General features: G+C 36.4%; 51 protein-coding genes and 2 pseudogenes (2 of these 53 only partly in view). 44 read left to right on the forward strand and 9 right to left on the reverse strand.

The window, feature by feature from the left end:
- Both Q9317_RS02260 and Q9317_RS02265 read left to right on the forward strand, forming a co-directional pair.
- On the forward strand, positions 1-569 hold the final stretch of the coding sequence (locus Q9317_RS02260) for a DAK2 domain-containing protein (RefSeq protein ID WP_121791487.1). It extends 1,096 nt beyond the left edge of the window; only the last 569 of its 1,665 coding nucleotides appear in the window; its start codon lies beyond the left edge, outside the window; it ends in the stop codon at positions 567-569.
- A gap of 337 nt (positions 570-906) precedes the next feature.
- Positions 907-1,797 (forward strand): SPFH domain-containing protein, encoded by an 891-nt coding sequence (locus tag Q9317_RS02265; protein ID WP_003100840.1) that lies wholly within the window; start codon positions 907-909, stop codon positions 1,795-1,797.
- A gap of 68 nt (positions 1,798-1,865) precedes the next feature.
- Here the strand turns inward: Q9317_RS02265 and Q9317_RS02270 are convergent, their stop codons facing one another.
- The 3 genes from Q9317_RS02270 to Q9317_RS02280 all read right to left on the reverse strand — a co-directional run bounded on the left by Q9317_RS02270 (position 1,866) and on the right by Q9317_RS02280 (position 4,481).
- Positions 1,866-1,982 (reverse strand): putative metal homeostasis protein, encoded by a 117-nt coding sequence (locus Q9317_RS02270; RefSeq protein WP_016355825.1) that lies wholly within the window; start codon positions 1,980-1,982, stop codon positions 1,866-1,868.
- Between the two features lie 197 nt (positions 1,983-2,179).
- On the reverse strand, positions 2,180-2,920 hold the full coding sequence (locus Q9317_RS02275) for an amino acid ABC transporter ATP-binding protein (RefSeq protein ID WP_003100842.1): 741 nt from the start codon (positions 2,918-2,920) through the stop codon (positions 2,180-2,182).
- Complete coding sequence (locus Q9317_RS02280; RefSeq protein WP_003100845.1) at positions 2,913-4,481, reverse strand: ABC transporter substrate-binding protein/permease; 1,569 nt, start codon at positions 4,479-4,481, stop codon at positions 2,913-2,915. Before Q9317_RS02280 ends, Q9317_RS02275 begins: the two co-directional genes overlap by 8 nt.
- Positions 4,482-4,963: 482 nt before the next feature.
- Here Q9317_RS02280 and Q9317_RS02285 point away from each other — a divergent pair, with 482 nt between their 5' ends.
- From Q9317_RS02285 to sufB, 8 genes are all read left to right on the forward strand, one after another.
- Positions 4,964-5,803 (forward strand): undecaprenyl-diphosphate phosphatase, encoded by an 840-nt coding sequence (locus tag Q9317_RS02285; protein WP_003100846.1) that lies wholly within the window; start codon positions 4,964-4,966, stop codon positions 5,801-5,803.
- Between the two features lie 119 nt (positions 5,804-5,922).
- Positions 5,923-6,684 (forward strand): adaptor protein MecA, encoded by a 762-nt coding sequence (gene mecA / locus Q9317_RS02290; RefSeq protein ID WP_003100848.1) that lies wholly within the window; start codon positions 5,923-5,925, stop codon positions 6,682-6,684.
- A 2-nt stretch (positions 6,685-6,686) separates the two neighbouring features.
- Entirely contained in the window at positions 6,687-7,847 is a 1,161-nt protein-coding gene (locus Q9317_RS02295) for a glycosyltransferase family 4 protein (protein WP_016355826.1), read from the forward strand.
- 123 nt (positions 7,848-7,970) lie between these two features.
- Positions 7,971-8,741: a Fe-S cluster assembly ATPase SufC gene (sufC, locus tag Q9317_RS02300; protein ID WP_003100850.1), complete on the forward strand. Its 771-nt coding sequence runs from the start codon at positions 7,971-7,973 to the stop codon at positions 8,739-8,741.
- Positions 8,742-8,811: 70 nt separating this feature from the next.
- Positions 8,812-10,074 (forward strand): Fe-S cluster assembly protein SufD, encoded by a 1,263-nt coding sequence (gene sufD / locus Q9317_RS02305; RefSeq protein ID WP_003100851.1) that lies wholly within the window; start codon positions 8,812-8,814, stop codon positions 10,072-10,074.
- A gap of 18 nt (positions 10,075-10,092) precedes the next feature.
- On the forward strand, positions 10,093-11,319 hold the full coding sequence (locus tag Q9317_RS02310; RefSeq protein WP_003100852.1) for a cysteine desulfurase: 1,227 nt from the start codon (positions 10,093-10,095) through the stop codon (positions 11,317-11,319).
- Complete coding sequence (sufU, locus tag Q9317_RS02315) at positions 11,306-11,743, forward strand: Fe-S cluster assembly sulfur transfer protein SufU (protein ID WP_003100854.1); 438 nt, start codon at positions 11,306-11,308, stop codon at positions 11,741-11,743. Before Q9317_RS02310 ends, sufU begins: the two co-directional genes overlap by 14 nt.
- A 30-nt stretch (positions 11,744-11,773) precedes the next feature.
- Complete coding sequence (gene sufB, locus Q9317_RS02320; protein ID WP_003100855.1) at positions 11,774-13,192, forward strand: Fe-S cluster assembly protein SufB; 1,419 nt, start codon at positions 11,774-11,776, stop codon at positions 13,190-13,192.
- Positions 13,193-13,333: 141 nt separating this feature from the next.
- On the opposite strand, the gene Q9317_RS02325 is transcribed toward sufB, so the two are convergent.
- A complete protein-coding gene (locus tag Q9317_RS02325; RefSeq protein WP_003100857.1) occupies positions 13,334-14,521 on the reverse strand; it encodes a D-alanyl-D-alanine carboxypeptidase family protein in 1,188 nt (395 codons plus the stop codon).
- 115 nt (positions 14,522-14,636) lie between these two features.
- Here Q9317_RS02325 and Q9317_RS02330 point away from each other — a divergent pair.
- The 24 genes and pseudogenes from Q9317_RS02330 to Q9317_RS02445 all read left to right on the forward strand — a co-directional run bounded on the left by Q9317_RS02330 (position 14,637) and on the right by Q9317_RS02445 (position 39,556).
- A protein-coding gene (locus tag Q9317_RS02330; RefSeq protein WP_089180045.1) for an IS3-like element IS981 family transposase occupies positions 14,637-15,748 on the forward strand; the annotation gives its coding sequence in 2 pieces (ribosomal slippage) (positions 14,637-14,853 and positions 14,853-15,748; 1,113 coding nt in all).
- Between the two features lie 444 nt (positions 15,749-16,192).
- Entirely contained in the window at positions 16,193-16,624 is a 432-nt protein-coding gene (locus Q9317_RS02335) for a hypothetical protein (protein ID WP_061866607.1), read from the forward strand.
- Positions 16,625-16,786: 162 nt separating this feature from the next.
- Positions 16,787-17,152, forward strand: coding sequence for a lipoprotein BUG3 (locus tag Q9317_RS02340; RefSeq protein ID WP_370297330.1), 366 nt, complete (start codon positions 16,787-16,789; stop codon positions 17,150-17,152).
- A 102-nt stretch (positions 17,153-17,254) separates the two neighbouring features.
- On the forward strand, positions 17,255-17,677 hold the full coding sequence (locus Q9317_RS02345; protein ID WP_017794849.1) for a hypothetical protein: 423 nt from the start codon (positions 17,255-17,257) through the stop codon (positions 17,675-17,677).
- A 136-nt stretch (positions 17,678-17,813) separates the two neighbouring features.
- Positions 17,814-18,245, forward strand: a complete 432-nt coding sequence (locus Q9317_RS02350) for a lipoprotein BUG3 (RefSeq protein ID WP_016356162.1) — start codon at positions 17,814-17,816, stop codon at positions 18,243-18,245.
- A 102-nt stretch (positions 18,246-18,347) separates the two neighbouring features.
- Positions 18,348-18,799: pseudogene (locus Q9317_RS02355) on the forward strand (hypothetical protein).
- Between the two features lie 318 nt (positions 18,800-19,117).
- Positions 19,118-19,549, forward strand: coding sequence for a hypothetical protein (locus Q9317_RS02360; RefSeq protein WP_031239572.1), 432 nt, complete (start codon positions 19,118-19,120; stop codon positions 19,547-19,549).
- Positions 19,542-21,158: an alpha/beta hydrolase gene (locus Q9317_RS02365; protein ID WP_016356159.1), complete on the forward strand. Its 1,617-nt coding sequence runs from the start codon at positions 19,542-19,544 to the stop codon at positions 21,156-21,158. The genes Q9317_RS02360 and Q9317_RS02365 overlap by 8 nt, the downstream gene beginning before the upstream one ends.
- Positions 21,159-21,177: 19 nt before the next feature.
- Positions 21,178-21,450: a hypothetical protein gene (locus Q9317_RS02370; protein WP_017794709.1), complete on the forward strand. Its 273-nt coding sequence runs from the start codon at positions 21,178-21,180 to the stop codon at positions 21,448-21,450.
- A gap of 9 nt (positions 21,451-21,459) precedes the next feature.
- Positions 21,460-21,822 (forward strand): hypothetical protein, encoded by a 363-nt coding sequence (locus Q9317_RS02375; RefSeq protein WP_016356157.1) that lies wholly within the window; start codon positions 21,460-21,462, stop codon positions 21,820-21,822.
- Positions 21,823-22,367: 545 nt separating this feature from the next.
- Entirely contained in the window at positions 22,368-24,350 is a 1,983-nt protein-coding gene (locus Q9317_RS02380) for a discoidin domain-containing protein (RefSeq protein ID WP_305981570.1), read from the forward strand.
- A 419-nt stretch (positions 24,351-24,769) separates the two neighbouring features.
- Positions 24,770-25,060, forward strand: a complete 291-nt coding sequence (locus Q9317_RS02385) for a WXG100 family type VII secretion target (RefSeq protein ID WP_016356155.1) — start codon at positions 24,770-24,772, stop codon at positions 25,058-25,060.
- 80 nt (positions 25,061-25,140) lie between these two features.
- Positions 25,141-28,146, forward strand: a complete 3,006-nt coding sequence (gene esaA, locus Q9317_RS02390; protein ID WP_305981571.1) for a type VII secretion protein EsaA — start codon at positions 25,141-25,143, stop codon at positions 28,144-28,146.
- An 11-nt stretch (positions 28,147-28,157) separates the two neighbouring features.
- Positions 28,158-28,634 (forward strand): type VII secretion protein EssA, encoded by a 477-nt coding sequence (gene essA / locus Q9317_RS02395; RefSeq protein ID WP_016356153.1) that lies wholly within the window; start codon positions 28,158-28,160, stop codon positions 28,632-28,634.
- Positions 28,615-28,860, forward strand: coding sequence for an EsaB/YukD family protein (locus Q9317_RS02400; RefSeq protein ID WP_017794706.1), 246 nt, complete (start codon positions 28,615-28,617; stop codon positions 28,858-28,860). The genes essA and Q9317_RS02400 overlap by 20 nt, the downstream gene beginning before the upstream one ends.
- A complete protein-coding gene (gene essB, locus Q9317_RS02405) occupies positions 28,860-30,125 on the forward strand; it encodes a type VII secretion protein EssB (protein ID WP_305981572.1) in 1,266 nt (421 codons plus the stop codon). Before Q9317_RS02400 ends, essB begins: the two co-directional genes overlap by 1 nt.
- A gap of 463 nt (positions 30,126-30,588) precedes the next feature.
- Positions 30,589-34,542, forward strand: a complete 3,954-nt coding sequence (essC, locus tag Q9317_RS02410) for a type VII secretion protein EssC (RefSeq protein WP_089180125.1) — start codon at positions 30,589-30,591, stop codon at positions 34,540-34,542.
- 12 nt (positions 34,543-34,554) lie between these two features.
- Entirely contained in the window at positions 34,555-34,905 is a 351-nt protein-coding gene (locus Q9317_RS02415; RefSeq protein ID WP_003102148.1) for a TIGR04197 family type VII secretion effector, read from the forward strand.
- 13 nt (positions 34,906-34,918) lie between these two features.
- Positions 34,919-35,296, forward strand: a complete 378-nt coding sequence (locus Q9317_RS02420; protein WP_003102146.1) for a hypothetical protein — start codon at positions 34,919-34,921, stop codon at positions 35,294-35,296.
- Positions 35,283-36,926 carry a hypothetical protein gene (locus Q9317_RS02425; RefSeq protein ID WP_003102144.1) on the forward strand — a complete coding sequence of 548 codons (1,644 nt, stop codon included), beginning with the start codon at positions 35,283-35,285 and terminating at the stop codon, positions 36,924-36,926. Before Q9317_RS02420 ends, Q9317_RS02425 begins: the two co-directional genes overlap by 14 nt.
- 2 nt (positions 36,927-36,928) lie before the next feature.
- Positions 36,929-37,630, forward strand: coding sequence for a hypothetical protein (locus tag Q9317_RS02430; RefSeq protein ID WP_003102142.1), 702 nt, complete (start codon positions 36,929-36,931; stop codon positions 37,628-37,630).
- Position 37,631: 1 nt separating this feature from the next.
- Complete coding sequence (locus Q9317_RS02435) at positions 37,632-38,069, forward strand: hypothetical protein (RefSeq protein WP_003102140.1); 438 nt, start codon at positions 37,632-37,634, stop codon at positions 38,067-38,069.
- 1 nt (position 38,070) lies between these two features.
- Positions 38,071-38,532: a DUF5085 family protein gene (locus Q9317_RS02440; protein WP_003102138.1), complete on the forward strand. Its 462-nt coding sequence runs from the start codon at positions 38,071-38,073 to the stop codon at positions 38,530-38,532.
- Positions 38,533-38,824: 292 nt separating this feature from the next.
- A complete protein-coding gene (locus Q9317_RS02445) occupies positions 38,825-39,556 on the forward strand; it encodes a hypothetical protein (protein WP_003102136.1) in 732 nt (243 codons plus the stop codon).
- A 164-nt stretch (positions 39,557-39,720) separates the two neighbouring features.
- Here the strand turns inward: Q9317_RS02445 and Q9317_RS02450 are convergent, their stop codons facing one another.
- The gene (locus Q9317_RS02450) at positions 39,721-40,896 is read right to left on the reverse strand and encodes an IS256 family transposase (RefSeq protein ID WP_003099060.1); all 1,176 of its coding nucleotides are present in this window, start codon (positions 40,894-40,896) and stop codon (positions 39,721-39,723) included.
- Between the two features lie 1,243 nt (positions 40,897-42,139).
- Between Q9317_RS02450 and Q9317_RS02455 the strand changes: the two genes are divergently transcribed.
- Positions 42,140-43,639 carry a CHAP domain-containing protein gene (locus Q9317_RS02455; RefSeq protein WP_003102132.1) on the forward strand — a complete coding sequence of 500 codons (1,500 nt, stop codon included), beginning with the start codon at positions 42,140-42,142 and terminating at the stop codon, positions 43,637-43,639.
- Between the two features lie 77 nt (positions 43,640-43,716).
- Here the strand turns inward: Q9317_RS02455 and Q9317_RS02460 are convergent, their stop codons facing one another.
- Positions 43,717-44,076: a helix-turn-helix domain-containing protein gene (locus Q9317_RS02460; protein ID WP_003102130.1), complete on the reverse strand. Its 360-nt coding sequence runs from the start codon at positions 44,074-44,076 to the stop codon at positions 43,717-43,719.
- Positions 44,077-44,236: 160 nt separating this feature from the next.
- Between Q9317_RS02460 and Q9317_RS02465 the strand changes: the two genes are divergently transcribed.
- On the forward strand, positions 44,237-44,434 hold the full coding sequence (locus Q9317_RS02465; protein ID WP_003102127.1) for a helix-turn-helix domain-containing protein: 198 nt from the start codon (positions 44,237-44,239) through the stop codon (positions 44,432-44,434).
- Between the two features lie 68 nt (positions 44,435-44,502).
- On the opposite strand, the gene Q9317_RS02470 is transcribed toward Q9317_RS02465, so the two are convergent.
- Positions 44,503-46,779 (reverse strand): Xaa-Pro dipeptidyl-peptidase, encoded by a 2,277-nt coding sequence (locus Q9317_RS02470; protein ID WP_003102125.1) that lies wholly within the window; start codon positions 46,777-46,779, stop codon positions 44,503-44,505.
- Positions 46,780-46,901: 122 nt separating this feature from the next.
- Here Q9317_RS02470 and gla point away from each other — a divergent pair, with 122 nt between their 5' ends.
- Positions 46,902-47,747: an aquaglyceroporin Gla gene (gene gla, locus Q9317_RS02475; protein ID WP_003102121.1), complete on the forward strand. Its 846-nt coding sequence runs from the start codon at positions 46,902-46,904 to the stop codon at positions 47,745-47,747.
- 13 nt (positions 47,748-47,760) lie between these two features.
- On the opposite strand, the gene Q9317_RS02480 is transcribed toward gla, so the two are convergent.
- Positions 47,761-48,675, reverse strand: a complete 915-nt coding sequence (locus Q9317_RS02480) for a sulfite exporter TauE/SafE family protein (RefSeq protein WP_016356149.1) — start codon at positions 48,673-48,675, stop codon at positions 47,761-47,763.
- Between the two features lie 110 nt (positions 48,676-48,785).
- Here Q9317_RS02480 and Q9317_RS02485 point away from each other — a divergent pair, with 110 nt between their 5' ends.
- Positions 48,786-49,538: a CppA family protein gene (locus Q9317_RS02485; protein WP_003102116.1), complete on the forward strand. Its 753-nt coding sequence runs from the start codon at positions 48,786-48,788 to the stop codon at positions 49,536-49,538.
- Complete coding sequence (locus Q9317_RS02490) at positions 49,535-50,461, forward strand: serine hydrolase domain-containing protein (protein ID WP_031239383.1); 927 nt, start codon at positions 49,535-49,537, stop codon at positions 50,459-50,461. The genes Q9317_RS02485 and Q9317_RS02490 overlap by 4 nt, the downstream gene beginning before the upstream one ends.
- Here the strand turns inward: Q9317_RS02490 and Q9317_RS02495 are convergent.
- Positions 50,459-52,131 (reverse strand): annotated as a pseudogene (locus tag Q9317_RS02495) (IS1182 family transposase); the annotation flags it as partial. The gene Q9317_RS02490 and the pseudogene Q9317_RS02495 overlap by 3 nt on opposite strands.
- A gap of 163 nt (positions 52,132-52,294) precedes the next feature.
- Here Q9317_RS02495 and secY2 point away from each other — a divergent pair.
- The 5 genes in view from secY2 to secA2 are tightly spaced (at most 19 nt apart) and all read left to right on the forward strand, a layout consistent with a single transcriptional unit that may run on beyond the window.
- Complete coding sequence (secY2, locus tag Q9317_RS02500; RefSeq protein ID WP_003100880.1) at positions 52,295-53,560, forward strand: accessory Sec system protein translocase subunit SecY2; 1,266 nt, start codon at positions 52,295-52,297, stop codon at positions 53,558-53,560.
- Between the two features lie 10 nt (positions 53,561-53,570).
- Complete coding sequence (asp1, locus tag Q9317_RS02505) at positions 53,571-55,142, forward strand: accessory Sec system protein Asp1 (RefSeq protein ID WP_003100882.1); 1,572 nt, start codon at positions 53,571-53,573, stop codon at positions 55,140-55,142.
- 6 nt (positions 55,143-55,148) lie between these two features.
- On the forward strand, positions 55,149-56,726 hold the full coding sequence (asp2, locus tag Q9317_RS02510; protein ID WP_003100884.1) for an accessory Sec system protein Asp2: 1,578 nt from the start codon (positions 55,149-55,151) through the stop codon (positions 56,724-56,726).
- Positions 56,726-57,262: an accessory Sec system protein Asp3 gene (asp3, locus tag Q9317_RS02515; protein ID WP_003100886.1), complete on the forward strand. Its 537-nt coding sequence runs from the start codon at positions 56,726-56,728 to the stop codon at positions 57,260-57,262. The genes asp2 and asp3 overlap by 1 nt, the downstream gene beginning before the upstream one ends.
- Before the next feature lie 19 nt (positions 57,263-57,281).
- Positions 57,282-57,671, forward strand: the beginning of a protein-coding gene (gene secA2, locus Q9317_RS02520; protein WP_003100888.1) for an accessory Sec system translocase SecA2. It continues 1,989 nt past the right edge of the window; 390 of the gene's 2,379 nt are visible here — the first part of the coding sequence; it begins with the start codon at positions 57,282-57,284; its stop codon lies off the right edge, out of view.

Here is a 57,671-nt window from a genome sequence, read left to right on the forward strand (position 1 = left end):
GTCAAACAATGAACCCTTCTACAGAAGATATTGTTAAGGCAATCGAAGCTGTCAATGCTAAAAATGTTATCATTTTACCAAACAACAAAAATATCTTTATGGCTGCTCAATCTGCCGCAGCTGTTGTTGATATTCCAGCTGCTGTTGTTGAAACACGTACAGTTCCTCAAGGTTTCACAAGTTTATTAGCATTTGATGCAAGTAATACTTTGGAAGATAATGTTTCAGCAATGACTGAGAGCTTGTCAGAGGTTACAAGTGGTAGCTTAACACTAGCTGTTAGAGACACAACTATTGATGGTCTTGAAATTCACGAGAATGATTTCCTAGGAATGGTTGATGGTAAAATTTTAGTATCTGATGCTAATGTTGAAGCAGCAATGAAAGCAACTTTTGATCACATGATTGATGAAGAGAGTGAAATTGTGACTATTTTTGTTGGTGAAGATGGTGATGATACACTTGCACAAGAACTTGTTGCGTATTTAGAAGAAAAATATGAAGATATAGAAGTTGAAGTTCATCAAGGAAATCAACCGGTATATCCTTATCTAATGAGTGTTGAATAAAGAAAAAATGACCGTTTGGTCATCAGATTGAAGAACACGTCCATTTTGGACATAATCTTCAGTCTTTTTTCTTTTTCTTGGAAAAGAAAAAAACTCTTAGAGATACTGTTATAATAGCATTTCTAAGAGTAAGTATGCCAGTCAATTTCTAAAGTTTCAATTTTTCTTTTGCTGGCAGGGGTGTCTACATTTTAAAATAATTATTTGGATATTTTTAAAGCCTTAGTAAGCGTGATTTTTATTTGACAAATCTTAGAAATGAATTATAATTGTATCATAACAATAAGTCAATCTGCAGCAAATGACATGTGAGCTAGCACTGACATAGGAGGTTTTTATGTTTTATACACTATTTTTCACTTGCTTTTTAGTTATTGTCATCCTTTCTATTATTGGAAGTACCTTGTATGTCGTTAAACAACAAACCGTAGCCATCGTTGAGCGTTTTGGTCGCTATCAAAAAACGGCTTCAAGCGGTATCCATATCCGTATGCCTTTTGGCATTGATAAAATTGCAGCTCGTGTTCAATTGCGATTATTGCAAACAGAGATTATTGTTGAAACTAAAACCAAAGATAATGTGTTTGTGACCTTAAATATTGCCACACAATACCGGGTTAATGAGCAAAATGTAACAGATGCATACTACAAATTGATGAAACCAGAGTCACAAATTAAGTCCTACATTGAAGATGCTCTTCGTTCATCAGTTCCTAAATTGACACTTGATGAATTATTTGAGAAAAAAGATGAAATCGCCTTAGAAGTTCAACATCAGGTAGCTGAAGAAATGTCTACCTATGGTTATATTATTGTGAAAACCTTGATTACTAAAGTAGAACCAGATGCAGAAGTTAAACAATCAATGAATGAAATCAATGCTGCGCAACGTAAACGTGTTGCGGCTCAAGAGCTTGCAGAAGCAGATAAAATTAAAATTGTTACTGCAGCATCCGCTGAAGCAGAAAAAGATCGTCTCCACGGGGTTGGTATCGCTCAACAACGTAAAGCAATTGTTGATGGTTTAGCTGAATCAATTCAGGAATTGAAAGAAGCTAATATTAGTTTGAATGAAGAACAAATCATGTCAATTCTTTTAACAAACCAATATTTAGATACTCTAAATACTTTTGCATCACGTGGCAATCAAACATTGTTCTTACCATCTACACCAAATGGTGTCGATGATATTAGAACACAAATTTTATCAGCATTAAAAGTTAAATAAGAAAAAACAACTAAGACGGAGGGATGTGTCTTAGTTGTTTTTTTTGTCTGACTTAATAGACTAAGGCATTATTTTTTCCCTTGTCTCTTATGCTCATGAATAATTTTCAAGGCACGTTTTTTGGTTTTTATATTTGGACTTTTCAGTCTACGATAAGCTGACGCGAGGTCAGTTTTTTCAGCCATATCAACCTCCTTGTGATAATTTATTAACGTTAATATAGCAAGTATAACACAAAACACTTAACTGGTAAAGTAATTTGCGCAAATAGATTGAAAAATTCTCTCAAAAATGCCTTGATCTATTATCAGACCAAGGCATTTTTGCTAATCTAAGAAGTTACCGTTTTTAGGAGGCATCTTGATAGAGAATTTTTATAAATTTATTTCAAAAAACGTTGCAAGAATTCTTTTGTTCGATCTTGACTTGGATTCTCAAAAATTTGTTGAGGGCTACCTTCTTCAGCAATTAACCCTTTATCCATAAAGATAACACGGTCTGAAACGTCACGAGCAAAGTCCATTTCGTGCGTAACGATAATCATTGTAAGACCTGATTTTGCAAGGTCTTGCATGGTTTTAAGAACCTCACCGACCATTTCAGGGTCAAGTGCTGATGTAGGTTCGTCAAAAAGCATAGCTTCCGGATTAACGGATAAGGCACGTGCGATAGCAACACGTTGTTTTTGACCGCCTGATAGTTGTTTGGGTTTGGCTAGCCAATATTGTTCGGTCATGCCAACACGGTTCAGGTTTTCTTTGGCGATTTCTTCTGCTTCAGATCGGCTACGTTTTAATACGGTGGTTTGGGCAACAATAGCATTTTCTAAAACGTTAAGGTTTTCAAAAAGGTTAAAGGATTGGAAAACCATTCCTAACTTTTCACGGTAATGAGATAAATTGTAGTTGCCATCTAAAACGTTCTTACCATGGAATAAAATATCACCAGCAGTTGGTTCTTCTAAAAGATTAATTGATCGAAGAAGAGTTGATTTTCCAGAACCAGATGAACCAATAATTGAGATAACTTCACCTTTATTTACGGAAAGTGAAATATCTTTTAAAACTTCATTTTGGCCATAAGATTTTTTTAAATGATGGATTTCAATAATAGGGTTAGACATTGCCGACCTCCTTCACTTGCATTTGGTTGGCACCAGTTGTGTATGTGTCTGAATCAAAACGGCGTTCAATATAACGAAGAATTCTTGTAACAGTAAAGGTTAAAATGAAGTAGATAACTGCGATAACAGAGAATGTTTGGAAGTATTGATAGTTTTGAGTTGCAATGGTGTTACCAGAGAAGTAAAGTTCTACTACAGAGATAACATTTAAAACGGATGTGTCTTTAATATTAATAACAAACTCGTTACCAGTAGCAGGGAGAATGTTTCGAACGACTTGCGGAAGTACAATCTTTCGCATGGTTTGCCCATGTGTAAAACCTAGAGCTGTAGCTGCTTCAAACTGACCTTTATCAACAGCGAAGATTCCACCACGAACAATTTCACTCATGTAAGCTCCGGTATTGATAGAAACAATTAAGATAGCTGCTAAAGTACGATCAATAGAAACACCAAAAGCTTGCGCAGTTCCGTAATAAATAACCATTGATTGAACAATCATAGGAGTGCCACGGAAAACTTCAATATAAACATTTAGGAACCATCCAAAGAGTTTTTGGAAAAAGGCAGCCAGTTTATGTTTTGCTTTAGGAGCAGTCCTGTAAATACCAATTAATAGTCCGATAAAAAGTCCTGAAATGGTACCGACCATTGAAATAAGAAGTGTTAAACCTGTACCTCTAAGGAATTGGCGCCAATTTTTTTGGAGAATTGACCACATTTGCGCGAAGAATGACGGTTTTGTAGCATCATCTTTTTTTTCTTTAGGTTGTTGAGCAACCATTTTATCCATTAAGTTGAGGCGGTCTTTGTCGCTTAATTTTGATAAGACAATGTTTACAGCATTGATTCGAGGATCATCTTTTCTCATCCCGACCGCAATGGCAGCATCAGACTCTGACACGGTGAATCCTTTTTCTAAGGTCACCATTTTAAAGGATGAGTTAGCATTTTGAGCTGTCATGGCTTCAGGTCTTTCAGAGATGTAACCGTCAATCACACCAGATGACAGTGCTTGGCGCATTTGGGAGAAGTCTCCCATTGGTGTTTGTGCTTTAACCCCTTTTATTTGAGAGATTAAAATGACGTGCCACACGCCTTGTTGGGCTGTGATTTTTGCTTCTGAAAAATCAGAAAGTGTTTTGGCTTTAGCATATTTGCTATCTGATGCAACAACTAAGACAGGTTCACTGGTATAGTAACTGTCAGAGAAACTAATTTCTTTTTTGCGTTCTTGCGTTGGACTCATCCCGGCAGCAATCAGATCGATTTTACCAGAAGTAAGTGCTGGAATTAAGCCTGTCCAAGAGGTTTTAACAACAAGTAAGTCTTTGCCCATTGAAGCAGCAACTCTCTTTGCGATTTGAACATCATAACCATTAGCGAATTGTTTTGTTCCTTCAATTGGAACGGCTCCATTTGAATTATCGTCTTGTGTCCAGTTAAAGGGGGCGTAGGCTGCTTCCATCCCAACACGAAGGTATTGGTCTGCTGCGACACTACTAATTCCTCCAAAGAGCAATAAGAGTGCTGCAAAGCAGCTCATAAATAGCTTTTTCATAAATGACTCCTGTTTCAAATATTATATCTCTTTATTTTACAGTAAATAGATGTTGATTTCAATGTTTATTACTTTGTAAGTTGGAAAAATATTCATTTTTTTGAGTAAAAATAAATGACAAGTTCGTTCTTCTGGCATCGTTTTATGGTGAATAAGTGATAAAATGGTGGAAAGGTGCTTAACATAAAACATACTAGTATTATTGTCACTTACTGAAAGTTAAGTCTAATGATATAGTGCTGACTAGATGATTAACTTTTATCCATCTCATTTCATTTTCAATGAAAAAAGCTTTAGATAACAATTTTTTAACTGTTGAATCGCTTCTGGCATGGTAATTGGTAGATTTTGGAAGTATTTTTTTTGCGAGAGAAGTAAAAGAAGGGGAAGGTTCGAAATTTTTCTTTGAAAACCAATGAGAATGGCAGAATTTTTCTTAACTTTCTGCTACAATAAGTCTATTAAGTTATCAAGGAGCTAACATGTTATTTATTGAATTACTAAAAGCTATTTTCTTTGGGATTGTTGAAGGTATTACAGAGTGGCTGCCGATTTCCAGTACAGGCCATTTAATTTTGGTTCAAGAATTTGTTAAAATGAATCAAGATAAGGCCTTTATGGACATGTTTAATATTGTGATTCAATTAGGAGCTATTATTGCTGTAATGGTTATTTATTTTGAGAGACTCAATCCATTTCAGCCTGGGAAAACAGCTCGTGAAGTGCAATTGACTTGGCAATTATGGTTGAAAGTTGTTATTGCTTGTGTGCCATCTGCTATTTTTGGCTTATTGCTTGATGACTGGATGGAAGCTCATTTTTATAACTTTGTTGTCGTTGCTTTAATGCTTATTCTTTACGGCTTTGCCTTTATCTGGATTGAAAAACGCAATGAACATCAAGAAGCTCAAGTAAAGGATTTGGCAAAAATGACTTATAAAACTGCCTTTTTAATCGGCTGTTTTCAAGTTTTGAGTATTGTTCCAGGAACTAGTCGTTCAGGGGCTACTATTTTAGGGGCTATTTTCTTAGGAACCAGTCGTATAGTCGCTGCTGACTTCACCTTTTTCTTAGCTATTCCGACAATGTTTGGCTACAGTGGCTTGAAAGCACTTAAGTTTTTCCTTGATGGGAATCACTTAGCATTCTCGCAATTGCTTATTTTAATTGTTGCTAGTTTAACAGCTTTTGTCGTCAGTCTTTATGCTATTCGATTCCTGACAGATTATGTTAAGAAACATGATTTTACTCTTTTTGGAAAATATCGGATTGTGCTTGGCTCTATTTTAATCCTTTATTTCCTTGTGTCACTATTTGTTTAAGAAGATATTCCAGCTTAAAACGAGCTGGGATTTTCTTTTAGTCCTCATTTTGCCTTGAAAATTGCGAAAAATCGGTATTTCTAGTATAATAGAATAACTACGCGTGCGAGGTATATACTATGGAGATGAAACAGATTAGCGAAACGACGCTAAAAATAACAATCAGCATGGATGATTTAGAAGAAAGAGGAATGGAGCTTAAAGATTTTTTAATTCCTCAAGAAAAAACAGAAGAGTTTTTCTATGCGGTTATGGATGAGTTAGATTTACCAGATAATTTTAAAGATAGTGGTATGTTAAGTTTTCGAGTGACACCACGTAAAGACAGACTAGATGTGTTTGTTACTAAATCTGATATTAATAAAGACCTTAACTTTGAAGACTTATCTGATTTGGGTGATATTTCCCAAATGAGTCCAGAAGATTTCTTCAAAAGCATTGAAAAAGCAATGATGGAAAAGGGCGATGTTAATGCACATGAAAAACTTGAAAAAATCGAAGAAATGATGGAGGAAGCTATCAATACCAGTCAAGAAAATGCTGAGCCTACTCAGACACAGGTTGAAAGCGAACCGCAAGTTTTAGATTATGTGCATTATGTTTTAGACTTTGACAACATAACAGAGGCAGTGACTTTTGCCAAAACTCTTGATTTTTCGATTGAAGCTTCGGAATTGTATAAAGATGGTGGCCGCTACCATATGACTATTTTATTGGATGTTCAAAATCAACCGTCTTATTATGCCAACATTATGTATGCTCGTCTTATTGAACATGCTAGTGCAGGTACACGTACAAGAGCTTATTTGCAGGAGCATGCGAGTCAATTAATTGATGATAATGCTATCGAACAACTACAAAGAATTGAATTGGTAGATTAATGATGTTTCCTTTTACATTTGATTATGTTTTGGTATTAATTGGAGCTTTACTGATATCCATTATATTAACACCTTTTGTACGCTTACTTTCTTTCAAAGTTGGCGCGGTTGACAATCCTAATGCAAGACGAGTCAATAAGGTTCCTATGCCAAGTGGTGGTGGCTTAGCCATTTTTATTTCATTTGTGGTAGCGACCTTGTTCTTTATGACAGTAGCTTCTTCGGATTTATTTCTAGGTGGGACCTCTTATTTCACCTATATATTACCGGTTGTTATTGGAGCGGCAATTGTAACCTTAACAGGATTTCTTGATGATGTTTTTGAAATCAGCCCTAAACTAAAAATGTTGGGAATTTTTTTAGGAGCCACAATTATTTGGGGGTTTACAGATTTTCGGTTTGATAGTTTTAAGATTCCATTTGGAGGCCCTTTTCTTGTTTTTGGGCCAATTCTTACCTTTATTTTAACCATTTTATGGATTATTTCCATAACCAATGCCATTAATTTAATTGATGGTTTAGATGGTCTTGTTAGTGGTGTTTCAATTATTAGTCTGTTGACCATGGCAATTGTTTCGTATTTTTTCTTGCCACAAAGAGATTTTTATTTGACCGTCACTATCTTAATTTTGATTGCCTCAATCACAGGTTTCTTTCCTTATAATTATCATCCGGCAATGATTTATTTAGGCGATACTGGAGCACTCTTTATAGGATTTATGATTGGTGTCTTATCTCTCCAAGGCTTGAAAAATGCCACTGCTGTTGTTGTTGTGACACCTGTTATCATTTTAGGCGTTCCGATTATGGATACATTAGTTGCTATTATCCGTCGCAGTTTATCTGGTCAAAAATTCTATGAACCAGACAAGATGCATTTGCACCATCGTTTGCTTTCTATGGGGTTCACCCATCGCGGAGCAGTCTTGGTGATCTACGGGATTGCCATGTTGTTTTCTCTTATTTCATTATTACTCAATGTCTCAAGCAGAATTGGTGGCTTACTATTAATGTTTGGACTCTTGTTTGGCTTGGAAGTTTTCATTGAAGGTTTGGAAATCTGGGGTGAAAAACGAACACCACTTTTTAACTTTTTGAAGTTTCTCGGTAATAATGATTTTCGTCATAAACAACTCAAAAAATGGGAAAATCGGAAAAAATAATTGAAACAAGAAAAAGGCTGTATAAGTCTTTTTTTGCTATAATTAAGTTATTGAAAATTTTTATAAAATTCAAGTTAACGATTCTTTAAACGCTAGGTTAGAGATAGAAAAATGAGGTAGGAGATGTCTGTACTAGAAATAAAAGATTTGCATGTTTCAATTGAAGATAAAGAGATTTTAAAAGGGGTCAACCTTACTTTGAAATCTGGGGAGATTGCAGCTATTATGGGACCAAATGGAACAGGGAAATCAACCCTTTCAGCAGCTATTATGGGGAATCCTAATTATGAAGTAACCCAGGGGGAAATCCTTTTTGATGGCATTGATATTTTAGAACTAGAAGTAGATGAACGTGCTAGAATGGGGCTATTTCTTGCCATGCAATACCCTTCTGAAATTCCTGGAATTACCAATGCAGAATTTATCCGCGCAGCAATGAATGCAGGAAAAGAGGATGAGGATAAAATTTCCGTTCGTGATTTTATTACCAAGCTTGATCAAAAAATGGAATTGCTTGGAATGAAAGAAGAAATGGCAGAGCGTTACCTTAATGAAGGTTTCTCAGGTGGAGAAAAAAAACGTAATGAAATTTTACAATTACTAATGCTTGAACCTAAGTTTGCTCTTTTGGATGAAATTGATTCTGGTCTTGATATTGATGCCTTGAAAGTTGTTTCTAAAGGAGTCAATGAAATGCGTGGTGACAACTTTGGGGCAATGATTATTACTCACTATCAACGTCTCCTCAATTACATCACACCTGATAAGGTTCATGTTATGATGGATGGTCGTGTTGTTCTTTCTGGTGGAGCAGAATTAGCAGCCCGTCTTGAAAAAGAAGGTTATGTTCAAATCGCTGAAGAATTGGGCATTGATTACAAAGAAGAAGTCTAATGGTGTTTGTTTTGTCCTAGTCTGACTAGGCTCATTTAGAAAGTAGAGAAATGAAGGAAGGAACATCAGAATGACTAAAGAAAGTATTATAGCTTTTTCACAGGAAAAAGCAGAGCCTATGTGGCTACAAAAACGTCGACAAGAAGCTTTTGATAAAATAGAAGAGTTAGAATTACCAGTTATTGAACGTGTAAAATATCACCGTTGGAATCTTGGTGATGGAACGATTTCCAGTGATCAGTTAGATGGGAATATCCCTGATTTTATAGAACTTGGTGATAATCCTACACTTGTTCAAGTTGGAACAGAGACTGTGCTAGAACAATTACCCTATGACTTAATTGAAAAAGGGGTTATCTTTACAGATTTTCATTCAGCATTGGAAGAGATTCCCGATGTTATTGAAGCGTATTTTGGGTCTGCATTAGCATTTGACCAAGATAAATTAACGGCCTATCACACTGCTTATTTTAATAGCGCAGCTGTTTTATATGTGCCAGATTTTGTTGAAATAGCAGAACCTATTGAAGCTATATTTTTGCAAAACAGTCAAAGTGCTCTGCCGTTTAATAAACACATCCTCATTATTGCGGGTAAAGAAAGTAAATTTTCTTATTTAGAAAGAATAGAATCTTTTGGTGATGATGCCAAGAAGATTTCAGCTAATATTTGTGTTGAAGTGATTGCTGAGGCAGGAAGTCACATTAAATTTTCAGCTATTGACCAATTAGGAGAACATGTGACGGCTTTTATTAGTCGCCGTGGTCGTTTGGAAAACAATGCTCATATCAACTGGTCTCTAAGTGTCATGAACCAAGGCAATGTTATTGCAGATTTTGATAGTGATTTAATAGGAGAAGGCAGCCATGCAGATTTAAAAGTGGTTGCGGCTTCAAGTGGTCGTCAAATTCAAGGGATTGATACTCGAGTAACTAATTACGGTAAAAATTCTATTGGTCATATCTTGCAACATGGTGTTATTCTTGAAAGAGGAACATTGACCTTTAATGGCATTGGTCATATTATTAAAGGGGCTAAAGGTGCTGATGCGCAACAAGAAAGTCGCGTTCTTATGCTTTCAGATAAGGCTAGAAGTGACGCAAACCCAATTCTTTTGATTGATGAAAACGAAGTAACAGCAGGTCATGCGGCTTCTATTGGGCAGGTTGATCCTGAGGATATGTATTACTTGATGAGTCGAGGCTTAGATCAAGCAACAGCTGAACGTTTGGTTATTAGAGGTTTTCTTGGTGCTGTCATCACAGAAATTCCCATTAAAAAGGTACGTGATCAAATCATTGACGTGCTAGATCAAAAGTTAGTATCACGTTAAAAGAAAAAGGAGACATAAGTGTTTAACCCAGCAGAAATTAAAAAAGAATTTGCGATTTTAGACCAAAGGGTTAATGATGAAGAACTTATCTATCTTGATAATGCTGCAACAACACAAAAACCTAAAAGGGTACTTGATAAGTTGCAAGCTTATTATAAACAGGATAATGCTAATGTGCACCGAGGTGTTCACACCTTAGCTGAACGGGCAACCAAAGAATACGAAGCCAGTAGAGAAAAAGTGAGGCATTTTATTAATGCGGCCTCAACCAAAGAAATTTTATTTACCCGAGGGACGACAAGTGGTTTAAACTGGGTAGCTCATTTTGCTAGTCAGTTACTTCAAGAGGGTGATCAAGTCTTGATTTCTATTATGGAACATCACTCTAATCTTATCCCATGGCAAGAAGTTTGTCGCCAAACAGGTGCGGAACTTGTTTATGTTTACCTTAAAGATGGTCAACTGGATATGGATGACTTTAGAGAAAAGTTATCTGTAAAGACAAAATTTGTTAGCTTGACACATGTTTCAAATCTGCTAGGTTGCCTTAATCCAATCAAGGAAATTGGACAATTGGTACATGATGTAGGTGCTTATTTAGTTGTTGATGGTGCACAATCTATCCCTCATATGGCCATTGATGTGCAAGAATTAGACTGTGATTTCTTTGCTTTTTCTGGTCATAAAATGTTAGGACCGACAGGTATTGGTGTGCTCTATGGTAAAGAAACTCTCTTGAATCAAATGACTCCTATTGAATTTGGTGGAGAAATGATTGATTTTGTGTATGAGCAAGAGGCAACTTGGAAGGAGCTTCCTTGGAAGTTCGAAGCAGGAACTCCTAATATTGCGGGAGCTATTGCTTTAGGAGAGGCTATTTCATATCTTGAAGAGCTTGGAATGGCTGCTATTGATGCTTATGAAAAAGAATTGGTAGACTATGTGATGCCTAAGCTACAAGCTATTTCTGGGCTTACGCTTTATGGGCCTCAAAAGTCTTGTGAGCATCAAGGAGTTCTTGCTTTTAATCTAGAGGGATTACACCCACATGATGTAGCAACGGCACTTGATTATGAGGGGATTGCTGTAAGAGCTGGCCATCATTGTGCTCAACCACTTTTAGCTCATTTAGGGGTGTCTTCGACTGTTAGAGCAAGTCTCTACTTTTATAACACCAAAGAAGATTGTGATCACTTGATAGAGGCAATCATAAAAACAAAGGAGTTCTTTAATGGCACTATCTAAACTCAATAGTTTATATATGGCACTGGTTGCAGAACACTCAAAAAGTCCGCATCATAAGGGTGTCATTGAAGGGGCAGAGGCTGTTTTATTGAATAACCCAACATGTGGTGATCTGATTTCCTTAACCTTGTCCTTTGATGGTGATGTCATTAAAGACATTGCTTTTTTAGGGGATGGATGCTCTATATCAACAGCGTCAGCAAGCATGATGACAGATGCTGTTATTGGAAAAACAAAGGCAGAAGCTTTGAAGCTTGCTGCACTCTTTTCAGAGATGGTTCAAGGAAAAGAAGATAAGAATCAAAAATTGTTGGGTGAAGCAGAACTTCTTTCAGGAGTGTCAAAATTTCCACAGCGGATTAAGTGTTCAACTCTAGCTTGGCATGCTTTAGAAAAAGCTATTGAAAGAAGCAACCCTAACTAAGTTGATAAAAAAGAAAGTAAAGGAAGAGAAATGTCTGAAATCAATGAAAAAGTAGAACCCACGCCTATTGATTTAGGAGATTATAAATTTGGCTTTCATGATGATGTTGAACCAATTTATTCAACAGGGAAAGGTTTGAGTGAGGCTGTTGTTCGTGAGTTATCAGCAGCTAAAGAAGAGCCAGAATGGATGCTTGAGTTTCGTCTTAAATCTTTAGAGACCTTCAATAAAATGCCAATGCAGACTTGGGGTGCTGACCTTTCAGATATCAATTTTGATGATATTATTTATTATCAAAAGGCGTCTGATAAGCCTGCACGATCTTGGGATGATGTTCCTGAGAAAATTAAAGAAACTTTTGAAAAAATTGGCATTCCAGAAGCTGAACGTGCTTATTTAGCAGGAGCTTCAGCTCAGTATGAATCTGAAGTGGTTTACCATAACATGAAGGATGAATTTGAGAAGTTGGGGATTGTTTTTACGGACACAGACTCAGCTTTGAAAGAATACCCTGATTTGTTCAAGCAATATTTTGCAAAATTGGTTCCACCAACAGATAATAAATTAGCAGCCTTGAATTCAGCAGTTTGGTCAGGAGGAACCTTCATTTACGTTCCAAAAGGAGTAAAAGTAGACATTCCACTGCAAACTTACTTTAGAATTAACAATGAAAATACAGGTCAATTTGAACGGACCTTGATTATTGTTGATGAAGGGGCAAGTGTTCACTATGTTGAGGGCTGTACAGCACCGACCTATTCAAGTAATAGCCTGCATGCTGCTATTGTTGAAATTTTTGCATTGGATGGTGCTTATATGCGTTATACAACCATCCAAAATTGGTCTGATAACGTCTATAATCTGGTTACAAAACGTGCCAAGGCTCAAAAAGATGCAACCGTTGAATGGATTGATGGTAATTTGGGGGCCAAAACAACCATGAAATACCCTTCTGTTTATCTTGATGGACCAGGTGCGCGTGGGACGATGCTCTCTATTGCATTTGCTAATGCTGGTCAGCACCAAGATACCGGTGCAAAAATGATTCATAATGCTCCGCATACCTCATCATCAATTGTTTCAAAATCAATTGCTAAGGGTGGGGGTAAGGTTGACTACAGAGGGCAGGTTACTTTCAATAAAGAGTCAAAGAAATCTGTGTCTCACATTGAATGTGATACTATTTTGATGGATGATATTTCAAAATCAGATACCATTCCATTTAATGAAATTCATAATTCTCAAGTTGCGCTCGAGCATGAGGCAAAAGTTTCTAAAATTTCAGAAGAGCAACTTTACTATCTTATGAGCCGTGGTTTGTCTGAAGGTGAAGCAACTGAAATGATTGTTATGGGATTTGTAGAACCTTTTACCAAAGAGTTGCCAATGGAGTACGCTGTTGAACTTAACAGATTAATTTCCTATGAAATGGAAGGTTCAGTTGGTTAAATAACTAAGGGGCTGGGCAAAAAGTCGAAATCTCATTGATTTTTTCAAATTTCCGAAATAAGAAACCGCATGAAATCAACGTTTGTAAACGAAAGATTTCATGCGGTTTTGTTTATATTAGGCTTTTTGCCCAGCCCCTTTTTAATGTAACATAGCGATAACAACAAGTAAAACAACAAGAATAATGAATAATCCTAAGCAAATGAAGACAAGTTTATGATGGTAATCAATGAAATGCTCGATTTTTGCAATAAGGCTTTTTGGCTCTTTATAGTCTTTGTGTTTGTTGGAAGGGCGTGAGATATCACCAGTGATACGTTTGGCTTTTCTAGGGAAGAGATTGGCTTCTCTTTTTTCTTTTTTCTCAGAAATATCTTTAAAGGTTTTGCTGGTCAAAGCATTAATAAAGGGATGGCGATAGTATTCTCCATCTTGATCTGACCAATCACCAACTCCCATAACAATAGTGATTAATCGTGTTTTTCCACGTTTTGCTGTAACCATGGCATTGAAAGCCCCAGTTGGGCTAGAACCTGTTTTTAAGCCGTCAACACCTTCTAAACCATATTTATCACCTGGTAAAGAATAGTTGTAAGAATGGAATTCTTCTTGGTAAGGTGTTCCAACCATAGTTTTGACAAGTGATTGATTTGTGAATTTTAAAATATCAGGATACTTGTTCAAAAATTGATAAATCAAAATGGCTAAATCATGCGATGAGGTTTGATTTGGTGCAGCTGGATTATAACCTTGCGGTGTATAGTAGCCATGGAATGCTTGTGCCGCAGCACCACTTGCATTACTGAAGTATGTATTTGTCATACCAAGGTCTTTGGCTGTTTGATTAATACGATCAATAAAGGCACCAGCATCATTATTAGATAAATAATTAGCAATCATAACAGTTGCTGCGTTTGATGATGGGACGACTGTCATTGTAATCAGGTCTTTGATTGGATAGTCTACTCCAGCAACAATTTTATTATTTGAAATTTCATAAATACCACTAATTGCTTGATCTGTTTCAGTAGCTTTTACAGTTGTATCTAAAGTGATTTTTCCCTTAGCGAGTTCCTCAAATAGGAGATATAAGGTAAACATTTTAGACATTGAGGCAGGGTCGCGAACGGCATCAATATTGTCTTGCCATAGAATATCGCCTGTATTTGCATCAACAACAATCGAAGATTTAGGTCTATTGATGTCTTGGACAGTATAACCTGCTTCTCGGGTAATAGTCATGATATCCTTTGCCTCTTCAGCAGAAGCTACAGTCATGAATGACAAAGATAAGAACAATAAAAACGATGCAAATATTTTTTTATACAATTGATCACTCCTAGAGAATAGATAAAATTATTATATCACTTGACTAATACAAAGTGATGATGTTATCCTTAAATCTTAGAGTCACTATTGTATAATTTAGACAAAGGACAAAAACATGAAAAAACGCTACTCAAAAGAATTTAAAGAAACCCTTATCGCCTTCTATCATTCTGGTCAATCCGTCACCCAGCTGTCTAAAGAATACGACGTGGCCCCTGCAACAATTTATAAATGGATAGACCTCTACTCTAAATCTAATGAAAGCTCCGTCTCTAAAGCTGATTTTCTAGAATTAAAAAGACAACTGGCTAAAGTTAAGGAAGAACGAGACATCTTAAAAAAAGTATTGACCATATTCGCCGAGAAAAAGAAGTGAGTGCTGCGGATATGGCTCAAACCATACAAACTTTAGCACTCAATGTCAGACTAAGCTGTCAACTCCTTGATGTTCCTGAATCAAGTTATTATGAACGGATTAACCGACATCCATCTAAAACTCAATTAAGGAGACAATACCTGTCACTCAAAATTTCTCAACTCTTCAATGCTAACCGAGGAATCTATGGTGCTCCTAAAATTCATCATCTTCTATTTAAACAAGGGGAAAAAGTCGGGTTAAAACTGGTACAGAAGCTAATGAAGCAACTTCAACTCAAGTCTGTAGTCATTAAGAAATTTAAGCCTGGATACTCACTAAGTGATCACATCAATCGAAAAAATCTCATACAGACTGAACCTACAAAGAAAAATAAGGTTTGGTCAACCGACATTACTTATATTCCTACTCAACAAGGATGGGCTTATCTCTCAACCATTATGGATCGTTATACTAAAAAAGTCATTGCTTGGGATTTGGGCAAGCGAATGACTGTAGAATTAGTGCAAAGAACTTTAAATAAGGCCATTAAATCACAAGACTATCCAGAAGCTGTTATTCTTCATTCTGACCAAGGAAGCCAGTATACGAGTCTAGAGTATGAAGAGTTGCTTAAGTATTATGGGATGACTCACTCTTTCAGTCGAAGGGGATACCCTTATCATAATGCCAGTCTTGAATCTTGGCATGGACATTTAAAAAGAGAGTGGGTGTATCAATTTAAATATAAGAACTTTGAAGAAGCCTATCAGAGTATTTTCTGGTACATCGAAGCCTTTTATAATTCAAAACGAATCCATCAAAGTTTAGGGTATCTTACACCTAATCAATTTGAAAAGGTAAGTGCTTAAAATAAATAGATTAAAATTCTACGTTTGTTACTCTAAAAACTTGACTTAACCTCAATATCTATCAAGAATTGAATATGGAATATAAATATGATAATTTCTAAATAAATAAAATAGCTTTCCTCTTTTGAAGGAAGCTATTTTTGTACAACAGAGATACTGCTATTGTCTAATTTTTGTCTTATTGATATAAATTTAAGTATTTTTAGTTTGATTTAGAAAATTAAGAAAGGTTTTAATTCAACATTTCTGACGATTACAAGACTTAAAAAATCGTGGAACAAGTCTTGCATGTTCATCATAAGATTAATTTCTCCTTAGTAATTGTGATTACTGTACTATTATAGCATAGGAATGGTAAAAATTTGGTATAGTAAAGTTAGTGAAAAAAGACTTATTAATTTTAGATAAATTTTTCTGTTTTAAAGTATAGAAAGGAAATTACTAATGTATAAAAGATTAAAATGGATGCTAGCAATAGTATCTTTAGGAATAATTTTAGTTGGCTGCCAAATGAACAGTGAACAGAAGAGTCAGAAAAATGAAACCAAAACTAGCAAACACGTCTCAAATCAAAAAATGACAAAAAAAGAACAACTAGCCTACTTAAAAGAGCATGAACAAGAAATCATTGATTTTGTAAGATCTCAGAATAAAAAAATTGAATCAGTTCAGATAGATTGGGAAGAAACTCAGTGGAATGAAGCAAGCAATGGAACGCCTCAAGGTGGAGGTGAAATAGTTGACGTTTATGGAACTTTCAATAATATTAAGAATTCTGGATGGAATGTGACATTTGAAATAACGAACGGAATTCCCGACTTGAATTCTATGATGTTAACAAACGGTTTGGGAATAGGAGGAAAAGTTTTTGAGTAGCTGGAATTTAGAAATGCTAAATGATATTGCAAAAACCTTTTAATCTGATAGTTTGAATGAGTTTGTCTACTAATTATACTATAGAAAGGAATTACCATGTATAAAAGATTAAAATGTGTGCTAGCAATAGTATCTTTAGGAATAATTTTAGTTGGCTGCCAAATGAACAATGAAGAGAAGAGTCCAAAAAATGAAACCAAAACTAGCAAACACGTCTCACATCAAAAAATGACCAAGAAGCAACAACTAGCCTACCTAAAAGAGCATGAACAAGAAATCATTGATTATGTAAAATCTCAGAATAACAAGATAGAATCTGTACAAATTGATTGGAGTGATATTCGATGGAGTAAAGGAGGAAATGGTACTCCACAAGGAGGAGGAGAAGGAATACTACTTTTTGGGGAGATTAATAATAATTCTGAATCAAGTTGGAGAGTTGATATTGATTCAGAAAAAGGACGGTTAGATTTAAAGAATATGTATTTAGGGCAACCTATACGTATTGGAGGAAAAATTTTTGAGTAGCTGGAATCTAGAAATACTAAATGATATTGCAAAATCTTTCTATTCCAATGGTTTGAATGGGTTTGTCTATTGATCATACTATGACTGTAGAAGGGAATTACCATGTATAAAAGATTAAAATGGTCGGTGGCAGTTGTATTTTTAGGAATAATTTTAGTTGGCTGCCAAATGAACAGTGAACAGAAGAGTCCAAAAAATGAAACCAAGACTAGTAAACGCGTCTCACATCAAAAAATGACCAAGAAGCAACAACTAGCCTATCTCAAAGAGCATGAAAAAGAGTTAACTGAATATGTCAAAACCCAAAATCCAGATATTACTGATATTAAATATGATTGGAATAGTATACGTACAGTGGAAGCTAGTAATGGAACTCCTCAAGGAGGAGGGAAACTATTATTAATTTTTGGCTATGCAAATAGTAGTGAACTAACTAATTTTAGTCTAAATTTTACATTGGATGATAATCAAATGCCTAATATTGACTCAGTTGGTTCAGATAATCTATCAACTATTGAAGATTAGTTAGAATAATAAGAAAGTTATATAATGGGAAGTTGGAATCTAGAAATGCTCAACGATATTAAGACAATCTTTATATCCTAATGGTTTGAATGAGTTTGTCTATTGATTATACTATAACTGTAGAAGGGAATGACTGATGCATAAAAGATTAAAATGGATGATACCAATAGTATCTTTAGGAATAATTTTAGTTGGCTGCCAAATGAACAATGAAGAGAAGAGTTCAAAAAATGAAACCAAAACTAGCAAACACGTCTCACATCAAAAAATGACCAAGAAGCAACAACTAGCCTACCTCAAAGAGCATGAACAAGAAATCATAGACTTTATCAAATCACAAAATAAAAAAATTGAATCTGTTCAGATAGATTGGGATGATGTACGTTGGAGTAAAGGAGGAAATGGAACGCCTCAAGGGGGTGGACAAGGTATTTTGCTTTTTGGGAAAATTAACAACGACTCTGACTCTGGATGGAGGATTGATATTGAAATAGAAAGTGGAATACCTAATCTTGAAGAAATGTATTTAGGACAACATATAGAAATTGATGGTGAAATTATTGAGTAGTTAGATTTTAGAAATACTAAATGATATTGCAAAATCTTTCTATCCTAATGGTTTGAATGGATTTGTCTACTGATTATACTATGACTTTAGAAAGGAATTACCATGTATAAGAGATTAAAATGTGTGCTACCGATAGTATTTTTAGTAATAATTTTAGTTGGCTGCCAAATGAACAGTGAACAGAAGAGTGCAAAAAAAGAAAACAAGACTAGCAAACGCGTCTCAAATCAAAAAATGACCAAGAAGCAACAACTAGCCTATCTAAAAGAGCATGAACAAGAGATTGTTGATTTTGTAAAATCACATAATGAACGAATTGAGTCTGTTCAATTTGATTGGTCAAGTATAAAAGTTGAACAAAGTGGAAATGGAACTCCGCAAGGGGGGATTATAATTTATCACTGAGAGGAAAATTTAATAATCTAGAAAATTCAAAATTAATAGTTGATTTTTATTTACCCCATCAAAACGATATTCCAAATATTAAATTGATGGGAATGTTAAATAAACCTATGATTGATAAAGGAAGTTTTTGGGATATTTATAGCGATTAGTAATTAAGGAGAAGTGTTTTGACTAGTTGAGGGTTAGAAAATTTTAATAATCTTTATGCGAATCTTTCAGAATCAACTTATCTGGGACGAGCAAATGCATTTCCAGAAAGAATCAAAGATAAACCAGTTAAGTTTGATTTTTCGAAGGATGCTAGAAAAGTAAAGCAGGTTATCGAAGGAGGTCAAAACCTTCCTAACGATGGTGCCGATAAGAAAAAATTGATATACTTAAGTTAGTGAAAAAAACAGATATATTAAATTTTAGCTAGTACTTGTTTGGTAAATGACAATACTGTGGACTATAGAAAGGGAATTACCATGTATAAGAGATTAAAATGTGTGCTACCAATAGTATTTTTAGGAATTATTTTAGGAGGATGCCAAATGAACAGTGAACAAAAGAGTCAGAAAAATGAAACCAAAACTAGCAAACACGTCTCACATCAAAAAATGACAAAAAAAGAGCAACTAGTCTACCTCAAAGAGCATGAACAAGAAATCATAGACTTTATCAAATCACAAAATAAAAAAATTGAATCAGTTCAGATCGATTGGGAAGAAACTCAGTGGAATGAAGCAAGCAATGGAACGCCTCAAGGTGGAGGTGAAATAGTTGACGTTTATGGAACTTTCAATAATATTAAGAATTCTGGATGGAATGTGACATTTGAAATAACGAACGGAATTCCTGACTTGAATTCTATGATGTTAACAAACGGTTTGGGAATAGGAGGGAAAGTATTTGAGTAATTGGAATACAGAGACTTTTGATAACATTTATACCAATTTAGCACAAGGAACATATACTGGTAGACCAGTTCGCTTTGTGACTTCTTCTTTAAGGAAAGATCAACAGGAAAGATTGTTTTCTGGAAAATCTGTTCAATTTAATTTCTCCAAAGATGTTAAGAAAGGCAAAGAGGTTATCGAAGGTGGTTCAAATCTTCCCAACGATGGTATTGTCTACCTGCAACCTGACAAGTCCTTAAAAACGATTGAGGAAAATGAGCACTTTGTTACACATTCCTATCAAAAAGGTTTATTGACAGACGAAAAGGCTGGTTTTAATGCCTACTACCTGTCAGATACTGAGAAAATAGATAGTACAACAAAACATACTTATCTGGCCATTCGTGGCAGTGACGGGATGGGGATTGATACACTTAACGATTGGATTGCCAACGATGCAATGTTTGCTATCGCTAATCAGTATATTCCTCAGGCTAAATTGGCTAATAAGGCTATGAAGGAAAAAATAGCCGAGTTAAGGAAAAAAGCTCCTGGGGCTGTTATGGATATTACAGGTCATTCTCTTGGGACGATTGTGTCAGCTCAAGCAGTCGTGAATCTTAGTTACGAAGAATTGAAAACAGTTGGTCAAGTTGTTCTCTTTGATGGTCCGGATGTGTCATCCAGTTTTGAAAAAATGCAAGGTATTTCTGCTAATAAAATCAAAGAAGCTGGAGAACATGTGACCTATTATGTTAATCCCTTTGATATGGTTAGCATGCTTAATCGTGAAAAGCCTTGGGAGGAACAATTTGGTAAAGTAAATGTTATTGTACCGAGTGAGTATACAGGTACTTTTGATAATCATTCTGCACATGATTTTGGGGCTTTTCAAATTGATAGTTATGGCAATCCATTAACTGCTTCTGAAAGCTACCATCCAGAATTATTAAAATCTGGGCAAGACTTAGCTAGGCTAGAAAAAAACTTTCTCAAGAATCTTTTAGGAGAGAATTATGATTCAGGTAATCTTAACCAAATAATTCTCGGCGCTATGACAAGTGACTTGTCTCGACTAGTTGCCACACTGAAAGCATTTGGAATTGTTACAACTATAGCTGAAGCTAAAAGGCTTTACGACAATTTCCAATCAGATTATCAGGCCATTATTACGAAAGCTAAAAAGGATGGACTAGAGTGGAACCGAAATAATATTGCTAGCTATCATAGCAAAATAAAATCGGCAACGGGGAGCCAACGCATTCTACTTAGAACTGAATTACTATACATGGCTACTCAGTTAGCAGAAGCAGATGTTTCAGATAAAGTTCAGGCGGCAAAAAAACATATCAGTGAGACTAAGGATGCTATTGAACAAATAGCAACATCAGCAATGACTGCAGCAGAATCAATTGCTCTATTCCTTGATCAGTCAGAAGTTGATACTTTAGTTTCAGAGTTGAAAATGGCAACTATATGGAATGATGGGGTAGAAACTTCAAATATAGAAGCACTAGATCAATATCAAACAAAAATGAGTACTTTTACAGGGAACCTGATAGCTGTTGCACAGAATCTAACAGCTCAAGATGATCAACTTGCTAGTGACATCGTCAATAATTTATCTTAATTGGAAAGTGTATAAAGAGATGACAAAAGGATTGAAACTACCATTGATTGAGATGTTGAAAGCACAGGAAAGAGCCGCAATAAAGGCGATAGTCACTACGGCATTAACCAATATCAACAATAAGGGAGATAGTTTGAGGGGAACTTTAGAAGCGGATGAGCAAGACTTAAAGTCCTACACTTCAACCTATAACAAAAATATTACAGATGGCTTAGAAGGACAAACGGCTCAAGCGGCTTCTGACTTTTTATCACAACTCCCCAAACCTGAGTTAGAAAATCCCGTTAACTAGGAGAATAGAGTGCTAGATACAAGAAAACTGCAAGAACTAGATAATCATTATGATCAAGAAATAAGAAAAATTCATCATTCTAGAGAAGAACTCGAAGATGCTTTTCGATTGTTTATGGCAAGAACAGATAAACTTAGAGAGACTGTTTATCAAGTGGCATTGAGCCAAGGTTGCGAACTGCCTCAGGAAGCTCAGATGTATTTGTATCAAATGGAACACAATCAAGATGCATTTTTGGTAGAATTTAATGCTCATATGGATGAACTGGAAGAAAAGCAAATCCAAATTCGAAAGGATTATGATAATCAAGTCGATAATTTGTACATGGAAGCCCAAAGACAAGCTTCCAAAGAAGAGAGAACTGAAATCTAAAAATAGGATTGTGGTATAGAAACTGAATGGTCTAAACTAATCTAGATAATGATTATAATTTGTTTTACATTAAATAATTATTGTATTATTTGGTATTGGGTTGTAAGGTGTGACAGAGGCTTGAAAATTCATCGAAAATTTTTTTCTACACGACTTCCAATTGTAAAAGAGGTGCTTATGCGTAAAAAAGATAATACGAGTGCTGGAAAAGAATTTGTAATCATCAGCATCATAGCTATAATAATTTTAAGTGCGTTAGTCTATTTAATACAATATATAAGTCATTTAGATTTTCAAATGACCAATGAAACTACATTTCAAATATTCCTGCTCATATTAGTTGTTAGGTATTATTTACCATTTTTTTTGTTTACTATTGTATTATCATTAATAATACTTTTTTTAATTCATATCACTAAAAAAAGATAATAAGGGGTACCTAGGGAATAATAACTTTAATAGTTTAAAAATGTAAGCGCTTTACAAATAAAAGCGAGAGGTTTAAAATAAATTTAAGGTATTATTATCTAAAGGAGACGTAAAAAATGAAATGGTTAAACAGTTTTTTAGTTGCTACCTTGCTCTTACAGTCTGTATCTCTGGGTGTTGTTGGGGTTCAGGCAGATGAGAAGACTGCTTTTAGTGAGATTGAAGTGCATGTCACCCAAAAAGGTGTTTATAATGATCAAAAAATGGATTCCTTAACCTTTCGACCTCTTACGGAAGCTTTATCTGGTCAGACTGTTCGCATTTATCCAGACAATACGCGTCAGGAATTTCTGGGTCTGGGTGGGGCAATGACGGAATCTTCTGCTTATAATATTGCAGGCTTAACTGAAGAGCAGCAAAATGCTATTTATCAGGCCTACTTTTCTGAGGAGGGAGCCCATTATTCCTTGCTGAGGTCCTCAATTGGTTCGGCTGATTTTTCTATTAAATCTTACAGTTATGATGATACAGAGTCGCCAGATCCTAATTTAGAACACTTTAGCATTGCTGATGATCATGATTTTGTTATTCCGGGCATCAAGCGTGCACAGTCTTATCGTTCTGATTTGAAATTGTTTGCAGCACCTTGGGCACCTCCTGCTTGGATGAAAAAAAGCGGCGTCAGACGTGGTCAAACTGGAACAGCTGCTGTTAATTTAATTGATAATTCGCTAAAACCAGAATACTATGACAGTTACGCTCATTATTTTGTCAAGTATTTACAAGCTTATGCTAAAGAAGGGATTCCAGTTTACTCTATTTCACTTCAAAATGAAGCTCAAAATAATCCGAAATGGGAAGCAACGACCTGGAACTCTGCACAAGCTGCCGATTTTATTGGCAATTATTTAGGCCCTGCCTTAGAAAAAAATAATTTGGATCCTAAAGTGTTGGTTTGGGATTGGGATAAGGGAAATGATAGCATGCATGGTGAAGGCTTTATTAAGTATAACCTTTCTCTCTTGCAAAATGACAAAGCCCGAAAATATATTGATGGTATTGCTTTTCACTGGTATGCTGGAGATATTTGGCATGAAATTGCTGGAAAACCAATGTGGTCACGAGATTTCTACAGTTTGGATGCGGTTAAAGCAAAATATCCCGATATTGACCTTTATGCAACAGAAGCTTGTCAAGAAAAAGGAGCATGGTTTAACAGTTTTGACCCTGCTGACCGTTATATTTATGATATTTTGAATGACTTTGAGCATGGAACAAAATCCTGGATTGATTGGAATCTTGTTTTAGACCATAGTGGTGGACCAACTCAAGGAGTGTCTAATCCAGTGCATGCTCCAATTCTTTTAGATGAACATAAGAATATTGTTTTTCAACCTTCTTACTATATCTTGAAACGCTTGAGTCAAGAGATACAGCCGGGTTCAGTTAGCATCGAGTCTTACTCAGATACAGCTATTGAAAAAACAGCTGTTAAACAGGCGGATGGTAGTCGTGTCGTCTTTTTAGGAAATGTTTCAGATCTTGCTAAAACCGTTAATCTTGTTGAGGGAAATGCTTTTACACAAGTTAGGTTAGAGCCACATTCTCTAACAAGTTTGAAATACAAACCCTTGGATACAACTCCTCAAGAGCCGTCAGATCCGACTAGGCCAGTATTTGAAAAAACCAGCAAGATGAAACCAGTTGCAGCAACAGCTAGCAGTTATGAACGAAATCCAATCAAAAATTATGAAGCAAGCTCAGCTATTGATGAGAGTTTAGATACCCGTTGGGCAAGTGATTGGAAAGATGAGGAATCCATTTTATTTGACTTGGGAGAAAGTCAGTATGTTAACAGATTAGAATTTCTTTTTGAAAATAATTATAATGCTAAATATTCTATTTGGGTCTCTGAAGATGGACAAGATTTTAGACAAGTGTCATCAATATCCAAAAACCAATTTCAAACACCAAATGTCAATATTGACTTTCCAGCAACTAAAGCTCGCTATATAAAATTGCAAGGGGAAGAACGGGCTAATCGTTATGGTTATTCCATTTATAATGTCTTAGTAACGACACTAATAGAGAGAAAATGAGTAAGTGGTTTTTATATCTTTTAAATGTGAACTAATTGAGTGAGATATTCCGTTTAAAAAGATAGCAGTTGGTGAGGAAATAGCAATAAAAAAATGAGTATGTTAATGAACCCTTTCCCATTATAAAAAAATAGCTATCGCAAGCAGTTCGTCTCTTTCAGGAAGAACTGCTTTTCATATACTTGCTTAAAAGCTTGTTCATTGGGATTTTAATAGTAATGCTGAATAAATATGCTCTGAATGTTTTTTTGAAAAAAAGGCAGAATGTACATGTTTCAACTTGAAAAACAAGTAAATTTCAGAAAAAATATGAAAATAAAGCTTTATTGCTAATCTTTTTTTAAAAAATATTGTTAAATTGTGGAAATATTTGTCATGCCGTGTTATAATTATTAAGAAAAATATGAGGAGGCTATACCATGGCACAAATTAAACTTACTCCAGAAGAACTGCGCACATCAGCTCAAAAATACACATCAGGCTCACAACAAATCACAGATGTTCTTAATCAATTAACACAAGAACAAGCTGTTATCGATGAGAACTGGGATGGTAGTGCTTTTGATAGCTTTGAAGCACAATTTAATGAATTATCACCAAAAATTCAACAATTTGCACAATTGTTAGAAGATATCAATCAACAATTGCTTAAAGTTGCTGATGTGGTTGAACAAACAGATGCTGACATTGCTTCTCAAATTAACGGATAAGGCTAGACCAACTACTGTATGCAACAAATAGGAAGGCGAAAGCCTTCCTATTTTTAGATAAAAAAGTTTTAGGATGGATTATGAAGGTTAGAAAAAACGTAAGGATTGTATGGTATATTGTTGCAGTCATCTTGCTCTTAGGCGCAATTGTTCGACTGAATTTGGCCATTCAAGCCAATAATGAAAAAGGCTCATTAGCAGCAGATGCTCACAGACAAACAAAACTCGATATTGCACTTGTCAATGAAGATCAGAGTATTGTTTCAGGGCCAAATGTCTACAATTTAGGCACAAGCTACGTCAAATCAATTGAACGTGATGATAGTCAAAACTGGTCCGTTGTTAGCCGTGGTACTGCTGAAAATGGTCTCAAAAAAGGTGATTACCAATTGATGCTTATCATTCCAAGTGATTTTTCAAAAAAAGTTCTTGATATTGATAATAGTAGTGCTGATAGATCAATTGTTACTTATAAAATTAATACTGCTGGTAACCTTGAATTGGAAAAAGAAGCGACTAAAAAAGGAAAAGATATTGTTGCTGATTTAAATAGCCAATTAGTTGACATGTATATGGCAAGTATTCTAAGTAACCTCTATACAGCTCAACAAAATGTGCAATCAATGATGGATGTGCAAACAGGTAATGTTTCAACCTATCAAAAGAACCTCTACCATTCAGCGACAGATTTTCAGAATATTTTCCCAGCTTTATTAGCACAATCAGGAAGTTCAGTAACAGCCAATGACGCCTTGAAAAAATCTCTGGATTCTTACAGTTCCATGTATGATGGGTTAACAGAAGCTCAAACCGGTTTCACGACAAGTTTGTCAAAACTATTGGAAAAAAGAGCTCAGGATAAAATTTCTTATGAAGATTTTACACAAAATTTAATCCAAATGGGAGATCTACAAAAACAAATTCAACCAATTGTTCAAGAGATGCAAGTTAATCAATCTGAATTAATGGAAATGATGTCTAAAGTTTATAAGGAAGCAGATGCAGATGGTAATGAAGGAGAGTCTACACTTAAAAGTGCAAGGCAAACATTAGAAGAACTCCACAAGACCTTATTGAAACATCAGTCAGACATTAATGAGAATAATGAAAAGTTAGAAACTTTTGTAAAAGAAGCCTTGGCTACTTATTTTGACCAGAGGCATATTGATGACGACCTAACCTTGGCAGATTTCTTAAAGAAAGAAGGCAATTCCTCTCAATCAGCTAATGCCTTTGAAAAAGCAACGGATAACATGGTCACTAAAAGTTTAACAGTTTTACCAGATAGCAATCCAGCCAATCTATATGGTATGCCATCAGAGGAATTAAGCAACATTACTTTTGATTCTGGCCTAGCTGATGCAACAGGATTAATTACGGGTCGTCGCAATAGTCTGGCAAGAGAATTAAAAGAGAACTTTGATGCGCGTGAAGCTGCAAAAGCAGCAGTGGCAAACATAAACCTTCCAAGTAATAATCAGGGAGCTGGTACACAGACGTTTGCTATCTCTTCAGAGTCACCACAGGTGCAAATCACATCTTGGACTGTAAATGGTGAGTCTAATCCAAGCACCATTTCATCAAATCAAGAAAACCAAATCACTGTTAATTATAACTATGTAGCTGATTCATCAAATGCTTCTACAACTACCAGTGCTTCTAAATTTACAGTAACCATTGGTCAAATGGTATCAACGGTATCAAGTGATGACAGTCAAAAACAAGAAGCTTATCGTAATGCTGAAGCAGCCTACCAAAGAAGTTTACAAAAAGTTATTGATGCCTACAACACGGCAGGATCTTTAATGAGCCAATATTACCATATTGGCCAAGATGGTAAACTGAATAGTTTGACATCAGATTTCCTTAATCAAAGTGTTAAAGAACTCCTCACCAACCTACTAACTCAAAGCATTAAGGGTTACCTGACCAACCCAGATAGTGTCCAATCAGAAGGACGAATTAAGGCATTGCTTTCTGAACTAGAAAATAACCAAGAAATATTAGTGGAACAATTAGCATCTGTTTCTACTAATAGTAGAATTGTTTCGCAAAAAATTACAGACAGTTTAGCAGAATTAGACAATCTCTTGAAAACAAGTAAGACCGTTGAGGCTAAAAATACTGAAGTTGGAAATGCTGATGAAGCAACCACAACAAGCATCCAAACACTCAGCAGCCAACTAGAAGCCTTAAAAGAAACAACAACAGGTGCTAAAGAGTTAGCTAAAAGTAATAGTGAAGAAGCCAGTCAAGTGAATACAATCTTCTCAAGCTTTAATAAGGATGTTGAGAGTGCTCAAGATACTGGTAAAAAATTATCAGCTGATGCTGGTGATTTAATGGTGGCCTTTGAAAAAGAATTGGCTAATAATGGTAATTTTGTTGATTCCTTTAGCAAGGTCTTTAATTCTGCCTATCAAAATGGCGTGCCAAACAATGTATTGCTTGATTTCTTAGCGCAGCCGGTAACAGAAAATGCCTCATCGGTAAAAGCAACTGTTAATGTTTACCGTCCATTTACCTGGATTCTTCTCTTAGAAGTGGTTAGCCTTTTCACTGCTTATATCTTTGCAACACAAAACCTTCTCAAAAAACTAACCAACCGTTACACCGTTAACAAGTTCTTGGAAACAGACTTCCTTAATGTAGGCATCATTTCAGCTTTAGCCTTGATCAGCGGCCTTGTTTTAGGAACTGTTTCAAGCAATAGTTTAAATGTGACCCGTGAATTGGTACCATCATGGACACTACTAATTGTTCTCTTTAGTTTCCTACTTGTTCATAGCCAATATTTCCTTTTGAAAAACCTAAAAGCTATTGGGATGGGGCTATCTCTTTTCATGATTATTAGCTTTGTTTACTTATCAAATGCTATCGGAACAGTGGCAACCGTCAAAGGTTTCCCTAAAATCTTAAAAAATAGCAATCCATTATCAGTTTTAGAAGGAAAATTATCAGCCTACTTTGATAGCACTTCTGTTGGCTTTACCTTCCTTGCGGGAATTGCTGTGCTGATTATTGCATTAATTGTTGCCAATATTTTTATTACCTTACGACTTGAAACAAAAGCAAAAGAACACTAAGGAGCAAGATGATGAGATTTAAAGGACTGATGCTACAATTATTTCTCCTTCTTTTTCTCGCGTCACCTGTCTTGGCTGATGATTTAAAAGATAACACGATTCAATTTGACACCAAAAGAATTGAAACAGAACAAGATAAGCAACAAGGAAATGAACAATCTCAATTAATCAGTGGTCTTTTTGATAAAAAAAGCAATGACAAAATGAAAGACGTTCAAAAGTCCAAAGAAAAAGCTCAAGAAAAACAAAGAGAGAGCCTGTTTCAAAAATCATCAATAAATAGTAGACAATCACAAACCAAACAGTTATTTGTTAGTCGCGACCAAGAACAAGCCAAAGCCAAATACTTAAAGAGTGATACACAGATAGAGGAAACAAGGAACTATAGACCAACTGTCCTCTATCTGACTCTTATTGTTCTTATCTTGATTGTTGCAAGTTTATTAAGCATGAAAATAAGGGAAAATGATGAAGAATACACACATTAATATCACACTTGATATGGAGGGACAATCACGTGATTTAAGGCTTCCAGTCAAGATTACTGTTAAGCAGTTGATTACGGAGTTGGATCATATTTTTAATGTGAGAAAAAACCGCCAAAAATATCAGTTGAAAGTGACAAACAAGGGGATTTTGTTGGGAGAAAATGATCTCTTATCACAATATCCTATTACCAATGGCGATAGAATTATGATAGAGGAGAGCAAGTAATGGCAGAAAATACATTTGTATTTGAGAATCAAGATTTTAACGTTGATAAAGACAGCAACCTTTGGAAGCTGTCTTTAAAGCGTTCTGAGGTTGGGACGCAACAATTGCAACAGTTGCAGTTGTTAGAAATTAAACACCCACTCTTAATGCCAATGACAACAGCAGTTGATGCAGATACCATCCAATTCCAATTTGAAAGTGAAGACCATGGCTTGAGTTTTGACACAATAAAGTCTCAAACTTTGGCTGAACAATTGCGCTTTGCTTTGAATGTTTTAGACTTAGAGCAGGCTCTTACTTTACCTGTTCATTTTATCTTGCATCCAGAAAACCTCTTTTACACAAAGAATGCTACAGCCAAAATTGCCTACCGTAGTTTACCAGAAATTATGGTTCCAAGAGAATTTGGCAAAGATGAATTTCTCTATCAATACAAATGTTTCCTTTACGCTCTCTTTACAGATAATGATTTTAGTGATCTTTATAATGGTTCTATTACTGTCGTTGATGCACCAGCTTTTTTAAAAACTCTCTATCAGATAGAGTCTCTTAGCGACATGAGACAAGCCTTGTTAGAGGATTATAAAGCAAAACAAGAAGAAGAAGAACATACTTTAATCAAGGTTTCTAAAATCAAGCACAAGGTATACAAACAAGCGACAATCTGGTTAGGTGCCTTGTCAGCTGTCTTTGTGATTCCATTAGTCTATCTTGTCTTTATTCATAACCCTTTCAAAGAAAAAATGCTTGAAGCAGATACTTCTTACATTAAAGTTGACTACAATCAAGTCATTGATAAATTGGAAAATGTAACATTAGCACGCTTGCCTTACACTCAAAAATACGAACTCGCCTATTCTTACATTCACGGCATGTCATTTTCAGATGATCAAAGAGATGTCATTTTAAATAATGTTACTTTAAAAACAGATGAGCTCTATCTTGATTACTGGATTAATATTGGTCGTGGCTTCCATGATGATGCTATTGATGCGGCTAAACGTTTGGATGATTCTGACTTGATTATCTATGCTCTTGTGCAAAAAATGGATCAAGTACGTAAAGATAATAGCTTGTCAGGAACAGACAGAGAAAGTCAATTATCTGAATTACAGAGTCAATATGACAAATACTGGAAAGACCGTAAGACAAATTTAACAGAAGAAAAACAAAAGTCAGACAGTCAAAGTACTGACAAAAGTGGTGCAGAGTCTTCTACTGCAGCAACTTCTTCTACAAGCTCAAGCAGTTCAGACAGTAAGTAGGTGACCTATGCTCCTTGTATCTTATTATAAACAGTTTAGATATGACTTTAGAGTTGAAAATGGTAAGTCAGTGACTATTTCTTCGCAAGTAAAGTCAGTTATTCCAATTGGAAATGAGATTTCAGATATTCACATTTCCAACCAAGATGATCTTCTTACCTATACTTATAATGGTCAGACAAAACCACTTACCAGCGGCAGTCTTATAGAAGGTATTCGTTTTTACGTGGTTAAAGAAGACATCAAAATCTACACGCCGCTTGACCAAACCAGTATTTCCTTTGGCCATAAAAAAGGCTATGACCTTCTTTTTAGTCCCCAAAGTCCAAATTTTCTCATCACTAAAGTTGAAGACAAGTGGTTTTTAAGCCTTTTTGAGGGAGAATGTTACCTTAACAATCAAAAATTAGAAGAAGCCGAAAGCCTTGAGCTGGGCTTGGGTGATGAACTAAGCTTTCAGGAAATGACGGTAAAAGTTTTTCCACAAGAAATTCTAGTTTGGGGGAATTCAGATTACCAAACCCATTTAACTGAGAAAAGTTCATCTGACTATGCTTATTATCCAGGTTACCCAGATTTTCACCGTTCACCACGTCTTATTTACCGCGCCAGCGAAGATAAAATAACAGTTAACGCGCCAGCTAATGAGCCCAATAAACCAAAAGATGAGCTCATTAAATTGATTATCCCACCATTGGTCATGATTTCAGTTTCAGTTTTGATTTCCATCTTTAGACCTCGCGGGCTTTATATCCTAGCAACCATGTCAATGGCCTTGGTAACTATTATCTTTTCAGTCACAGGTTACTTCAAAAATCGCAAACAGTACAAAATTGACCTGCAAGACCGTATTGATAATTACCATGATTACCTGTCTGATAAGTCTATTGAATTAAATGAATTGGCAAGAAATCAAAAACAAGGGCAATTTTACCACTACCCAACTGTTGATAAATTGACAGAAATGGCTACTCGCTACAACCATCGTATCTATGAAAAAACACCACTGCATTTTGATTTTCTTTACTACAGATTAGGTTTGGGACAAGTTCCAACTGCCTATGATATCCGTTATTCACAACCCGAGCGTTCTGGTAAAAAGGATCCATTGGAACATGAAGGCTACAAGCTTTACGAGGATAATCGTACCATTGATGATATGCCAATTGTTGCTAACCTCTCTCATGGGCCTGTCGGCTATATCGGTCCCCGTGGCTTGGTATTAGAACAGCTCCAATTAATGGTAAATCAACTCGCATTTTTCCATTCTTACCATGATGTGCAATTCATTACAGTTGTCCCAGAAGAAGAAATGGATAAATGGTCATGGATGCGTTGGCTACCACATGCAACCTTGCAAGGAATGAACGTTCGTGGTTTTGTCTACAATCAACGAAGCCGTGATCAAGTGCTCAACAGCCTCAATCAGATTTTAAAATTGAGACGTGCACAACGCGAGGATAAATCAGCCAAAGAAGGTACGCTTTTTAGTCCCCATTATGTGGTTATTGTTACCGATGAAAAGTTGATTTTAGACCACGTTATAATGGAATTCTTCACAGAAGACCCAACATACCTTGGTTGCTCCCTCATCTTTGTCCAAGATGTCATGTCTAGTTTGTCAGAAAATATTAAAACCATTATTAACATCAAAGACAGAAATATCGGTCAATTGGTTATGGAAGAAGGGGAACTTAAAGAAACCGACTTTGAGTTGGACCATTTCCCAGAAAACTATGATAAAGAGAAAATATCACGCCGTCTAGCTCCCCTCAATCACTTACAAAATCTGAAGTCTTCCATCCCTGAAGCTGTTACCTTTATGGAAATGTATGGAGCAGAAGACTTTACAGACCTTAAGGTTGAGCAACGTTGGGAAAGCCATGCCCCTTATAAGAGCCTATCAGTTCCTCTTGGTTTGCGTGGTCAAGACGATATTGTCTACCTCAATTTACATGAAAAAGCGCACGGCCCCCATGGTCTGGTTGCAGGGACAACCGGCTCAGGAAAATCAGAAATTATCCAATCTTACATTTTATCCCTAGCTGTTAACTTCCACCCGCATGATGTGGCCTTTCTCTTGATTGACTACAAGGGTGGTGGAATGGCTAACCTCTTTAAAAACCTGCCACATTTACTGGGAACCATCACTAACCTAGATGGTGCGCAATCCATGCGTGCCCTTGTTTCGATCAATGCGGAATTGAAACGCCGTCAACGCCTCTTCTCAGAAAATGATGTTAACCACATCAACCAGTATCAGAAGAAATTTAAACTTGGCGAAGTGACAGAGCCAATGCCTCATCTCTTCTTAATCTCTGATGAGTTTGCAGAATTGAAGTCCAACCAACCTGAGTTTATGAAGGAGCTAGTTTCAACAGCACGTATCGGGCGTTCTCTAGGGATTCACTTAATCCTTGCGACTCAAAAACCATCTGGTGTAGTTGATGACCAAATCTGGTCCAACTCCCGTTTCAAGTTGGCTCTGAAAGTAGCAGACCGTAGTGACTCTATGGAAATGCTTCATACCCCAGATGCCGCAGAAATCACCCAAGCAGGTCGTGCCTACTTGCAGGTCGGCAATAACGAAGTCTATGAACTCTTCCAATCAGCCTGGTCAGGAGCTGATTACCAGCCAGAGAAAGACGACCAAGGGATTGAAGATCACACCATTTATGCCATCAATGATTTGGGCCAATATGAGATCCTCAACGAAGACTTGTCCGGCTTAGACCAAGCAGAAAACATCAAAGAAGTTCCTACAGAACTGGATGCTATTGTGGATAACATCAAAACCTTAACCCAAGAATTGGGCATCGCAGCCTTACCACAACCGTGGTTGCCACCATTAGCTAGCCAGATTGCTGTTACAGATTTACGTCAGGAAGAATCAAAAGACCTCTGGAATCAAGCCCCTTCTTACAAAGCCTTACTTGGCTTCATGGATATTCCAAGTCGCCAAGCACAAGAGTTAACTTATCATGACTTTGATGAAGATGGTCATTTTGCAGTCTTTGCAGGACCAAGCATGGGTAAATCAACAGCCCTTCAAACAGTTACCATGGACTTAGTCCGTCACAACAGTCCGGAATTCTTGCATTTTTACCTCTTTGATTTTGGAACGAACGGTCTCTTACCATTAAGACGTTTGCCACACGTTGCAGACTTCTTTACCATTGATGACGAAGAAAAAATCACGAAATTTATCACACGCATCAAAGCAGAAATGGCTAGTCGTAAAAAGGCACTTAGCCGTTATAATGTCGCGTCAGCCAAACTTTACCGTCAGGTAAGTGGTGAAACCATGCCTCAAATCATCTTGATGATTGATAACTATGAGGGGCTTCGGGAAGCTCAAAACTTGGCTAACTTGGAAGCGACTTTCCAAAATATCTCCCGTGATGGTTCTGCTTTAGGGATTAGTCTTGTACTTTCAGCAGGGCGCATGGCAGCTTTACGCTCATCACTGATTGCCAACTTAAAAGAACGTCTGGTCTTGAAATTGACAGACGATTCTGAAACACGGACCTTGCTTGGTCGTCACCAACACATCATGGAAGATCTACCAGGCCGTGGCCTTATCAAACGTGATGAGATAGATGTGATACAAGTTGCGCTACCAACAGAAGGCACCGAAACCTATGACATCATCAGCAACATCCAAACTGAAAGTGATGCCATGAATGAAGCTTGGACAGGACCAAGACCAAAAGCCATCCCAATTGTGCCGGAAGAATTGACCTATGAAGACTTTATGGCTAAAGCAAGTGTTCAAGAGGATTTAAACAATCATCGTCTACCACTTGGCCTTGAAATGGTTGATGTTGAAAGCTATAGTTTACCGCTGAATAAGTTTAAGCATCTGCTTTACATGTCTGACTCTGACGAAGGACTTGAGACCTTGAGTGCACATCTCTTGAAAACCATGCTTGAAGTACCTAACTACCATCTCATGATCATCGATGCACTTGGAGAATTTGAGGCCTATCAAGGCCAGGTTAAGACTTATGTTGGTGCGGACATGATTAGTGATATGGCAGATCAGTTGTGTTATGAATTGGAACAGCGCAAAGATAAGGTTGAAAAGACAGACTGGTTTATCTATATCCCAGACTTTGAAAGCTTTGTGGTAAAAACAGCTCTTAAATTAGAACAAATTCAAGCTTTACTAGAAGAAGGACCAAAGTTAGGCCTCCACTTAATTATCGGCTCTTCCTACACCTATGTTGGGACGAAAATTGATCCGGTATTGAAATATGTTCGAACAAACACACAAGAAGTTTTGTTAGGGATGCGCCTCATGGACCAAACTTTCCTTGAAAAGGTGTATAATAGTAAGGAAGTTCGTCCAGCTAAGGATGAAGCTTATATTCATAATAGAAAAACTTATCAAAAATTGAAATTAAGTATCGATTAGAAGGGAGAGAAGATGGCAAAAATACAAAGTGACGCCTCAGTCGCCAGCAGCCTAGCAACGGGGATTCAATCAGGGGCAAGTGGGATAACAGCTGTAACAGCCCCAACTAAAGACAGCAGTAGTGATTATTCTGGAAATACTGATGCAGCAAGTCATATTGATAATGAGTTAATGTATAGTGGTCAAATTGCTGGAAAAATTAATGAGTTTATTGGGCTTATTCATTCGACAGCCAGTGAATTTGAAGCAATGGACCAAAAGCTAAACCAAGAAATAGCTTCTAACACCAAAAATACACTAGCTGCTACTGAATCTCCTATTATAAGTAATCCTGATTTTCAACCTAAATATGGATTATTTTAAATAGGAGAATAATATGACAGAGAGAACACTGAGTGATATTGAGAGTGATGAACGCCTTTTAAAAGAGAAGTTAGAATCATCACAGGCTTATAAAAGGAAACTCCAGACATTAAAAGACGATATTATGGAGTTACAGTTGGATTTTCTACATTCGTTAAAATTAGGTGATGCCTATTTAACAGAACCTTATGAGTTTGAAGAAAATAATGATTTTATTCAACGTGTTAATAATGATGCTGTTCTTTTAGAAGAAAGTTATGACAAAAGGCTTGAGAAAGTGTCTCAGGAAATCGTTGAACATGAAAATGCTTTAGATAACTTGTACTATGAAAGACAAGTCTTAAATCAGAAAGAAAAGCAAGAGAAAGGAGGAAAGAATGGTCAAAGTTAGCACAGGAACAATGGCGACCCAAGCCTCAACGGTCGCAACCACCATGTCTAGTCGTGTAACAGCACTAAACAATGCCATTACACAATTATCCACCTTTGCAGGTGCAACAAGATTGCAAGGAACGGCTTATGACAATGCCAAAAGCTATGCGACAGCAACCCTAACACCGATGATTCAAGCGATGATTCTTTATGCAGAGTCATTGAGTGAAAAATGTACCGAACTACAAACTTTATATGCCTCAATATGTGGTTCAGAGGACCTTGACTCAACAGTATTAGAAGCTAAGTTGTCTAGCGACAGGGGGTCCCTTAGAATTGCAGAAGCATTACTTGATAGATTAGCAGATGATCCGAAACCCTCACGAGCGGCTATCAGGTCAACACAAGGAAATATTGAACGGCTGCATAAACGAATTAGATCTAATCAGAAAAAACTGGACAATTTGAACAGGTTTAATGCTCAATCTGCCACAGTCTTTGCAGATATCACGTCTGCTCAAAACACTGTCAGCCAAGCGCTAACAGCAGTTGCGGCAGGTTTCTCAGGCTATAACAGCACAACAGGAACCTTTGGAAAACCAGCAGCAGGACAAATGGACTGGACTAAGCAGGTAAAAAACGCTTGGAATGATAGGGAACTGAAAAAACAATATGATATGATATTAGGAAAAGCTGCTAATAATGTTACATTGACTGAGGAAGAATTAGTAGCAATTAGTAAAGTCACAGCGGAACATCCTGACAGAGATTTACCAAAAGAATTACTGAGTTATATTAACAGTAAGTATCCTGAACACGCTAGATATATTCAAGGCCAAGGAAAGACAATATATGATGGATTAGCACTAATTTATGCCTCTAGTAAGCTTTCAAAAAAAGGAAAACAAGTTTATATTAACCATTCCACTACAGAAGCAGGTAAGAAATTAGAAAAGTTCTTTGGAACTAAACAATATTACAGTCATAATCGTATAAAAAATGGGAAAACTTCCACCCGAGTAACTAGTAAAAAAGGTTCTAAGATTGATCCAAATAGTTATAATTTAGCAAATGACTTAAACTTAAATCATGGTTCACAACTTGGATATGGACAAAATAGTTGGGAAGATTATGCCAAAACTTTGGGAAAAGGTGCTAAATCTAGTGCAATAAGCTCAATTAAATCTAGTGCAAGTGCAGGACTCACTGATGTGTTTACTTATGTCAAAGGTGACGGTATTAAATTTACTAAATCATTTAAAGCCGCTGGAGTAGCAGGCAAGTCTGTTGCAGTTGTTAATGTTGCTACAAGTGCAATTGATATAGCGAATGGTTATAATGACACAGATCAGAAAGCAAAAGATTTGGGTATGAAAGTTGGAAGTGTTGATTATGTCCAAGCACAAACTGGTGGGATTGCGATTGATACTGCTAAAGGTGTAGGTGTTGGAGTTGCTTCAACAGCAGTTGCGACGACAGTCACTGCAGCAGTTAGTGCCTTAGCTATAGCTGGGGCACCGATTTGGCTTCCCGCGGTTGCCGGTGTAGCAGCGGCTACTGCATTAACGTTAACCGTTAATGCTATTGATGATAAATTTAATGTTACAAAGAACATAAAAAACGCATGGATTAACTGGGTGAAAGGGTAGTAATGTTAATGAAAAAAAAGTTTAATCAGTTAGTAGAAGTTTTATATCCCCGATTAAAGCCAGTGGATCAATTACATTTTTTCACAATGGCAATTTATCTTTTATGTGGTACTGCTTTGTTTATCGGTAGTTCAATATTTTTGTATTTTGACAAAGATTATGAGGGTGTAAATAAAACAATTATTTTTTTGTTATTAAATATTGTTTGTTTGATTTTTTTCGCTATTTCGATAGTGTTATTAAAGTTTGGAAAACGACATGTCTTTATAAGGTTGTTACCTTCTATCCTAGGATTTATTAATTACTTACTAGTGATAAGCTACATAAGTAGTTATATTAGAGGTATTAAACCTCACTTCTCTGTTATAGCCTGTTTAAGTTATTTAATTCTCAATAGTTTTTATCAAGTTCTTATTATTGATTTTTGTAAAGAAAAAAGCACTAACTTTAGATCAAATTTAATGTATTTACCCTTTGGTATATGCGCTAGCTTCGTAATTATTTCATCAATTATTGAGACAATTCTCAACACTACAGGTAATTTATATTTTATTATTATGCTAGTATTAGTCACTATTTTCTATCAATTAGTCATGTTTGAGTTTGTTTTTGCGACTAAAGGTGAAAAAATATATCAAGAACAAATGAAGAAGTCAAGGTACGGTGGTTCTGTATCATCATTACTTAAGAATAAAGGAAACTAAAATGGATATTATTAAATCAGAGCTGCATAATGTAGCGTGCCTTGAAAAAATGGCAACCAAAGAAGAACTCATTTCACTTGTTTTAGGTAGTGAAAAACAAATATTTGTTGATGGACTTTACAAAAATGGTCCGACAATGATTTCAATTTCAATGAGTGGATTTAGAAGCAAAGAACCACAGAAGGTTAAAGTATATATTCCAGTGAATATTGAAATTGAAGCGAATGATAGTTTTTCATTTATTGAACATTTGGTTTTGGAAAACACAGTCGTGAAACGCTTATCATTAGAAGATAATCTTGATAAAGCAATTTTAGATATGAAAGAATTTTCCAAAGTTAATGGCTATGAAGTGGTAGAAGATCTTCTTTATATGACATTTACATCAGTGTATGGAGAATACTGGATTGATTTACAATTAGTGGTAGAAGAGGTTTGATATGAAACAAACAGTTGCTGAGGAGCAATCCTTACATTTTCAAAATGTGATTTCAACCTTCTATGAGACAACTCTTAATGATATGTCAATTCATTTTGAAACATTTTTGAATAATATTTTTGATGCAGGCTATACTGCAAATGGTCCGTTTTTTTACTGTATTAATTCAGATATGTCAGAAAATGGGAAAATACTAATTCAAACTTTTTTACCGGTTTCTGAACAACACAAATTTACTCTTCCAAAAGATTTCACTTATCAAAATTACTTTCAAATTTTAGATATGGCTGCAATTAGAACATCAGAAGATAGTGAATCAGCTATTTCAGAAGCATTTAACAACCTTTTTAAGTATATCCATCAAAGAAAACTAAAGACTCGTACACCAGTATTTTATCTTGTGACATTGGATGAAGAAAAAATTTACACTGATTTAATGATTGGAATTGATTATTTAGATTGATAAAAAAGCTATAAATCATTTAAGAAATACAATTATCCCACACATAATAAAGAAAACATTCTAAAAAAGATAAATATATTGCATTGAGTTTGTTGTGTCCTATTGCCACGTCAAACATTCCGGCAGTTTCGGTCTTGGTGCAGGAAGCGAACTGTTCTGACACAAGTAACCTCTGTAACAGATAAAAAAAGTGATTAGACAGAGGAAATTTCTACAGCTATATTAATGGTGTAAAAAATAACCCTAAATGCGAAGAAATAACTAAACAAAGTATTGCAGAAAAGGAATTGGTATGAAAATAAAGAAAATTATTCCATTACTATTATTTGTGGCTTTTGCTTTAACCTTAAGTGCTTGTGGCAATGACAAATCAAAGACTGCGATTGCTAAAAATACTACTGCTAGTAAACAAAATAAACTGACCCAAAAAGTCGTTAGATTAACAGAAGCAGAAGTAAAAGGTATCAAAGCCAAGACGAGTCAAGAAAGTCAAACCATTATAATACCTTATTCCTCCGCATTATCTGAGGGAATGGTTGAAAAAACAGATGGTACGGATCAAGTGACCCCTTTTCAAAAAGATTATGAACTTAAGATTCCATCTCACTTTGAAGAAATGAAATCACAAAACTCTAATAATGTTTATACATTCCCAGGGAATAAGGTGCTGGTTGATATTTGGAGTCAAGTAAACATTACAAAAGGTACAAGCAATGACGTTTTGGATTCAGAGTGGTTGGAAGCAAAAGATATCTTAGGAAATTATATTTCATCACAAACATCTGATACTCCTAAAATATTTACCAAATACATTGGTGCTAACACTTTCTCAGTATCTGTCAATCATGTAGGTGCTAATCACCAAAATTTAGTAACCTATTCTATTATCAATGATCAGGGAAATTTTTCATCCTCTGCCATTATGATCAATGTCATCCTCTTTGACAAGTTACCAAAAGAAGAGCAACTCGATAAAATCTCGCAAGTCGAAGGCTTTCTCTCACAACTTGACATCAAAAAATAAAAGCATTTCTCTTTCGGAAATGCTTTTTCATCGTGGATAGGTCAAAATTTTATATTTTAATAAGAGATAAAATTTTGAAATAAAGACATAACTCATGTATGATGGAGAAAAAAACTGATACTGTCAATAATTTTGTGTAAACACAAGAGTAGAGTTTTTGAATATTAGTCAAATAAGCTATCAAGTGTGTCAAAACATACTCCGAATCCTTTATGAATACGAGCTCCGAACTTAATGTTATAGTCTTCGAAAATACTTACAAGGCATCGTTCTAAGGCTTCTTCATTTGGAAAAACCACCCTCTTCTTGCTTTGTCGCTTGATTTCTTTATTGAGTGATTCAATCAAGTTTGTAGAGTAAATACTAGACCAAATGTGATGTGGAAATTGATAGAAAGTTAGGAGATTTTCAGTTGTTTCAAGTGATGTCATAACCTTTTTGTAACGAGGTTTCCACTCAGAAACAAATTGTTCCAATAATTTAATAGCCTCCTGTAAATTTGTGGCACGATAAATCTGCTTGAACTGATTTAGAATAGGTGCCCTATCTACTCGTTTGACCTTACTGGAGATATTGCGACCAATGTGAACCAGACACCGTTGCTGTTTAGCCATTGGATAGGCTTGTTGGATGATTTGATCCACACCGTTAAGCCCGTCTGTAACAACTAGAGAAACTTGCTTAAGTCCTTGATTTTGTAGCCTCTTAAGAAGATCTGACCAAGAGACATTATTTTCATTAGGGGCAATCTCATAGCCAAGAACTGATTTATACCCTTCAGGCGTGATACCAAGTGCAATGTGAATACATTCTTTACTGACCGTACCTCGTCGCAAGGGTAAGTAAGTTCCGTCTAGATACAAGACTGAGTAGTTAGTTTGAAAGGAACGCTCATGAAAGGCAGTGACACTTTCTTGAGTCACTTTTGTGATATTTGACACCGTTGCTGGACTGTAGTGGTGACCATACATGCGCTCAATAATGTCACTGATTTCGCGTGTCGTAACGCCAGTTTGATAGAGTTTAATCACCATCTCTTCCAAGTGGTCATCTCGTCTAGCATAAGATGGTAATAAAACTGGTGAAAACTCGCCGTTTCGATCTCTTGGAATGATTAAATTGACTAAGCCATACTTCGTTTCAAACTGTCGAGAGTAGGTCCCATTACGGCTATTACCTGTATTGTAACCTTCTTTTTTATATGGCTCATATCCAAGGAAAGCTGATAGTTCAACCTGCAAGAGATCATTCATAGCTATTTCTAAAGAGGATCGAAAGAATTCATCAATATCTTGTTTTTGCGCTAGGAAGTTAAGTAATTCTGTGGTAAACTGAGTCATGGGAATAAATCTCTTTCTAGTGAAGTGTCGTAACTCTACTATACAGGATTTATTCCTTTTTTGTGTTTACACAAGATATTTTACACTACCAAAAAACTACTTACTATGTTTTAATAATAAGAGTATATTTATAAAAGAGGATTAGGGCAAAAAACACTAGCTAAATTAAGAAAGAGATCTGTTATTCTTAGAGAAATTATATTCATAGGGGAGTCAGGATCAGGCACTATCTATGTCAATACCAAAACAAACGAAATCTACAAGGCGCCAATAAGCCCCTACTAAATACACAACTTGCAGGTGCGCATCTAAGGTTTATTCCTCTACTAATCGGCATTCTAATTAGCTTAAGGGTATTTACAAGGCATACATTCAACGCTGGGGTTTACACTAAATCACTTATTGTCACCCTCGTTATTCTTTGGTTGGTAGAAGCTGTCGCCCTTGTATGGATAGTCGAAAAAGCCTTATATGGAAATGTAAAGAAAATTGAAAAAGCAAGCCGCTCTGAATTTAGAAGTGCTTTATACGGTAACCTTTTCTGGACGAATTTTTCAGACAATAGGGCGACCAAAGGTAAAATTATTTTTGCTTGGTTTTTTACAACTTTTATAACTCTATTTGGATTTTCACCATTATTAATTATAGATATAATAAGCAAAACTATCGGAGACAAAATAGGGAGTGAAATCTTTGGCTTTTCTATACTAGGCATTATGCCAGCATGCGCAATAATAATCATATGGCAAAATAATCTGATTAGATTTTTCAGAATAGCTAGGTTATATCAACAAAGAAAATTAAAAGTTACGAATAGTGATTAGATCATAACTTTTCAAAATGATATGATAGTTTAGTAGTTATAATGATAATAGTGATAAGATTTTTCGCCGATGGATAGGAATAGTATGGGGTAAATTCTAAACTACTTAAGAAATAAAGATGGAGCATTAAGCATATGAAAAAACAAAAACTGTTACTGCTTATTGGAAGTCTGTTAATAATGATGACGGCATGTAAGGATTCAAAAATCCCAGAAAACCGCACAAAGGAAGAATAGTCTATATGAAATGATAGAGGAGTTACAAAATGTTCTCCGTTTTTGTCATAAAAGGAGCAATGTTATTTTAATATGATTGAGTGAGAAAAATCCCAACATTAAAAAGACGTTTTTGGTTTTAAAATACTGTTAAAAGTGTTATACTGAAGTGTGAACCCTTATCTAAGAAAGAGAGATTAGCGATTGAAAAAAGATAAATATATTGCTTTGTTGATGTTATCTGCACTGTTGTTACCGAGTTTTAATGCGGTTAGCGTTGTGGCTAATGAGACATCTACGGCAACAAATCAAGAAGCTGTAACAAGTATCACTGATTTAGAAAAAGATTCTGCCAAGGAGAGTGCGGTTTCTGAAGCTAAAGAAGTTACACCTGTTGTTGAGCAAGAAGTACCCTTACCACAAGAGCCTGCTAAGGATGGAACATCTACGGATGCTACTAAACCTGGTGAAGTAACAGAACCAAGTAAACCAGTAGAGCCATCTATTCCAAAACCAGATCAAGGCCAAAAGGATCCGGAAAAACCTGGCGATACAACAAGTCCTGTACAACCTCCAGTTGTATCAGTTCCGACGACACCAGTTGTGCCAGCAACACCTGCTGTTAGTGAGGCGCCGACTACTGCACCAATACAAGCACCAGTTTTGCCAATTACAGCGCCTATTTCAAAATTTACTGCGATGGAAAGTCGTCCATCAGCATCTGCTTTTGCAGCTTATGTTGATCATTGGACGGATTCAGATGCCTACACACATAACCTTTTATCACGTCGTTATGGCATTAAAGCTGAACAACTAGATGGTTTTTTACAATCAACTGGTATTGCTTACGATAGTAAACGTATTAATGGTCAGAAGTTGCTTGATTGGGAAAAAGAAAGTGGACTTGATGTTCGTGCTATTGTTGCGATTGCTTTAGCTGAGAGCTCACTCGGAACTCAAGGTGTTGCTAAGACTCCTGGGGCCAATATGTTTGGTTATGCAGCTTTTGATCATTCTCCACAATCAGCGCAGCAATTTTCAGATGATATTGCCATTATCAAATTGACGCAAGAAACTATTGTTCAAAATCACAATAGTAGCTTTGCTATTCAAGATAAAAAAGCACAACTTTTATCTGATGGTTTGTTGAACACATCAGTTGATGGTGGTGTTTACTTTACAGATGCAAGTGGAACTGGTAAACGTCGTGCTGAAGTGATGGAAAAATTGGATCAATGGATTGACCGTCACGGTGGGACGCCCGAAATCCCTGCTGAATTGCGCGTTCAAGCATCAGCAAGTTTAGCTAGTGTTCCTGTTGGTTACAAACTATCAAAACTCAATAGAGTGATTGATTATATTTCGTCAACTTATGCTTGGGGACAATGTACTTGGTATGTCTATAATCGTGGTCAAGAATTAGGTTATCAATTTGATGCCTATATGGGTAATGGTGGCGATTGGAAAATGAAACCAGGTTATGGTGTTACACATAAGGCTGAAGTAGGTTATGCAGTGTCATTTAGCCCAGGTCAAGCTGGCGCTGATCCGACATATGGTCATGTTGCCATTGTTGAGGAAGTTAAAAAAGACGGTTCTATTTTGATTTCAGAGTCGAACGCTCTAGGTTTAGGAGTTGTTTCTTACCGTACTTTCACAGCAGCAGAAGCAGCACAATTAACTTACGTTGTTGGACATAAATAAAAAAAACTCATCAAAAAATCCGATAAACTGTTGTGAAGGTTTATCGGATTTTTGTGTTATGAGGATTTTATTTTAATCTATTTTTGCTGGTCAGCTTCTTGTTCTTCTAAGAGGTGTTGTGCATAGTTAAGCAAGGCTTTGTAGTGTGGAGCATCCAGATGTTCTGAGATCATTTGGATATCAGCTCGAGAATCTGTGGGAAGTTGATAGTTATCAATGGTTAGGTCATGATTGAGGAGAGACTCTAAATCAACCTTGAAATACTCTGCTATTTTTTTCAGGATATCAGCTTTGGGGATATATTTTCCTTTTTCCCATTCACTCACTGAGGAGGCACTTTTACGCCCGAGAAGATTAGCAAGTTCTAACTGTTCCAGATGATTTTTTAATCTGAGGTGTCTGAGATTACCTGCAAAAAGCAGATTCTTTTCGGTCATTTTTGTCTCCTTTCAGTCTTTATGTCATATCATACCATATTTAGGGACAATTTTCTAAATAAATTTCTCAAAAAGAAGGAAAATACTTAACTTCATAAAAACCGAAGTCTATAATAAACTTATCATTGTTAACTCATTTAAATTAACAGGAGGTGGAATTTTGACACAGTCACATTTAAAAGAATTACGACGGGCTCAAAAATTGACGCAAGAAGAGTTGGCTAGTCGGACAGGCATCTCTGTTAGAACCATTGCACGATACGAAAAAGATGCTAGCATGTTAAGGAGAGCTAAGTATGATACGCTTAAAGAGATTGCTGAGCAACTTTCGGTGACCGTTAATGATATTTTTACATAGTCTATTTCGGAATTTCCGAACTAAGCAAAAAACGACCTGTAAAAGTCGTTTTTTTTTGATAAATGCTTTTAGTCTAGTGGTAAGCTTATCCATGAATTCTTAACATCAAGGGTAAGGTGATAGTCACTATTGTCGCGGATAGTATGTTCAAAATCAGTTGTGTAAAGAAGGAGGCGCAACTGGTCCCCTTTGGTAAACTGGTAGACACTTGCCTGCAGTTTAAAATCAACAGTCATCCATTGGTCTGGCTCCACGGCCTCGATTTGTAGGAGGTCGTGGCGGTTTTGAAGGTTAAGAACTCCCTTAGTGACCACGCGCTCTTGACTTACTGTCATTGGTAATTCTTTTAAGTCTTCTCGTGAGAAATTGTGCCCATTATCGAGTGTTCTAAGGTCTACAATTGCAGGGGTGTCTGAAAGACGTTTTTTCTTGCCATAATCTAATAGCTGCGCAGATAAGAGCCCTTTATTGCTACTTGATTTAAGGTTAAGGTGTAAGCTTACTTGTCCATTTAAAAGAAGGTCTTCTTTAAGGGTGATATCAATGGTAATCTGATTGGTTTTGTTAGAAAACAAGTCCGTTTTAAAGGCTCTAAAATCCCTGCTGTAGGCATCAAATGCATCTTGGGAGTATTTGTTGTTAATAACTTTTTCTCCCTCTCCTAGGGCTAATTTGAGGCTATTTTGCCCTCCAAAAGACTCTAAAGCTTTCCAGCTTTGCTCAGATTGATTATCCTGCCAGATAACAGCAGGTAACTGATAGTGGTTATCAAGTCCTAACAACTGCTGGCTAAGGAGTGCATTCATTGATTCTCGAAAATCAATAGATTGCCAATTGTGCATGTAAACATGTTGGCCATGGTGTAAAAAGGTGTGACTTGAAACATTTGACGGTAAGGCCTTTAGAATATTAAAGACCTGATTGGGCTTAACATTCCAATCTTGTAGGCCATGTGTGTAAACCACTTGACAAGTGATATGTGAAGCATGTGGTAAATAATTACGATCATGCCAGTATTGGTTATAATCACCACTTTTTCTATCTAGTTCTTGGGATTGCTGAGCAAGTAAGTTGTGATAGTTTTCTTTTTGTCTTAAATAGTCACCAGCTAGGAGTGAACGTGAATAGGTTAGTTCAGTTAGGACATCCAAATCCTCGCCAGGATAGCCCCCAGGGCTACAGATTAAACCATTTTCACGGTAATAGTCATACCATGAGGAAATAGCAGCTTCTGCGATGATGACTTTGAGACCGTCAACTCCAGTTGTTGCAAGGCCAGTTGACATTGTTCCTAAATAGGATTTGCCAGTGGTAGCTACTAAGCCATTTGACCAATTGGCCTCCACATATGCTTTTCTTTGGTGATTGCTATATGCCTTAGCTCTGCCATTTAACCAATCAATAACAGCCTTGAAACTTTCAATTTGAAGGTAGTCGCCTGAAGTCATAAAGCCATCAGATCCAGCAGTACCAATGCCTGAAACATAGATATTAGCGAATCCTCTAGCTAAGAAATAGTCATTTAGGGTATAAGAGTCGATGTAAGAGAATGTTTCCTCGCTTTCTGTGACGAGAAGGTCTCTAGTGTTGCTTTCTTCTAGGCTAATAGGCTGCGCTATAACAGTGATTTGTCCGGGTTTCTTGACCGTTAGGTCTTGTGTCATGTTGTGGAGTTTGCGGTCGTTAGCCACTTCGTTAATGCCTTGGTGATATGGGCTAGCGGTCATTATTGTTGGTAGTTTAACACTTGTTTTGGGTCTGATAATATTGACTTTGATCAGATCAAGCTGGCCGTCTTTATCAGTGTCAAGAGGAGCCTCCACATAAACAATTTCACGAATCAAATCATTGGTATTAAAGCTTGCAAGGGTTTTGCCGTTGAAGTAGTGGTAAGTGTTATCTTGTGCTAAGAAGCCTTTGCTCACAAGGTCATCTACCAAGGTCATGCCAAGTTTGTTGCGACTTGCTAGTAATTTATGAAGATTACAATAGAGATTTTCAGGATCAAAAGTAAAGGGGAAATCCAGTGTTTGTAGGAAATCGTGGCTATCTTCAAAATCAAAGAAAGGAGTAAAGCCTAATAGTTGGAGTGCTACCATTTCAAGCACAGTCTGATTGAGTTCTTTTGATGACTTAAAAAAAGATACTAAGTCAGTTTCTTGATCAACAATTAAATTGGCTAAAGCATAGTTTTTATCCTTAATTTGAAAGAAGTACTGTTTTAAAAAATGGCAAAAGAGAGCTTTTGCATCGAGGTGCTCAGGGAAAGTAAAGCCTAAATCCTCCAGTTCTTTTTTGGCTCTTGTTTGGGAAGTTGGGATATAGGAATATTGATTATATCTCATTTTAATACCTTGCTTTCTAAATAAGTAAACGTTTTTATTCTTTCGACTTGCTTTACATTGTTTATTATACTTGATAAAATGGTACTTGTCTAAACTAATTAAATAGGAGGAATTATAAAGACATGGATGTTACATGGACTGTAAAATATATTACAGAATTTCTTGCGACTGCTTTACTTATCATTCTTGGTAATGGTGCTGTTGCAAACGTTGATTTAAAAGGAACTAAAGGTCATAACTCTGGTTGGGTTATTATTGCAATTGGTTATGGTTTGGGTGTTATGATGCCAGCTATGATGTTTGGTAATGTTTCAGGAAACCACATTAACCCAGCATTTACGTTAGGATTGGCAGTATCAGGATTCTTCCCGTGGGCACATGTCTTTCAATATATCCTTGCACAAATTCTTGGCGCAATCTTTGGTCAATTAGTTGTTGTAGGTGTTTATGCTCCTTACTTCAAGAAAACTGAAAATCCAAATCCAGTACTTGGATCATTCTCAACCATTTCAGCTTTGGATGACGGCACAAAAGAGAGCCGTAAAGCATCACTTATTAATGGTTTTGCTAACGAGTTTGCAGGCTCATTTGTTCTTTTCTTTGGAGCAATGGCGCTAACGAAAAATTTCTTTGGTTCAGAATTAGTTGGTAAACTTATTGAGGCTGGCTTTGATAAAACAGCTGCTGAAACACAAGTATCACCTTACACTGCAGGAAGCTTATCAACAGCTCACATGGCAATTGGATTCTTAGTAATGGCACTTGTTGCAGGTTTAGGTGGTCCTACAGGTCCAGCTCTTAACCCAGCGCGTGACCTTGGTCCTCGTATCCTTCACCATTTCTTACCAAAATCAGTTCTTGGTCAAGCTAAGGGTGATTCAAAATGGTGGTATGCATGGGTTCCAGTTCTTGCCCCAATTTTAGCATCAATCTTAGCAGTATTGGCATTTAAATACCTATACTTATAATTAAAAAAGAGGCTTAGGCCTCTTTTTTGTGTCTTATTTTTTTCTGAATAGGGCTTGCGCTGATGGCAGAGCGAATTAGCATGATACCAGTTAAAATGACAATGATTACGACTAATTTTTTCAAACTGTTAATGTCTAAATTTGTTAGGAAAAACACGGCAATAAGGACACCTAAGATTCCTCCACTGACAATGCCGGCAAAACCTGTCCAACTGACACGATCGCCGTGTATGAATTGGCGGCTAGATGCTGTCATAATCATGGCAGCATCTAACATCATTACTGGCATAGCAACTGCTGGGCTTAACCCCATCAAAGAAAAGAAAATCAATTCGGGTGCGTAGTTGCCCAGTCCCATTGTCATTAAAACACCAATAGCTAGGTTGAAAAGAATTCCAATGACAAGCCAGATACCATGGAGGCCATGACTAGAGTGGACAATATCAGCCCCTGGATTTGTTAGCATACGGAAAATCATAATGAGTGAAGCGATAATCAAAAGGCACCCTAAAATAGCTTGAACTGTGGGTGTGTGCCAGTTCTTAGTAATTCTTGTGCCAAAATAAGCACCAATAAATGCTGCTGCGGCCATAGATACTAGGGTAAGGACTTCAACACGGACCACAAAAATAAAGCACAATGACTGAATTAAAACAGGAATAACATGAGCTGCGGTCATGGTACCGGGTAATTTACTATCATCGTCAACTAATTTTGTAACTTTGAAAAGTGTGGTTGTTGTTGCAAAAGATCCAATTCCTAAAGTGTCTAATGCGTCTGTAATTAGTCCAATGGCAAATCCAGTCCAAAAGCGTTTAAAAGGATTGATGTGACGTTTTCGAATATAAGAAACAAGTGTATAGAGAATAAAAACCATTGCTATGACAAGCAAGGTTTGAATGAGTCTTAAAATCAGATTATTATTCATAACTTCTAGTTTACAAAAAAATGCTTTATTGGTCAATCTAATCTTACTGCACAAATATCCTTGTAAAATCACGATTTTTTGTCTATAATAACAGAGGTTAGGAGGAAACCATGACAGTAATAAAAGACGCTATCTTTAGTACTCCGGTATTAAGGGTTAACAACCGTCAATTAAATATTGATTTTTATATAAAGAACTTAGGCTTGAAACTTGTTTCAGAGGAAAATGCTATTGCTATCTTTACGTCGTATGGAAATGGTAAAGAGCGCTTTGTCATAGAAGAATCACCATCTGTAAGAACCCGAGCTGTTCAAGGTCCTAAAAAAGTAAATACAATTGTTGTTAAAACACAAAGTCCCAAAGCTATAGAGAGTCTCTTGGCTAATGGTGCAGAAGTAGACACCTTGTTTAAAGGTGAAAATGGCTATGCTTACGAAACACTCTCTCCGGAAGGGGACCGTTTTTTACTGCATTCAGAAGATGACATTAGTGTATTAGAAGTGATTGACACAAAAGAATTCCAAGCCCAAGATGATTTTAAAGGCTTACCGGACTTCACTTTTGAGATGGTGGTTTTAAATGTTTTGGATCCCCATAGTTCATGTGAATTCTATCAAACACTGTTTGGTGATCAAAGCCCAGTTGGTTTGGAATTCATGCAAGAAGAAGGACCAGACTTAGCAATTGAGCCTAACCTTGCTTGGGATTTGGAAATTTTAGAGTTTACAGTTAGTCATGAAACAGACTTAGCAGCTGCTAAAGTGGACTTTGAAGCTAAAGGTTTTGACGTTTACCTTGATAAAAAAGAAAAAATCCTTGTAGTTTCAGATCCAAGCCGTATTGAAGTATGGTTTATGAAATGACATTACCTCTTTTTGACCTCATTGAAGACCAATTATCGGAAAACATATATCCAGGGGCTAGCTTAGCCCTTTTTCAGCGTGGTCAGTGGCAGGAATACTATTTTGGCACAGTTGATGGGCAAAAGCCGACACAAAGTGGTTTGTTTTATGACCTGGCCAGTGTTTCTAAGGTTGTTGGTGTTGGTACGCTGTGCATTTTTTTGGTAAATAGCGGAGCTTTGGAGTTAGATTTTCCTTTGCAGCACTATTATCCTGATTTTCAGAATTCTCAGGTGACGCTGCGCCAGCTATTAACCCATACCAGTGGCCTTGATCCCTACATCCCGAATCGAAACCAGCTAAATGCTAAAGAGTTGAAAGAAGCAATGAATGTTCTTGAAGTTAAAGATGATAAGGGGTTTCACTATACTGATGTCAATTTTATCCTTCTTGGTTTTATGCTTGAAAAGTTTTTGGGGAAAGATTTGAACGTGCTTTTAAAAGACTTAGTGTTTGACCCTTTTGGAATGGATAAGACTGCTTTTGGTCCTTGTCAGGATGCTGTGCCAACGCTAAAAGGTTGTCTAGATGGCAATGTTCATGATCCAAAGGCCAAGGTCTTGGGGCCTCATGCAGGTTCAGCAGGGTTATTTTCAACACTTGAAGACATGGAGAAATTTCTGACGCATTATATGTCAGATGGATTTTCGAGAGACTTATTTGATGACTATAGTCATCAAGAGGCAAGTCGTTCAATGGCTTGGCGTTTGACAGGAAATTGGTTAGATCATACAGGCTATACAGGTCCCTTTATTATGGTAAACAATAAGCAAGAAGCGGCTATTTTTTTGACCAATAGAACATATGATAAAGACGATAGGTCCTATTGGATTGAAAAACGTGATGCCTTGATGGAAAGTATTAAAGACTATTTTAAAGATTGAGGCTGGGCAAAAAGTAGCTTCAAATAAAACCACGCAGAGATTTCAGTCTTGAAAACAATCAAGATGAAAAAATCACTGTGTGGTTTTTGAGTATTTGAAGTTTTAGAGTCGAGATTCTTAGCTAATTTCGTGAGATTCATACTCATGAAGAGGAATCCAACCTCCGTTTGGACGGCTTGATTGCCTCTGACATGGACTCTACGCACGCCAAAAACACTCTTCAATCGGCCAAAAACGGGTTCGACATCGATTTTCCGTTTGGCATAGATTCGAGAGCCATCTTCGCTATGTAATTCTTCCTTTATGAGTTCTTTAAAGTAATTCCAAGTTGGATTGTAATGGATCTGTTTCTGGCGACCACTTTCTGTTTTGGAAAGTTTTTCCAACTCTTCCGTGCTTTGTATTTTTTCTGCCTCATAAATCTTGAAATCCCGTTCAAAGCCATACTTATCTTTTCTACGAGAGTAATATTTAAAGGAATAAACAACACCATCTGGTTTAATGAATTGGTCTGTTTCTTCAAGGTAGTCCCAATTATTTGGATTAGTAGGACTGTTTTTATATTTCTTAGTCAATTCCTTCTGGTACATGCCATAGGGAATCAGAGGAGATTTCTCCAACTCATCAATGATAAAACTATAATTCTCCTCACTGCCATAACCGGCATCGGCGACAATATTTTGGAAGAGGTCCAGAGTTTGAATGGATTGGAGAAATGGTTTCAGGGTTCGGGTGTCCGTTGGATTTGGAAATATATCATATGCAAGAACATATTGACCATTGGTGGCAGCTTGAACATTATAGCCAGGTTTGAGCTGGCCATTCATCATGTGGTCCTCTTTCATTCGCATAAAAGTGGCATCGTGGTCCGTTTTGGAGAAAGAGTTACGCTCTTCTAGAATCTCTCTAGCCTCCTCATAGCGTTGCTTACGAGGGAGATAATCCTTTCTCAACTGGTTGCGCAGTTTCTTAATACGACGTCGCTTTTGTTTATTGGCAGAACCTCCCTTGATAACTTTTGGTTCCTCAGAAATTGATTTCTCAACTTCCGCCAAGGCCTGTTCAGTGTCTTCTAAAAGGCGCACTAACCCCTCGCTGGTTTCGCATTCTTCTTTAGACAGAGCTAGGTTTACCCCCTCTTGAACCAGCTGGTCATAGAGTTCTGAGATTTTTCCGTTTAGTGCCTCTTCGTATTTATCAACAGCTCTTTTCCAAGTGAAAGAGTAGAGATTAGCATCAGCTTCTAGCTTGGTGCCATCGATAAAGAGAGCATCATCTTCAATCATGCCATTCTCACGCATGAGGAGGGTGAAATAAATAAAGGCGGTCTTAATTAGGTTATTGGCATGTTTACTAGAACGAAAATTATTGATGGTTTTATAGCTAACGTAGGTGTCCTGGCTCAACCATTTCATGGGAATGACTTCTTCATTCATCTGAACTATTTTGCGACCAGAAAAGACCTGGCGGGCATAGGCGAAGAGCGTCATCTTCAAAAGCATGGCAGGATGAAAGGCAGGACGACCAGTGTGAGACGTCTCTTCAAGCAAAATATGATTTGGAATACTGTCCACAAAGAGACTGATTAATCTAACCTCATGATTCATTGGAATATCGTAGGCAAGATTTAATTCCAAACTGAGTTGATTTGTGTTATACTCTTTATACATAGTCATGGCTTTCTAGTTGTTTTGTCGTTATTATAATTATAAACCATGACATAGGAAAACGAGCATCTCCAACTGCGGAAATGCTCGTTTTTTCTATTCTGAAGCTACTTTTTGCCCAGCCTCTTTGTATGATGGTAGTTATGTTTTAAGTAAGGAATAAGAAATGTTTATTAAATACCGAAATAGGCAAAAAGAAGCAGTGATTAGACCCAAATTGATGTGGACATTACTGATTATCTTCATTTATATGTTAGGAAGAATGATGCCTGTTACCACCGTTGAAATGAATCAAGCATTGCTTCATAGTTTAGAATCAAAACAGTTATTGAATAGTTTAGCTTCAGTAACAGGAGCACAGTTAAGTAATGTAACATTATTTTCATTAGGGTTAAGCCCCTGGATGACAACGATGATATTGTGGCGTTTCTTCACGGTTTTTGGAATGCTAAAGGAACTAACAACGGTTCAATTACACCGCTATAGAATGCTTTTAACCTTAGTTATTGCAGTGATTCAAGCAGTCGGTCTCACCGTTGGTGCTAAATTTGTCGTTTTAGAATTTTTCGGATCCTATGGACCAGCAGTTGCGCAGTGGGGAACAGTTCTCTTATTGGTAACTGGTGCTGTTGTACTATCCTGGCTAGGAAATATTAATGGTCAAAAAGGCTTTGGTGGCATGATGATTATTGTCGTCGTTAACATGATCATCTCCTTCCAACAAAATCTAATCAATTATTTTAAACAAAATACATTTACTGGACAAGAACTGGCTATTAGAGCTATACTTTTTATAATCGTATTAGTTTTTCTCATTCATCTCACCGTTATTTTATACCGAGGTGAATATCGCATTCCAATAAAACGAATTGGCATTAATAATGCTTTTAACGACACCAGTTATTTACCCATTCGTGTGACACCAGCTGGAGCAATGCCGTTTATGTATGGTATGACATTAATGATGTTACCACCTTACATTATAAGCATCTTGTTGCATTACTTGCCAAATAATGGCATACTTATTTTCCTTGCAACAACCATTGGTATTACAAAATTACCCGGAGCTATCTTATATTTGACCTTGCTCTATATCTTGGCAATTGGCTTTGCCTATTACAATTATGATTCTTATGATATTGCAAAAAACATGCGAAACAATGGAGACTTTATTGAAGGCATTAAACCAGGACAAGCAACTAAGGAATTTATCCATAATAAGGTAAAACTTCTTTCTCAATTTGGAGCTATTATGGTAGTTTTAATTGGGGGAGGACCAGTATTGATTGCTGTTATACAGAATTCTGGTGGCGGTAATATCAGCATTGCAATGTTAATCAGCAATGCCTATATTATCACAACATTAATACTAGCTGTTGTTGAACAAGTGAACACTTTGCAAAATTGGAAGAAATACCGCAATCTAATATAGGAGACAAGCCATGTTCTATTTTATCCCCTCTTGGTATAATGACAATCGAAAATGGTATGACAATACACCTCTATGGTTTCGCGTTTTTGAACGAATGACCTTTGATGATACCATTAATCAATTGAAAATGTTTAAGCATGCCAAGGAAACATCACAAATACTATTACTCAATTATCAACCCCTTTTTCGCTATTTCTTGCATAAACAAGATTTGCTTGGCGAAGATTATTGGTCGTTTTTTGATGATATTCAAAATATTTCAAAACAAAATGCCAGTCCTATTTCTTTTAAAAGCCTCAATTGGCCTAAAGAAACTCAATTTCTTTACAGTCCCTTTGCCATTGTAGCTAAGCATGCAGGAAAACAAATTGGAATCATTCATTTTGCTGAAAATGGCAATCTCTTTTACATTGATTTTCAAATTGATGGTACAAATGACAAACGTTATATTTTTGATGATAGAGGCTTTTTATCCAGTATTCTATACTATGATAAAAGTGGTGAAGAATTGTACCAAGATTACCTCAATGAAAATGGTCTCTGGCAGGTTCGAGAGCATTTCAATGATGATCGAAAATATCTTGAAATTAACACTAATGCTGACAAAGAATTTCAAGAATCATTTTATTCTAGCTGGGAAAACCTTATTTTAGAACGCCTGACGGCTTATAAAGCCAAGCAAATCACAAAAGATGACACCATTATTATTGCCAGTCATCCGCAACACAACGATCTGGTCAATACTGTTTTTGATCAAGAAAAAAAAGTATATTCCTTTTTTGGAGAACGCCAAAGTCTGTCAGATACTGCCGCTATTCAACCTCTGATTGCGTCATCAAGTCTCTTAGTCACAGCCAGTGAAAAAGATGAACTTGCCTTGAAAACCACAATGGAAACCTTGTCTATGACAAGCAAAAAAATGACGCGTATTTCACCATTTGATACACGTCTTCGTTTAGGACACAGTCAAACCATTCGAGAATTAATCCTCTATTTCTATATTGATGGTCTCTCTAGAGTTGAATTAGAAAAGGTTTTACGAATGCTTATGGCAATGATGGACCAGAATTTGGATATTGCCCTTTCAATTGTAACCTTTAACCGTGACTTGTCACTCAAAGAACTTGAAAAGTGGGTGACGGCAAAACTTCAAGACCATTACCAACCAGAACACTTTTTTGAAAAAACTGCTGATGATGCTGAAAACCAATTAGATGAGGATGTGGAACTTGAATTGAAGCGTATTACGTTCAATTGTTTCACCAATGAAAATCAAATTATTAAAGCATTAGACAGAGCAAGACTTGTCATTGATTTGGGACAAATTCCTGACCAATACACACAAATTGCCAGCATTAGTGCAGGTGTGCCTCAAATTAACAGGGTAAAAACCGACTACGTCAATCATTTGGAAAATGGCTGGCTTTTACAAGACTTAGAAGCCTTACCAGAAGCCATTCATTATTATTTTGATGGCTTGGCCAATTGGAATGCTTCACTGGTCTATGCTATTCAAAAAATGGCGGATTATACTGGCGGAAATATTTTAAAACAATGGAAAGACTTACTAGAAAAGGACTAGTCTACAATGAAAGTATTACAGATTGGACAAAGAAATTGGGCTGATGAAATTTCTCAATTGCCAGAAGATATGGAATGGCTCAATTGTCCATCACATGAGCTTCCACAATTTTTAGAAGTTTTGGAGGAAAAGGCATTAGCAAATTTGCCCAAAGTCACATTAGACGAGGAAGTTGCTAAAATTAGGTTACGCTTTGATGCTGTTTTAATCACAGAAGAAGTCAATGAAGCAGACTTAAGCCCTTTAATGGATACGATAGAAGCCTATGGGCTCTATCATGATCAGGGCTTACATTTGATTTCTACCCAAGCAGATGGTATTTTTCGTCGGAAAGTTTTACGTGAATTAATTGCACAAGGAAGTATAGAAGACAAACTCAATTTTCTATATTTGACCTTGTTTGATAGTCAGTATGGGGCTAAGTTAAAAATACCAGATATCGATGTGAGCCCAGGTTTCCAAGGTGATATCTCTTATGATGGCCATGTTGCAGTCAATTTCTCAGCTGATTTTGGTGAAGATTTTCACCCCTTATTTACCTTCCGCTACAATTTACCAAGCTTTCCTGTTGCTTTAGAACTTTGGTTAGAATATGTTAAAGTCTCAGGAGATAGTCATATCCGTTTAGAAATAACCCCTATGAGAAAGGGGAGTTTGCATGATGTCATGCCGTCAGTTATCTTTGAAGAAAGGGATATGCAAGAGCCCTTTGTCTTACCACCAGACCCTGAAGTTGGCTTTTACGCCATATCAGTATTTGCTAAAGGAAAGGGTGTCCTGAGCTTTGGCCCACTTCACTGGCGTTACTCTCGAATGGGGCTTGGAAAATTTGTCTTAGGTGGCGAGCGTTTTAATGATTCCAAACGTCAAGAATTGATTTATTATTTTAATCCAGGTGACATGAAGCCACCAATGAATGTTTATTTTTCAGGTTTCAGACCAGCAGAAGGTTTTGAGGGCTTTGGGATTATGAAGTCCCTCAAATCACCATTTATGTTAATTGGTGATCCAAGGTTAGAAGGGGGAGCCTTTTATATTGGATCAGAAGAAATCGAAAACAAGGTTGAAGAGGTCATTCAAGAGTCATTAGACTATCTTGGCTTTGACGCTAGACAATTGATTTTATCAGGGCTTTCAATGGGGACTTATGGCGCTCTTTATTATGCCTCGCACTTTAATCCTCATGGCGTGGTTGTTGGAAAGCCCTTTACCAACCTTGGTGACACAGCAGCAGGCATGAAATTAAAAAGACCAGATGAATTTGAGACGATTGCAGATGTGCTTAGAAATAATACTGGAGGCCTTTCAGAAAAGGATATTGAAAGCTTGAATCAAAAGTTTTGGAATAAATTTTCACAATCTACTTTTCCAAGAACTCGTTTTGCCATTGCCTATATGGAACATGATGATTATGATAACACAGCAACAAAACTATTAATTGAAGACTTATCTGCCAAAGGGGCTCATATTTACACCAAAGGTTATGAAGGCCGTCATAATGACAATAGTCGTTCTATTAATAAATGGTTTATGCGTCAATATGTAGATCTCTTAGAAGCTGATTTTGAAAGGAAATATTCATAATGCAAGAACTGTTAAAGCAGATAAAATGGCAAGAGGTGCACTCAGGTTCAGCATATCTTTATGGCACCTCGATACGCTTCTTGGAGGATTCTGTGATTTTTACTAATGAAAGATTAGCTTCAGGCAAACCGTTGGTGACCTTTTTGTCTAAAACACATTATCAAGGAAATCGATGTGAACCAGATTTACCTGTGCTCATTCCAAATGAAAAATATGTTATTGAAAGTAATATCAGTTCTGAACCTCTAAATCGCATTTTCATTCAGCTTAATTTCTTTAACCGTTTGGGTGAAAAAATGAGTTTTGAAGTGCTTAGAGATTGTAAAGGTGAATTTTTATATCCTGAGGAAGCTTATGCTTATGATGTGACTGTTTTTAGCTCAGGTTGTTCACAGATGCACTTTCACGACATAAGCATTTACCATAAAAGACAACATGACAAAGTGAATGAAGATACCCCACCTGCTAATTGTTATCAGGAAAATCAATTACCAGAGGCACTAGAGTTTGTTAAAGCACATATCCAGGTTAAATGATGAAGTAAGGAAAGTAGCAATGAGACAGAGAAATTCATTCATTAATAGAATGAAATTACGAGAATTAAAACAACTCCTAAAAAAAATCAACGCAATGGCTGATCAGATAGCGGTGTTATCTGATGTTGATTTATCAGCTAAAACCCTTGAATTTCGCAATCGACTAGCAAATGGTGACACATTGGATTCCATTCTTGTTGAAGCATTTGCTGTTATGAGAGAAGCAGATAAACGTGTTTTAGGAATGTTTCCCTTTGATGTTCAGGTTTTAGGTGGTTTAGCCTTGCATTTTGGCCATATTGCAGAGATGAAGACAGGAGAAGGAAAAACCCTAACAGCAACCCTGCCTTTATACCTAAATGCCTTAACGAGAAAAGGTGCCATATTAGTGACAACAAATGACTACTTG

This window comes from Streptococcus iniae (assembly GCF_030732225.1).
Classification (GTDB): Bacteria; Bacillota; Bacilli; order Lactobacillales; family Streptococcaceae; genus Streptococcus; species Streptococcus iniae.

Bases quoted from the DNA above. Each gene is read 5' to 3' on its own strand.
- Q9317_RS02265 (WP_003100840.1), top strand. From the start codon at position 907: ATGTTTTATACACTATTTTTCACTTGCTTTTTAGTTATTGTCATCCTT.
- Q9317_RS02270 (WP_016355825.1), bottom strand. From the start codon at position 1,982: ATGGCTGAAAAAACTGACCTCGCGTCAGCTTATCGTAGACTGAAAAGT.
- Q9317_RS02275 (WP_003100842.1), bottom strand. From the start codon at position 2,920: ATGTCTAACCCTATTATTGAAATCCATCATTTAAAAAAATCTTATGGC.
- Q9317_RS02280 (WP_003100845.1), bottom strand. From the start codon at position 4,481: ATGAAAAAGCTATTTATGAGCTGCTTTGCAGCACTCTTATTGCTCTTT.
- Q9317_RS02285 (WP_003100846.1), top strand. From the start codon at position 4,964: ATGTTATTTATTGAATTACTAAAAGCTATTTTCTTTGGGATTGTTGAA.
- mecA (WP_003100848.1), top strand. From the start codon at position 5,923: ATGGAGATGAAACAGATTAGCGAAACGACGCTAAAAATAACAATCAGC.
- Q9317_RS02295 (WP_016355826.1), top strand. From the start codon at position 6,687: ATGTTTCCTTTTACATTTGATTATGTTTTGGTATTAATTGGAGCTTTA.
- sufC (WP_003100850.1), top strand. From the start codon at position 7,971: ATGTCTGTACTAGAAATAAAAGATTTGCATGTTTCAATTGAAGATAAA.
- sufD (WP_003100851.1), top strand. From the start codon at position 8,812: ATGACTAAAGAAAGTATTATAGCTTTTTCACAGGAAAAAGCAGAGCCT.
- sufU (WP_003100854.1), top strand. From the start codon at position 11,306: ATGGCACTATCTAAACTCAATAGTTTATATATGGCACTGGTTGCAGAA.
- sufB (WP_003100855.1), top strand. From the start codon at position 11,774: ATGTCTGAAATCAATGAAAAAGTAGAACCCACGCCTATTGATTTAGGA.
- Q9317_RS02335 (WP_061866607.1), top strand. From the start codon at position 16,193: ATGTATAAAAGATTAAAATGGATGCTAGCAATAGTATCTTTAGGAATA.
- Q9317_RS02340 (WP_370297330.1), top strand. From the start codon at position 16,787: ATGAACAATGAAGAGAAGAGTCCAAAAAATGAAACCAAAACTAGCAAA.
- Q9317_RS02345 (WP_017794849.1), top strand. From the start codon at position 17,255: ATGTATAAAAGATTAAAATGGTCGGTGGCAGTTGTATTTTTAGGAATA.
- Q9317_RS02350 (WP_016356162.1), top strand. From the start codon at position 17,814: ATGCATAAAAGATTAAAATGGATGATACCAATAGTATCTTTAGGAATA.
- Q9317_RS02360 (WP_031239572.1), top strand. From the start codon at position 19,118: ATGTATAAGAGATTAAAATGTGTGCTACCAATAGTATTTTTAGGAATT.
- Q9317_RS02370 (WP_017794709.1), top strand. From the start codon at position 21,178: ATGACAAAAGGATTGAAACTACCATTGATTGAGATGTTGAAAGCACAG.
- Q9317_RS02380 (WP_305981570.1), top strand. From the start codon at position 22,368: ATGAAATGGTTAAACAGTTTTTTAGTTGCTACCTTGCTCTTACAGTCT.
- Q9317_RS02385 (WP_016356155.1), top strand. From the start codon at position 24,770: ATGGCACAAATTAAACTTACTCCAGAAGAACTGCGCACATCAGCTCAA.
- esaA (WP_305981571.1), top strand. From the start codon at position 25,141: ATGAAGGTTAGAAAAAACGTAAGGATTGTATGGTATATTGTTGCAGTC.
- essA (WP_016356153.1), top strand. From the start codon at position 28,158: ATGAGATTTAAAGGACTGATGCTACAATTATTTCTCCTTCTTTTTCTC.
- Q9317_RS02400 (WP_017794706.1), top strand. From the start codon at position 28,615: ATGAAGAATACACACATTAATATCACACTTGATATGGAGGGACAATCA.
- essB (WP_305981572.1), top strand. From the start codon at position 28,860: ATGGCAGAAAATACATTTGTATTTGAGAATCAAGATTTTAACGTTGAT.
- essC (WP_089180125.1), top strand. From the start codon at position 30,589: ATGACGGTAAAAGTTTTTCCACAAGAAATTCTAGTTTGGGGGAATTCA.
- Q9317_RS02415 (WP_003102148.1), top strand. From the start codon at position 34,555: ATGGCAAAAATACAAAGTGACGCCTCAGTCGCCAGCAGCCTAGCAACG.
- Q9317_RS02420 (WP_003102146.1), top strand. From the start codon at position 34,919: ATGACAGAGAGAACACTGAGTGATATTGAGAGTGATGAACGCCTTTTA.
- Q9317_RS02425 (WP_003102144.1), top strand. From the start codon at position 35,283: ATGGTCAAAGTTAGCACAGGAACAATGGCGACCCAAGCCTCAACGGTC.
- Q9317_RS02430 (WP_003102142.1), top strand. From the start codon at position 36,929: ATGTTAATGAAAAAAAAGTTTAATCAGTTAGTAGAAGTTTTATATCCC.
- Q9317_RS02435 (WP_003102140.1), top strand. From the start codon at position 37,632: ATGGATATTATTAAATCAGAGCTGCATAATGTAGCGTGCCTTGAAAAA.
- Q9317_RS02440 (WP_003102138.1), top strand. From the start codon at position 38,071: ATGAAACAAACAGTTGCTGAGGAGCAATCCTTACATTTTCAAAATGTG.
- Q9317_RS02445 (WP_003102136.1), top strand. From the start codon at position 38,825: ATGAAAATAAAGAAAATTATTCCATTACTATTATTTGTGGCTTTTGCT.
- Q9317_RS02450 (WP_003099060.1), bottom strand. From the start codon at position 40,896: ATGACTCAGTTTACCACAGAATTACTTAACTTCCTAGCGCAAAAACAA.
- Q9317_RS02460 (WP_003102130.1), bottom strand. From the start codon at position 44,076: ATGACCGAAAAGAATCTGCTTTTTGCAGGTAATCTCAGACACCTCAGA.
- Q9317_RS02470 (WP_003102125.1), bottom strand. From the start codon at position 46,779: ATGAGATATAATCAATATTCCTATATCCCAACTTCCCAAACAAGAGCC.
- gla (WP_003102121.1), top strand. From the start codon at position 46,902: ATGGATGTTACATGGACTGTAAAATATATTACAGAATTTCTTGCGACT.
- Q9317_RS02480 (WP_016356149.1), bottom strand. From the start codon at position 48,675: ATGAATAATAATCTGATTTTAAGACTCATTCAAACCTTGCTTGTCATA.
- Q9317_RS02485 (WP_003102116.1), top strand. From the start codon at position 48,786: ATGACAGTAATAAAAGACGCTATCTTTAGTACTCCGGTATTAAGGGTT.
- Q9317_RS02490 (WP_031239383.1), top strand. From the start codon at position 49,535: ATGACATTACCTCTTTTTGACCTCATTGAAGACCAATTATCGGAAAAC.
- secY2 (WP_003100880.1), top strand. From the start codon at position 52,295: ATGTTTATTAAATACCGAAATAGGCAAAAAGAAGCAGTGATTAGACCC.
- asp1 (WP_003100882.1), top strand. From the start codon at position 53,571: ATGTTCTATTTTATCCCCTCTTGGTATAATGACAATCGAAAATGGTAT.
- asp2 (WP_003100884.1), top strand. From the start codon at position 55,149: ATGAAAGTATTACAGATTGGACAAAGAAATTGGGCTGATGAAATTTCT.
- asp3 (WP_003100886.1), top strand. From the start codon at position 56,726: ATGCAAGAACTGTTAAAGCAGATAAAATGGCAAGAGGTGCACTCAGGT.